Raw genomic sequence first — 56337 nt, forward strand, 5'->3', positions numbered from 1 at the left:
GGCCGGTGGTAACGGTGGTGACCGCGGCGCCGGTGGTGACGGTGGTGACCGGGGTAACGGTGGTGACCGCGGTGCCGGTGGCGACGGTGGTGACCGTGGCACCGGTGGTAACGGTGGTGACCGCGGCGCCGGTGGCGACGGCGGTGACCGCGGTGCCGGTGGTAACGGCGGTGACCGCGGTGACCGCGGTGCCGGTGGTAACGGCGGTGACCGCGGAACCGGTGGTGACCGGGGCGGTGAGTCGGTCGCCACTGCCCGGGTCCGCAACAACGCGACGCCCGGCAACTACAGCCTGACCGTCCGGTGCAACGACTCCAGGGAGACCGCCACGGCATCCTTCCGGGTGCTCCCCGCGCGCGGTGCGCAGGGCGGTCTCGGCGGATCGATCGGCCCGACCGACGTCGAGATGGCGATCGGTGCGGGTCTGGTCGCCACGGCGGCCGTCGGCGGCAGCCTGTTCATCGTCCGCCGCCGTCGCTCGGTCGGCGGTCCGGCCTGACCGGTTGAACCTCCCGGTCCGGCCGCAACCGCCCGTCGCCCCGAGTCCTCTGGAGGACTCGGGGCGACGGGCGGTCGGCGCCTGTTGCAGCAGTTGCCGTCATCAGTGCTGGCGGCTCGGCGACCGCCTGCGCACGACGAGCACCGTCGCTGTGGCGGCAGCCGCGACGAGAGCGCCGCCCGCCGCGATCTCCACGGCGTTCATGTCGTCGAAGCTGCCGCCCACGCCGCCGCGCACACCCTGGGGCGGTGCGGTGGTGGCGGTCCTGGTGGAGCTGGCGGTGGGGCTCGCGGTGGGGCTCGCGGTGGGGCTCGCGGTCCCGCCGGCGATGGTGAGGTCGACGGTGCCGATCCGGCCGATGCAGTTGAACTGGACCGAATACACCGCGCCCGGCCTGGCGTCCCGGTCGACGGTGGCCGTCGCTGCGCCGTTGCTGGGGATGGTGACGGTGTCGAAGACACCGGAGGTGACGGTGGTGGTGCTGGGGCAGCCACCCGCGGTCAGGGTGACACGACCGCCCGCCGCGACGGTCGAGGGCGTGACATTGAAGTCGTACGGGGTGTTGTTGACGGCCGCGGCTGTGGGGGCCGTCAGGGCGAGTGCGGCCGCTCCGAGCAGAGCGGCGGATGCGGCACGTATCGCGCGCATGGTGGTCCTCCGGTCCCGAGGAGCAGTCGCGGAACGATTTCCGCGTGGGTCGGGAAATGCACCTCGATGACCGAAACGCTAAGAGCGGTGTTCGTCCCCCGCGATCGCTGTAGGGCAAACGGGTCATTTCTGGTTGATCCCGGAATCGGCTCTTCGGGGCGCGCAGGGCTCAGGTGCGGTCGACGCGCTTGGGTGCGGCAGGAGATCGGGTGCCGCGTCCGCGATGCGCTCGCGCATGGGGCGCCGGCGCAGCGCCTCGAGCGCCTCGCCGATCAGGCGGCTCAACGGGTAAGGGAGCTCCGCCTCGAAAGCGGCGGCGGCCGCCGCGGTTGCGTGCCACTCGGCGTCCAGTGCGGGCATCAGGGACTCGGCCTCGGCGGTGAGCGTCGCGATGCGCCGGCGCCCGTCGCTGCCGGGGCCGATTGTGGCGAGGCCCTCTTTGACGAGCTGGGCGACCGTCTGGCTCGCCGCCGAGTGCGTCACGCCGGTCGCCCGGGCCAGGTCCTGGATCGAGCTCGGGCCGTGGGCGGACAGGGCGCGCAGGACGGGGGCGTACCGGGGGCGCAGGCCCCCCAGCCCCAAGTCCTCGTAGACCGCTGCGACGTCGGAGTCGAGAAGGTTCAGAAGGAGGCGCAGGCGGGTGCCGAGGAGCTCGGGGCCGGGGGAGGGGGCGGCGGCGGTGTCTTGGTCGGGCGAGGCCATGAGGCTAATGTAACAGCGCTGTTGTAATTGTCGGTGAGCCGGGAGGGCGTCGGGCCATGGCAGAGCTGTATCCGCCGATCGAGCCGTACGAGCAGGGGATGCTCGACGTGGGGGACGGGAACCTCGTGCACTGGGAGGTGTGCGGCAATCCGCGGGGAAGGCCCGCGCTCGTCGTGCACGGGGGACCGGGCTCCGGCTGCAACCCCCGCATGCGCCGGTACTTCGACCCCGAGGCCTACCGGGTCGTGCTCTTCGACCAGCGCGGCTGCGGGCGCAGCACCCCGCACGCGGCGGACCCGGCCGCCGACATGCGGTACAACACCACCGGTCATCTGCTCGCCGACATGGAGCAGTTGCGTGAGCACCTCGGTATCGAGCGATGGCTGCTGTACGGCGGGTCATGGGGATCAACGCTGCTCCTCGCCTACGCCGAGCGGCACCCGGAACGGGTGTCCGGGATCGTCGTCAACGGCGTCACGACCACCCGCCGCCGCGAGATCGACTGGCTCTACCGGGGCGTCGGCCGGTTCTTCCCGGAGCAGTGGCACCGCTTCCGGCTCGGCGTGCCGGAGGCCGACCGTGCCGGTGACCTCGTGGCCGCGTACGCCGGACTCATGGAGAGCGAGGACCGGGCGGTGCGGGAGAAGGCGGCCGTCGACTGGTGCCGCTGGGAGGACGCCGTGGTGTCGCTCGAGCCGAACGGCGGACCCGACCCGTACGGTAGCCGGCCCTCGGACGCGCGGATCGCGCTGGTGCGGATCGCCGCTCATTACTTCGCGCACGGCGCATGGCTCGAGGAGGGCGTGCTGCTGCGTGAGGCAGGCCGACTGAAAGGAATTCCCGGGGCGCTCTTCCACGGACGTCTGGATCTCAGCACGCCGCTCGAGACGCCTTGGGAACTCAGTCGCGTCTGGACCGACGCCGAACTGGTGGTCGTGGACGACTCCGGCCACAAGGGAAGTGCCACGATGCGGGACGGGGTGATCGGCGCTCTGGAGCGATTCCGGTACACCGAGTGACTGATGTGCCCCAGGGGGCAGTTGAGATCCGGCCAATTCCGCGACGGCTCCACATGGGGTGAATTCACCTGTTGGAAGCGGGATTTCAACCATTCGCGGTTGCGACTCACAAGATTTTTTCGAAGACGTTGAACAGACGCCGCCCTCCCGTCCGTACCTAGGACCATGAACGGCGCTCCGGGCGCCGGAACCGGATGGATGAACACGGGAGTGGACATGAACACCTGGCGGAACGCCTCGCTCGCGGTGACTGCGACGGCCGTACTCGCGCTGACGACGGCGTGCGGTCAGGAGACGGGCACCGAGACCCCCAACGGTCAAGCGGTCGGCGCGGCCAACCCCGCGCAGCCCGGGAACGGTTACGGCTCCGACGCCGGTTACGGCTCCGACGCCGGCGGCGAGGCGGCCGCCGCCAAGCCGGCGGGGCAGCTCGCGGTCTGGGAGAGCAAGGAGCTCGGCAAGGTCCTCGCCGACAGCGCGGGGCTCACTCTCTACCGGTTCGACAAGGACACCGCGGAACCGCCGAAGTCGAATTGCGAAGGCGACTGCGCGAAGACCTGGCCGGTCGTCGCGGCCGGCGGCGCCTCCGCGGCTCCCGGCGTCGACCCCTCCCTGATCGGCGAGGTCACCAGGGCGGACGGCACCAAGCAGCTCACCATCGGCGGCTGGCCGATGTACCGCTACGCCAAGGACACCAAGGCCGGTGACGTCAAGGGCCAGGGCGTGGGCGGCACTTGGTACGCGGCCGCCCCCGACGGCAAGAAGGCCGCACCGGGTGCGGGCGGGGAAGCGGGCGGCGACGAGGGTGCGGAGCCCGCCGACCTCGCGGGGCTTTCCGTCCGCAAGGACCCCAAGCTCGGTGAGATCGTGGTCGACAAGAACGGAATGACCGTCTACCGCTTCATGAAGGACTCGGCCTGGCCGATGAAGACCGCCTGCACCGGCGACTGCCTGAAGAAGTGGCCGGTCGTGGAGCCCGTCGACAAGAACGACACCGTCGGAATCCTGAAGAAGGGCTTCGTCACCTTCGACCGGCCCGACGGGATCGAGCAGCAGACCATCGACTGCTGGCCGATCTACACCTTCGCCGGCGACTCCAAGCCGGGTGACACCAACGGCCAGGGCGTCGGAGGCACCTGGTACGCCGTCTCGCCCGAGGGCAAGCCGGTCGGAGCGCCCAAGTAGTCCCCACGCTGCGCCTCCGACCAGCGTCGGCCCGTCTCACGCCCCTCCGCGTGACGGCGGGTCCGACGCATGTGCGGGGGCGTTTGCCGGACGCATGTGACCACGTCGCGTTCCGGTGGCGCATGACGAACAGGTGTGACCAAGAACGGACCGCTAATTTCCGTTTGGGCTCGCCCTCTTGGCGGGCGATCAGTAGCCTCGGCTCGAACACTGGCCATGGACATGGCCGAACTCCCCCGTGGCGACTTGTTGGAGACATCGATGGAGCGTCCCGCCTGGGCCCCGCAAGGCATCGACATATCGGTGCCGAGCGTGTCCCGCATTTATGACTTCTACCTGGGCGGCTCCCACAATTTCGAGGTCGACAGGGCGGCCGCGCGCAGGGCCATGGAGTTCATGCCGGGACTCCCCAAGATCATGCAGGCGAACCGTGCCTTCATGCGCCGCGCCGTCAATTACGCGGTGGGCGAGGGCATCACGCAGTTCCTCGACATCGGCTCCGGCATTCCGACCTTCGGGAATGTCCATGAGGTCGCCCGCAGGGCCAGTCCCGAGGCGAAGGTGCTCTACGTGGACCACGATCCGGTCGCGGTCGCGCACAGCCGGGCCGTCCTCGACGGCGACACACAGTCGGACGTCGTCGCCGCCGACCTGCGTAAGCCGCGGGAGATCCTGGACAGCCCCGAGGCACAACTTCTGGACCTGGAACGGCCCGTGGCGCTGCTCCTCGTCGCCGTACTGCACTTCCTCACGGACGAGGACGAGCCGTGGGAGGCCGTGGCCGAGCTGCGGGACGCGCTGGCGCCCGGCAGCCTGCTGGTGATCACCCACGCCTCCTTCGAGGGCATCCCCCTCCCGGCCGAACAGGCCGGTGGCACGGTCGGTGTGTACCGGGACATCCGTAACCCGCTGGTGATGCGGTCGCGCGAGGAGGTCGGCCGGTTCTTCGACGGCTACACGATGGTCGAACCGGGGCTGGTCTCGATGCCGAACTGGCGGCCCGACGGGCCCGTCGACCAGGAGGATCCGTACGCCTTCTCCGGCTTCGCCGGGGTGGGGCGCAAGGCGTGAGGCAAACGTCACGGGCGGCCGGGTCCGAGGGGGACGCGGACGTGCTGGAAGACCGGCTCAGGCGGTTCGCGACCATCTGGAGCCGTGCCATCTTCCCCGCTACGGCAACGTCGCTCACCCGACCCGAGTTCGAGCAGCATCTGCTGCCGCTCGCAAGGGAGTTGAACAGTGCGCTCCATGCCCGCCCCTTCACCGCACAGCCCGCGCAACAGGTGGGGGCCGCGCTGGTCGGCGTACACTGCACCGACCCGGACGCCCTCAGTCGCACCCTCGGCGTCGTCGACGCCTACCTGGTGCTCTACTGCGGCGACCCCGAGCAGACCGCGGAGGAGAACCGCGCCCGCTGCGCCCGCCTCCAGCACGCCCTCGCCGCCGGATTCGCCCAGGCGCTGCGGGAACGGACGCTGGCCGAGCAGGAGTCCATCGCGCGCTCGTCGCTGCTGGCGCGCAGTGAGGCGCTGCAGGCCATGCACGCCACCGAGGCACGCTTCCGCGCGGTCTTCGAGGGCGCCGCGATCGGCATAGGGATCGCCGACCTCGAGGGCAACGTGCTCGAGGTCAACGACACGCTGACCCAGATGTTCGGCGGTCTGGAGAACCACGTCCGCGGGCGCAAGGTCACCGACTGGGCGCACCCGGAGGACCGGCCGCACGTCTGGCAGCTGTACGAGGAGCTGGTGACCGGGGAACGCGAGCACTACCGGGTCGAGAAGCCGTTCTACCGCAACGACGGCACCGTCCTGTGGACCAATCTGACCGTCTCCCTGCTGCGCGACGCCGACGGGGAGCCGCAGTACCAGCTGGCGTTGTTCGAGGACACCACGGAGCGCCGGCTGCTCAATCTGCGACTGCGGTACGAGGCCACGCACGACGCGCTGACCGGTCTGCCCAACCGGACCCTGTTCTTCGAGCGTCTCGAGAAGGCCGTCGGCGCGGCGGCCGGCACCCGCTTCGGGCTGTGCTACCTCGACCTCGACGGCTTCAAGACCATCAACGACAGCCTCGGCCACGCCACCGGCGACCGGCTGCTGGTGGAGGTCGCCGACCGGCTGCAGAGCTGCGCCACCGCGCCGGGCGAGATGGTCGCGCGGCTCGGTGGCGACGAGTTCGTCGCGCTGACGACCGGGCCCGACACGCAGAACGCCGTGGACGAGCTGGCCACCCGCATCCTGGGCGCCCTCGCCACCCCGATCCGTGTCGACGGGCGGGAGTTCACCGTCCGCGGCAGCATCGGCATCGTGGAGGGCCCTGCCGGGGAGCGCACCAGCGCGGAGGTGCTGCGCAGCGCCGACATCACCATGTACCGCGCCAAGTCCGCGGGCGGCAACCGCTTCGAGATCGCGGACCCGGAGGCGGACGCCCGCGCGATCACCCGGCACGGGCTGACCAACGCACTGCCGGCCGCCCTGGAACGCGGTGAGTTCTTCATCGAGTACCAGCCCCTGGTGCACCTCGGGGACGGCAGCGTGCACGGCGCCGAGGCGCTGGTGCGCTGGTGTCATCCGCAGCACGGGGTGCTCGGCCCCGACCGGTTCATACCGCTCGCGGAACGCACGGGACTGATCGTGCCGCTCGGCCGCTGGGTGCTTCAGGAGGCCGCACGCCAGGCCAGGTTCTGGAGCAAGCGGCACACCGACGGCGGCCCGCTGCGGATCAACGTCAACCTCTCGCCCGCCCAGCTCCAGCATCCCGGGCTGGTGGCGGACACCGTCGACGTGCTCGAGCGCTCAGGCCTGGAACCGGGCGCGCTCTGTCTGGAGGTCACCGAGTCGGCGCTGATCGGCGCCGACGAGGACCGGCTCAAGCCGCTGCGGCAACTGGCGGAGATGGGCGTGGACATCGCGCTCGACGACTTCGGAACCGGCTACTCCAACCTGGCCAACCTGCGCCGGCTGCCGGTGAGCGTGCTGAAGCTCGATCGTTCCTTCACCCAGGGCATGCAGCGTCATCCCGCCGACCCCGTCGACCTGAAGATCGTCGAGGGCATCGTGTCCCTCGCACACAGCCTGGAGCTGGCCGTGACGGTGGAAGGGGTGGAGACCGGCGCCCAGGCCGAGCAGCTGAGGGAACTCGGCTGCGACACCGCGCAGGGCTGGTACTACGCGCGGCCGGGCGCACCCGACCGGATTCACACGCTGGTGATGGCCGACGCCGTCTGACCTCCCGCGGCGGCCATCGAGTCCAGCAGCACACGCTGCAGCTCGCGGGCCGCCCGGGGCGGCGCCACATCGCTGCGGTGGGCCAGCGCGACGGTTCGCCGCAGACCCGGACCGGCCAGCGGGGTCACCCGCAGGTCGCCGCCGGCCCGCTCGGCGACCGTACGGGGCACGACGGCGACGCCGAGCCCGGCCCGTACGAAGCCCAGCACCGCGTCCATCTCGCCGCCCTCCACCGTGAACGTCGGCTCGAAGCCCTCCGCGCGGCAGGCGGCGACGGTCAGCTCCCGCAGGTCGTAGCCGTGCCGGAACATCACCAGCGGCTCGCCGGCGAGGTCGGCGATCCGCACCGGACGGCGGGGCGCGCGGGCCTGCGGCGACGACACCACGACCAGGTCCTCCTTGAGCAGTTCGACGGTGGTCAGCGCGGGGGAGGGCGACGGCAGGGGCAGCACGACGAGGGCGAGGTCGAGGGAGCCGCGGGCCAGCTCCCGCACCAGGTCGTGCGAGCCGGACTCCTCGATCAGCAGCTCGATACCCGGGTGCAGATCGTGGAAGGTGCGCAGCACCTCGGGCAGCAGGCCTGTGCACAGGCTCGGCGTGGCACCCAGCCGCACCCGCCCCCGGCGCAGCTGGGCCAGCTCCTGGACCTCACGGCGGGCCGTGTCGGCGTCGGCGAGGATGCGCCGCGCGAGGGGGAGCAGGGTCTCGCCCGCGTCCGTGAGGGCGATGTGGCCCCGGGCCCGGCCGAACAGGTCCGCGCCCAGCTCCTTCTCCAGCGCTCTGATCTGCTGGGAGAGCGACGGCTGCGAGACATGGACACGCTCGGCGGCGCGGGTGAAATGGCGGGTCTCAGCGACGGCGACGAAGTAGAGGAGCTGCTGCAGCTGCATCCGGCCACGATAGCCCATGGCTATGGACATGAGCCGGATCATGTCTTGGACCTCTGGACCCCTCCGGCCCTAGCGTCGACGGCATGGCACTGGGAACGAGGACGGAAGAGAAGCCGTCGAGGACGGGCCGGCAACCGTCCGTCATTCGGCTGTTCTGGCGGTCCACCGTCGGCAAGAAGACGGTCATGGCCGTCAGCGGCCTGATCATGCTCGGTTACCTCGTCGCCCACATGATGGGCAACCTCAAGATCTTCTTCGGGGCGGACGAGTTCAACGCGTACGGGCACTGGCTGCGGACCATGGGCGAGCCCGTGCTGCACTACTCATGGGCCCTGTGGCTCGTGCGGGTGGTGCTGCTCCTCGCCGTCGTCGGTCATGGCGTCGCCGCCTACCAGCTCAGCCGCCGCGACATCGCGGCACGTCCGGACAAGTACGTGCACCGGAAGCGGCGATCGAGCTACGCGACGCGCACCATGCGCTGGGGCGGGATCATCCTGGCGCTGTTCATCGTCTGGCACCTGCTGGACCTGACCACCCTCACCGTCAACGAGAACGCCCAGCCCGGCCACCCGTACGAGAACGTCGTCGCCACGTTCTCCACCTGGTACGGCAACGTCGTCTACATCGTCGCGATGCTCGCCGTCGGACTGCACATCCGGCACGGCTTCTGGAGCGCCGCGCAGACCCTCGGAATGGGCAACGCCACCCGCGACCGCATCCTCAAGACCGCCGCCGACGGGCTGGCCCTGCTGCTCACGGCCGGCTTCCTTTCCGTACCCGTCGCCGTCATGACCGGAGTCGTGAGCTGACATGGACTACCTCGACCACACGACCGGCGCGCCCCTCGCCGACACCAAGGCGCCGGCGGGACCCGTCGAGCAGCGCTGGGACCGGCGCCGCTTCGAGGCGAAGCTGGTCAACCCCGCCAACCGCCGCAAGCACACCGTCATCGTCGTCGGCACGGGCCTCGCCGGCGGCGCCGCGGGCGCCACGCTCGCCGAACAGGGCTACCACGTCGAGCAGTTCTGTTATCAGGACTCCCCGCGCCGGGCCCACTCGATCGCCGCGCAGGGCGGCATCAACGCGGCCAAGAACTACCGCAACGACGGTGACTCGGTGCACCGCCTCTTCTACGACACCGTCAAGGGCGGCGACTTCAGGGCCCGCGAGTCCAACGTGCACCGCCTCGCCGAGATCTCCGTCGAGATCATCGACCAGTGCGTGGCCCAGGGCGTCCCCTTCGCCCGAGAGTACGGCGGCCTGCTCGACACCCGCTCCTTCGGCGGCGTCCAGGTCTCCCGCACCTTCTACGCCCGCGGACAGACCGGCCAGCAGCTCCTGCTCGGCGCCTACCAGGCACTCTCCCGCCAGATCGCGGCCGGCGCCGTCACCATGCACCCCCGTACCGAGATGCTCGACCTGATCGTCGTCGACGGACGGGCCCGCGGCATCGTCGCCCGCGACCTGATCACCGGCGGGATCTCCACGTACTTCGCCGACGCGGTGGTCCTCGCGACGGGTGGCTACGGCAACGTCTTCTACCTGTCGACGAACGCCATGAACTCCAACGCCACCGCCGTCTGGCGGGCCCACCGGCGCGGCGCCTACTTCGCCAACCCCTGCTTCACCCAGATCCACCCCACGTGCATCCCGCGCACCGGCGACCACCAGTCCAAACTGACCCTGATGAGCGAGTCGCTGCGCAACGACGGCCGCATCTGGGTGCCCAAGGCCCGCGGCGACGCACGACCGCCGAACGAGATCCCCGACGACGAACGCGACTACTACCTGGAGCGGATCTACCCGTCCTTCGGCAACCTCGTCCCCCGCGACATCGCCTCACGGGCGGCGAAGAACGTCTGCGACGAAGGACGCGGTGTCGGCCCCGGCGGGCAGGGTGTCTACCTGGACTTCGCCGACGCGATCAGGCGGATGGGCCGCGAGAAGGTCGAGGAGAAGTACGGCAACCTCTTCGAGATGTACGAGCGGATCACCGCCGAGAACCCGTACGAGGTTCCCATGCGGATCTACCCCGCCGTGCACTACACGATGGGCGGCCTGTGGGTCGACTACGACCTGCAGACCACGATCCCCGGCCTCTTCGCCATCGGTGAGGCCAACTTCTCCGACCACGGCGCCAACCGCCTCGGCGCCTCCGCCCTGATGCAGGGCCTCGCCGACGGCTACTTCGTCCTGCCGTCCACCATCAACGACTACCTCGCCCGTGGCACCTTCGACGCCGTCGGCGCCGGCCACCCCGCGGTGACCGAGGCCGTCGCCGAGGTGGAGGACCGGCTGAACCTGCTGCTGGCCGTCGGCGGCGACCGCACGCCCGACTCCTTCCACCGAGAGATCGGCGAACTCATGTGGGAGTTCTGCGGGATGGCCCGCACCGACGAAGGGCTCCGCAAGGCGCTCGACCGGATCCCGCAGATCCGCGAAGAGTTCTGGCGGCGCATCAAGGTGCCGGGTACCGGCGAGGAGTTCAACCAGTCGCTGGAGAAGGCCAACCGCATCGTCGACTACCTGGAGCTCGCCGAGCTGATGTGCCTCGACGCGCTGCACCGCACCGAATCGTGCGGCGGTCACTTCCGGGAGGAGTCCCGGACCCCGGACGGCGAAGCCGCCCGCAAGGACGACGAGTTCGCCTACGCGGCAGCCTGGGAGTTCACAGGGACCGGCGCCCCTCCCGTCCTGCACAAGGAAGACCTGGTCTTCGAGTACGTCCACCCCACTCAGCGGAGCTACGCATGAAGCTCAACCTGCGCATCTGGCGGCAGAAGAACGCCGACACCCCCGGCGCCATGGCGACCTACGAGGTGGACGGCATCTCGTCCGACATGTCGTTCCTGGAGATGCTCGACACCCTCAACGAGGAGCTGATCCTGCGCGGCGAGGAGCCCGTCGCCTTCGACCACGACTGCCGCGAGGGTATCTGCGGCGCCTGCTCCCTCGTCATCAACGGCGACGCCCACGGCCCGGAACGCACCACCACCTGCCAGCTCCACATGCGCTCCTTCCGCGACGGCGACACCATCGACGTCGAGCCGTGGCGGGCCTCGGCCTTCCCCGTCGTGAAGGACCTGGTCGTCGACCGCTCCGCCTTCGACCGGATCATCCAGGCCGGCGGCTACATCAGCGCTCCGACCGGCTCGGCCCCCGACGCGCACGCCACTCCTGTGCCCAAGCCGGACGCCGACTTCGCCTTCGAGCACGCCGAGTGCATCGGCTGCGGGGCGTGTGTGGCCGCCTGCCCCAACGGGTCCGCGATGCTGTTCACGTCGGCCAAGGTCAACCACCTCAATGTGCTGCCCCAGGGCGCTCCGGAGCGTGAGACCCGGGTGCTCGACATGGTCGCGGCCATGGACGACGAGGGCTTCGGCGGCTGCACCCTCACCGGGGAGTGCGCGACCGCCTGCCCGAAGGGGATCCCGCTGCCGTCCATCGCCGCGATGAACAAGGAGTGGCTGCGCGCCACGCGCAAGGTCAGGCGGTGACCGCCGGCCGCATGTCGGCGCCGTAGAGGGTCCCGTAGTCGGGAACGACGATCCTCGAGGTGGGGGAGAGCGTCCGGATCAGGTCCGTGAACCCGTCCAGGTCCATGACCGGATCACGCTGCGGCGGCAGGCTCAGCGGCCTTTCGAAGTTGTCCCAGTGGACCGGGACGACGGTCGCGGGGTCACCGAGCGCGCCCAGCAGCCTCTGGAGATAGCGGTACGTCGCCGTGCTCGACGGGGTGGCCGCCATCAGTACATCTGGTCGCAGCCCGCTCGCGGCCCGCTCCTCGAAGTCGCTCGCGCCCATGAGGAAGACGGACGGACCGCCCTTCACACTCACCTGGAAGGCGAGCGTGTCGCCCTCCGGCAGGTCGGAGATCGTCCGCGGGGCGCGGCGCGGCACGGCGTTCAGCGTGCCCGGCGCGAAGTAGGACCACTTGGCGTTTCGGCTGTGCCGGCTGGCCACGACCTCCACGGTGAAGCCGTCGAAGTCGAGCACCTCGCCGCCCTTGACCACGCTGATCTGCCCGGCGTCCACGCCGAGCGCCCGCAGCACGTGGTACGTCGTCTCGGTGCCGATGACGCGGGCGCCCGTCGAACGCGCGATGTGGGGCACGTCGTTGATGTGGTCCCAGTGGGTGTGGCTGACCAGCACCAGCTCCGGGCTGCCCGCGTGCCGTGTCACCAACTCCTCGTCGCACTGCAGCGGGGTGGTCGCGTCGAAGCTGCCCTTCGGGCCGAACAGGCCGGTCGGGAAGCGGGTGATGTACGGGTCGAACAGGACGGTCCTGCCGCCGATGCCGATGCGCCAGCCCGAGGTGCCGAGCCACCGCAGGGTCGCGGAGCCGGCGGGTGCCGTGGCGGCCTTCCGGTGCCCGTTCGACGCTGCCGCTGCCGCTGCCGCTGCCGCAGCCGCCGCCCCCGCCGGCAGCAGCGGCGCCGCCGCACCGAGCGCCGCTCCGCGGAGCAGCGTCCGCCGCACGAAGGTCCTCCGGCCGCCGTGCTGAGGGCCGTTCATCGGGTCACTCATGTTCATCGGGTCACTCATGTGCTCACTCGTGTGTTCGCTCATGAGCCAGAGGAGATCAGGCCCGGGCGGCTCCCGTCCAAGACCGCAGTGCCTCACGATCCATACCCGAATGAGCATGACTGCCGGTCGGCTCTCTTCAGTCCGCGAGCGCCTCAGCGGCGGCGCGGACGAATGCCTCCGGGTTGTCGAGCATGATGTTGTGTCCACAGTCCGGTATCGCGACGACGGACACTCCGGCTTCGGTGAGTGCGTCGGCGCCCGGGAGCGGGCCGTCGGTCTCGGGCAGCAGGTAGGTGCGGGGAATCTTCAGGTCCAGGAGGAGCTCGCGCATGGTGGGGACGGTGCCGCGGGTCAGGTGCAACGCGCTGCGATGCAGGGCCTCACGGCCGGCCAGGCGCATCGTGGACCACCAGTGGGAGCCGACCCGGTCACGGACCTCTTTCCATCCGTCCGTCACGAATTCCTGCTCGGAATAGGCGGCGATGCCGCTGCTGCCTCCAGAAGCGGGCGCACGCGGGATCGGGTCGAGGTTGGCGTCGATCAGCACCAGACGGGAGACCAGGTGCGGATGCCGGGCCGCCAGGACGATGGCCACCGAGCCTCCCATGCTGTGCGCGACCAGCTCCGCGCCGGTGACGCCCGCGGAGGTCAGGGCCACGGCGAGGGCGTCCGCGTGGGATTCCAGGCTGTAGTCGAAGCCTGTCGGCCGGTCGCTGATGCCGTGACCGAGCAGGTCGATCAGCAGTGAACGGCTGCCGGCCAGCAGAGGATGAACCGCGACCTCCGTGAAGTAGGCAGGCGAAGTGGCGCCCAGCCCATGCACGTAGACGCGCGACGGCTCCTGCCCCGGCAGCTCGACCCAGCGGATCCGGTCGCCTTCTGGTGTCACGGTGGCATTGCGCACAGTCTGCTCCTCGGCAGTCAAGATCGTGAAGAGACGAGAGTAGCGACGAGAGAGGTCCACCACCGCCGATCCTCCGGCACGGGCCCTGACCGCAGGTCAGGGCCGGTGTTCGGGCCCGAGGCCGCGCAGCAGGTCCACCGCCGTCCGGGCCGCCGCGCCGATCGCCACGTCCGTTTCCGTGTGGTTCGCCTGCAGGGCCGGGGTACGGGCGAACACGGCAACCGCGTACCTGCCGCCGTCCGGGTACTCGGCCACGCCGACCTCGTTGTGCAGCCCCGGCAGCGTGCCAGTCTTGGCCGCGACGCGCACGCCGTCGCCGAACCCGGCGGCGAGCCGGTGACGGAACACCTGGCGACCCATCAGATCCCTTACCTGCGCGCAGGCTTCGGGCGGCCCCGCCTCGTCCCGCCACACCATCCGGAGCAGGCGCGTCATCTCGCGCGGCGTGCTCGCGTTCGTGCGGGCGGGGTCGTACACGCCGAGGCCGCGCACGTCGGCGGCGGACAGTGTGGGGAAGACCGCGGCGAACTCCCGCTCGTCCCGCGCACCGACCTCGTCGAGCATCGACTCCAGCACCTGTCGGGGTCCGCCCACGATCCGGGTGTCGACGAGCCCGAGTTCCTTCGCCAGCATCGCCACGGTGTCCGGACCCACGCGCTCCATCAGCAGGTCCGCGGCCGTGTTGTCGCTCACCGCCATCGCGAAGTGGGCGAGGTCGCGCAGCGACAGCTCCACATCGTCGAGACAGCCACCGGTGCCCCAGCCGCCGAGGCGGCGCTCGGACGTCACCCGGACCCGCTCCCGGGGATCGAGCTGGCCGGCGGCCGACTGCCGGGCGAACTCCAGGACGAGCAGCACCTTGAACACCGAGGCGACGACGACCGGTTCATCGGCGCCGTACCCCGCCTCACCGGGGCCGTCGATGTCCACGGCGTGCAGGACGCCCTCGGCTCCCGCTCCGGCGAACACCGCTCGCAGTCTCTCCTCGATCAGCATTCGGCCACCGCTCCTGTCGCCTAGGGTCGTCCCGTGGATCTCCTGCGCCACTTGCGTATCTTCGTCGTTGTGGCCGACGAGTTGAACTTCGGGCGGGCGGCCGACCGCCTCGGCATGGCCCAGCCGCCGCTCAGCCGTGCCGTGCGCAAGCTGGAGGACGAGCTCGGCGCGGAACTTTTCGACCGGTCACGGCAGCAGGTACAGCTCACCCCTGCCGGGTCCGTACTCGTGGACCAGGCGCGGGACCTGCTGGCCCGCGAGGAGCGCACCAGGGCGCTCGTGTGCCGTGCCCGCGACGGCGACCTCGGCACGCTGCGCGCGGGCGTACCGCCTGACACTTCCGCGGCGGTGCTGGGGGCGCTGGTCGCCGAATGCCGGGAACGGGCCCTGCGCTTCGACCTCCAGGAGTTGACGACGGACGAGCAGCTCCGGCTGCTGGCCTCGGGAGGTCTCGACATCGGCCTCGTCCAGCAGCCGGCGGACGTCAGCGGCCTGGAGCTGGGACCGGAGGCCCGGCTCGAGCTGGGTGTGGTGCTGCCCCGCACCTCGCCCCTCGCCCGGCTCCCGGAGGTCGCGCTGGCCGACCTGGCGGGCCAGGACCTCGTCCTCTTCCCGAGGGCCTCTGCCCCCGGCTGGTACGACACGACGCTCGAGATCTGCCGCGCCGCCGGCTTCGTCCCCCGCAAGGTGCGGCAGGCCCGCAACCCCGAGTTCCTCATCGGCCTGGTGACGGCCGGCCACGGGGTCGCCTTCGACCAGGGGCCGGTGGCCCGCAAGGAGCCCAGGGTGGTCTGGCGGCCCCTGGCGGGCCGGCCGCTCGCGCAGCGGATCCGCGCGGCCTGGCCGGGGCAGTCACCGCACAGGGCCGCCGCGGAGTTCGCGGCCGTCGCCGCGGACGTCCTGGCCCGCGACCGTACCCCGGCCCTCGGCGGCGCGGCACCGGCCGCCGAGACCCTGGCCGGCGACGGGCCGCGGCCCTGGTCGGTGGTTTTCGGGTGAGGTGCCGGGCGGGGACGCCGGGGGCGGGCCGCAAGGGCGTGCCGTGCCCTGGTCGGTGGTCTTCGGGGCGAAGGCGCCGGGCGGAGGAGGCCGGCGAAGGGCCCCGCCGGGGAGGTATCCGGCCGGGGGCGGGCAGTGCGCGGTGGTGTATCCGGGCAGGAGTCGGGTGGCGTATCCGGGCCAGGGCACGACCCTGTCGGGCGCCCCGTCCCCCGGACCGGTCAGCCCGTGGTGGGCGACGCGGTCCGTCCCAGGACCTCTCTGCTTGTGGTGCGCGCGCGGGCCGACCCGGCACGGTCGGGCACGCGGCGCGGGATCGGCGTCGGGGCCGGTCAGGCGGCCGCGCCCGTCAGGTCGCGGGAGGGCAGCCCGGCCACCCGGGCGAGACGCCGGAGCGAGTCAAGCAGCGCCGCGCGGTCGTACGTGCTGGTGGTGACCAGTACCTCGTCGGCCCCGCTCTCCTCGACCGCCGACTTCAGGGCGTCGGCGACCTGCTCCTCGGTGCCCGCGATGTGGCCGCTCAGCCCCGACTCGTAGAGACCGCGCTCCTTGGCGGTCATCTCCAGCGCCTCGATGCGCTCGGGCGGCAGGAGCGGCGGAAACGTCCCATGAGTGCGGGAGTACGCCATCGACCAGGCCTCCGGCATCAGCAGCCGGCGTGCCTCCTCCTCGCTGTCGGCGACCGCGACCGTCCCCGCGACGACCACGTACGGCCGCTCCGCCCACGCGGAAGGACGGAAGTCCCGCCGGTAGCCCTCCACGGCCGTGAGCAGCCGGTCCCGGCCACGGAGATCGCCGATGACCAGCGGCAGACCGGCACGGGCTGCGATCCTTGCGCCTTCACCGGTGGCGAGCAGGAACGGAGGGATCCGGAGCCCCTCCGAGGGGCGGGCACGGACGTGTGGATGCGCCGCCCGGTCGCCGGTGAACCAGCCCAGCAGTTCCTCCAGCCTGGCCTCGAAGTCCTCCGCGTCCTGCTTGTCGCGGCCGAGCGCGCGGCGGATACCGTCCGTGAAGCCGACGGACCGGCCGAGCCCCATGTCGACCCGGCCGGGGAAGAGCGACTCCAGCACGCCGAACTGCTCGGCCACGACCAGGGGTTGATGGTTGGGCAGCATCACCCCGCCGGTGCCGACGCGGATCGAGGTGGTCGCGGCGGCGACCGCCGCCGCGAGTACCGTCGGCGCCGAACCCGCGACGCCGGGGACGCCGTGGTGCTCGGAGACCCAGAAGCGGTGGTAGCCGAGGGCCTCGGCCTGCCGGGCGAGGCTCACGGTGTCCCGCAGCGCGGCAGGGCCGTCGTACCCCTCACGGGTGCGGGAACGGTCGAGTACCGACAGATGGACGGTGGACGCGGTCAGGGAGCTCACATCACGGTTCAACGCGTTCACCGCGTGAGGATTCCCGATGTGCCGCCCTGACTCGCGCACGGCCCGGCCACGTCCGCCCGGTCCCGTTCTCCCCGATCCTGGCCCGTCCTCCGGGTCCCGCCGCCGGTCCCGATCCGGCCGGACCAGGGTCAAGGGCCTAGGGTGACCGGCGTGACGCAGAGCAGCAGGCCGCTGGCCGTATTCGACCTCGATGGAACGCTCTCCGACGCCGGGCACCGCCAGCATCTGCTGGAACGCAAGCCGCGCGCGTGGGACGCCTTCTTCGCCGCCGCCCCCGAGGACCCGCCGCTCGCCGAGGGCGTGGCGCTGTGCCTGAAGGCGGCGCAGGAGTGCGAGGTGCTGTATCTGACCGGCCGGCCGGAGCGCTGCAGGAAGGACACCGTGGACTGGCTCGCGGCACAGGGGCTGCCGCAGGGGCGGATCTTCATGCGGCGCAACGACGACCGGCGGCCCGCGCGCAGGACCAAGCTCGAGATCCTGCGGCAGCTCTCCCGCGACCGGGAGATCAGGATGCTGGTGGACGACGACGAGCTGGTGTGCCAGGACGCGGAGCGCGCCGGGTTCCGTGTCGTGCGGGCGGTCTGGGGTGCGGCGAGTACGACACCTGCCATGCACCAGGCTCAGGAGCGCGAGGGCCGCACCTGAGCCGGGCCGGTCGCCCCGTACCTGGCCCCGGCCGGTCAGCCCCGCACCTGAGCCGGGCCGATCGAGGCCGGACCTGGGACGTGCCACACGCCGCCCCGGAACGGACGGGGCGGCGTGTCGTCGGTCGCGAGTTCTCGGCCGCGTGTGCTCAGTCGCCGTCCTCGAGACGGAAGCCGACCTTCAGACCGACCTGGTAGTGCTCGATCTGACCCTCGACGATGTGCCCGCGGACCTGAGTCACCTCGAACCAGTCGAGGCCCCGCAGCGTTTGCGAAGCCCGGGAGATGCCGTTCTTGATGGCCTGGTCGACCCCGTCGGGCGAGGTGCCCACGATCTCGGTGACGCGGTAGGTGTGGTTCGACATGGGTGTCGTGCTCCTCTCGGTGCGTTCACTCCACCGTGCCCCACCAGTCGGCTTCCCGCGAGGCGTCGGGAGCGGGGCGGCCGTCCCCCGTGGGGCCGAGCGAGAGCCGGGAGAGGATGCGGTAGCGGTCGCCGCGGTAGAGGGAGCGCACGTACTCGACCGGACGGCCGTCGGGGTCGGAGGTGACGCGGTCGAAGAGCAGCGCCGGCGACAGGACGGGTACGCCCAGCAGCTCCGCCTCGGCCTCGCTCAGCACGGTGGGCTCGATGGACTGCTCCGCGCGGGCGGCGACGATCCGCCGCTCGGCCCGCAGGTAGCGGTAGAAGCCCGACTCCATCCGCCGCGGGGTGAGATCAGGGGCGAGGCCGGCCGGGATGTGCAGGTATTCGAGTCCGACGGGGCCGCCGTCGACCAGCCGCAGCCGGGCGACGTGGAAGATCTCCGCGGCGGGGGAGAGCCGCAGCCTGCGTCCGATACGGGCGCCCGCGGCGGTCCTGCGGAACTCCAGCACCCGGCTCGACCAGGTTCCCGGTGCTTGCGGGGCGGCGGCCGGGGCCGAGTCGCCGACCAGCTCCTGGGTGATCTTGGCGGGGGCGACGAACATGCCGCGACCGTGCTCCCGTACCAGCGCCCCGGTGGCGACGAGTTCGTCGACGGCGGCGCGGAGGGTGGGGCGCGACACGTCGAGGGCGGCGCAGAGGGTGCGTTCGGAGGGGATGGCGTCGCCGGGGCGCCGGTCGTCGACCAGGCCCAGCAGATACGCCCGTACGCGCTCGCGTTTGAGCGCCGCCCTGGGCGCGCCCTCGTCCCTCATCGCCGTCCCCTCCCGAGAGCCCGTGAGCGTGATGGGCCGAGGATACGGCCCTTTCAGGCGGCGGCCAGCTCGGACCGGAAGGCCACCACGGACTGGCGTGCCTGCCTCAGTCCGATCCGCTCGAACTCCCTCTCCAGCTCGGCGAGTTCCGTGAGGGTCGCGGCAGGCGCGCGGCCGCGGCGGGAGCGCGCCTTGGCGAGCCCGAGGCGGGCGAGCGCGGTGCCCCGTGCCTCGTTCATCTCACGGAACGCGCGCAGCGCACACGTGTAGGCCGTGCACGCCTGCTCGTAGCGGGCCGCCCGGTACAGCACGTTGCCGCGCATCTTGTGGTTGTAGGCCAGCGCGCCGGCGAGTTCCAGATCGCGGCAGACGGCCTCGGCCTCGCTCAGCAGCGCCAGCGCCCGGTCGGTGTCGCCGCGCAGGGACAGCACGTCGGCCATGCCCCGCAGTGACCAGGCGCGGCCCCGCGCGTCGTCGGCCTCCGACGCGATCCGTACGCATTCGGTGAACAGTTCCAGAGCCTTGTGATGGTCGCCCGTGTTCCGGTGCATCTGCGCGATGCCGGACATGGCCCAGACGATGTGGCGGGACTCGCCGTGGGCCCGCGCCTCGTGGAGGAGTTGTTCGTGCAGGTCGGCCACCGCCGCGTAGTCGCCCTGTATGCGTCCGGTCTCTGCGAGGCCGGCCAGGGCGTAGCCGTGGGCGAGCCGCTCTCCGCAGGCGTCGGCGAACGCGACGGCCGCGGAGAGCAGCCGCCGGGCGAGCGGCAGGGAGCCGCACTGGCGGGCGAGTGTCCCGCCGCTCCACAGAGCCCAGGCCATCCCCGCCGGGTCGCCCGCCCGCCGGGCGCAGCGGTAGCTGTCGCGCCATGCCGCGCCCGCCTGCGCGGCGCGCCCCAGTCGCCGGCCCGCCTCGGCGAGGGCGAGCGCGGCACGGGCCGCGTCGAGGTCGCTGCCCGCGTCGCGCCGGGCGCGTTCCGCGGTGGCGAGGACTTCGTCGTACGAGGAGTTCACCGTGAGGGACGAGCTCAGAGCGCCCTGGTACTCGGGAGCGAATGCTTTGCCGTACATGTCGAGGGGGCCTCCTGACCGTGGGGGGTTCGATCAAGAAGCTATGGGGCGGGGGCTGTTCGGCGGATCAGTCTCCTTATGTGTTCCGCACTCGCCCCGAAGTGCTACCCGCGGGCCGCCTGTCATCATCCAGATGTACGTCCGACCCACCTGACCTGCATCGTTGTGGTCGTGGCGGCTGAGGGTGGGTTCAGTACGCGTCGCCGGTCGTCGACGACGTGATGATGTCGCCGTGGGCGAAGTCGCCCGGGGGGATGCCGGGATGGTGGCCCGCCGGGCGGTCGTTGCGTGCGGCGGACGGGCCGAGCGCGAGACGGGAGACGATGCGGTAGCGGTCGCCTCGGTACACCGAGTGGACGTACTCGACGGGGCTGCCCGCGGTGTCCGTCGTGAGGCGCTCGACCAGCAGCGCGGGGGAGAGGACCGGCACGTCGAGCACCGCGGCCTCCGCCTCGTTGACGACGGTCGGCTCGATCGACTGGACCGCCTGGTCGACGTGTACCTGATGGTGTTCGCGCAGGTGGTCGTAGAGGTCTCCGGCCTCGAGCTCCTGCGGGGTCAGGGAGGGTACGAGCCGGGCGGGGATGTGCAGGTGCTCGATCGCCATGGGGGCGCCGTCGACGAGTCGCAGCCGGGCGATGTAGACCAGTTCGGCGGCGGGGGACATGCGCAGCTTGCGGCCGATCCGGGCGCCCGCGGTGATGGTGGTGAGCTCCAGGACACGGCTCGACCAAGCGCCTGCCGCGCGGGGGACGGCGAACGCCGCCTCGTCGGAGACGAGTTCCTGGGTGATCTTCGCCGGTGCGACGAACATCCCGCGGCCGTGCTCGCGCAGCAGCTGGCCGGTGGCGACGAGTTCGTCCACGGCGGCACGCAGGGTGGGGCGGGACACGCCGAGTTCGGCGCAGAGGGTCCGCTCGGAGGGGATGGCGTCGCCGGGTCGCCCGGCCTCGATCAGTCCGAGCAGGAACTCCCTGACCCGCTCCCGCTTCAGTACGGCGCCCGAAGAGCTGCTCTCCATGGACCCTGCCTCTCTGCTCCACGTCGTCGGCAACTGGTCAGATGGTAAACGACAATGCTTACCAGTGATCTGCGTAGCCCTAGGCTCGCTCGCTGAACGAACCAGTGTTTTCAAAGCCCTTGACGTCAACATTGGTCCATGCCACCTTCTAGCCACGCCGTTGGCCAGTTTACCAATTGGTCAACTCACCTCAGGGGTGGATCAGTTGAAGCTTCGCTCCATCGCCGCTGCCGCCGCCATCGCTCTCACGAGGCCGACCAGGTCGACGGCTGCACCCGCGCCGCCGCCTTCCGCCGCGTCACCTTCCCGCTGCTCGCGCCGGGCCTCCTGGCGACCTCGCTGTTCGGCTTCATCACCGCGTGGAACGAGTTCGCCTTCGCCAACATGCTGATCATCAAGACTCGAACGTCTTCGGCACCGACTGGGGCGCAACGATGGCCGCTTCCACGCTCTTCGCCCTGCCCGTACTCGTCCTCTTCCTGGTGCTCCAGCGCCGGGTCTCCGCCGGGATGACCGGCGGCGCGGTCAAGGGATAGGAGCGCCGACACATGCCCGCACCCCTCACAGGACCACCCCGCAGCGGACCCCGTACCGGACCGCGCACCGGTCCCGCACTGATTCCCCGGCCCACCCAACTGACCGTGACGACAGGCGAGTTCGTGCTCGACGGCCGTACGGCCATCCGAGCCACCCGCGGAGCCGAGCCGGCCGCCGCCCTCCTGCGGACCCACCTCGCCCCGGCCACCGGCCTGCCCCTGCCCCTCGCGTCCGACGGCCGTGTCGTCCTCGCGCTCGACCCCCAGCTCACCGGGCTCGGCGCGGAGGGCTACGGACTCACCGTCGGGACCGACGCGGTGCTGCTGCGCGCCGGCCGCCCCGCTGGGCTGCTCCACGGCATCCAGACCCTGCGCCAACTGCTGCCCCCCGCTGTTTTGTCGGGCACTCCCGCAAACGATGCGCACTGGTCCCTGCCCTGCGTGCAGATCACCGACGTACCCCGCTTCCCCTGGCGCGGCGCGATGCTCGACGTGGCCCGCCACTTCCAGCCCGTGGCGTTCCTCCGGCGCTTCGTCGACCTCATGGCGCTGCACAAGCTCAACGTGCTGCATCTGCACCTCACCGACGACCAGGGCTGGCGGATGCCCGTCGTCGCCTACTCGAGGCTCACCGAGGTGGGCGGCCTGCCCCACGGCGGCGCCTACACCAGGGCGGAGCTCTCCGCCCTGGTCGCCCATGCCGCCGACCGGGGTGTCACCGTCGTGCCCGAGATCGAGATGCCGGGCCACGTCCGCGCCGCGCTCGCCGCCTACCCGCACCTCGGCAACCGGCCGGGCCGCCGGCTGGACGTGTGGAGGCAGTGGGGCGTCTGCGAGACCGTCCTCGGTGTGCACGACGAGGTCCTCGACTTCTGTCGCACCGTCCTGGACGAGGTCATCGAAGTCTTCCCCTCCCGGCACGTCCACATCGGCGGCGAGGAGTGCCCCACCACCGAGTGGCACGCCTCGCCCGCGGCACGCCTGCGCGCCGAACAGGAGGGCATCGGCGGCCCCGAGGCGCTGCACGGATGGTTCATGGGACGGATCGGCGCCCACCTGCACGAGCGGGGGCGGCAGCCGCTCGGCTGGACGGAGACCGGCCTCGACCTGCCGCCCTCGTTCACCGCCATGATGTGGCGCGACGAGGCCCACGCCCTGGCCGCCGCCCGCCGCGGCCAGCAGGTGATCATGGCGCCCTACCGCTCCACCTACCTCGACTACCCGCAGTCGGCCGATGCCGGCGAACCGCCCGGCCAGCCCGGCGCGGTCGTCGATCTGCGGGCCGTGTACGGGACGGAGCCGGCCCCCGCCCACTGGGAGGCGGAGGCCGCGGACCGTGTGCTCGGCACCCAGGCCCAGCTGTGGACCGAGTACGTGACCACGGCCGAGCACGTCGAGTACCTCGCCTTCCCTCGGCTGTGCGCCCTCGCCGACACCGCCTGGAGCGGTGGCGGCGACTGGACGGGATTCAGCGCACGGCTGCACCACCACAGAGCCCGGCTCGGCGCCCTCGGCGTCCCGAGCCGACCCCCCACGACCACCCCTTCCGAGAGGAAAACCAGGTGACCAGCACCAGCATGAGCACAACAGCGCGTACCGGCCGGACCCGTACCCGCCCTGGCATCAGGGCACGTGCCGCACTGGCCGCCGCCGTGGTGGCCGGCCTCGGCTGCGCCACCCTGTCCGCCCTGCCGGCCGCGGCCGCCGACGCCTCGGTGAAGGTCCAGTACCGCCAGAGCTCGAGCGGCAGCGACCAGGCGGAGCCGTGGTTCAAGGTCGTCAACTCCGGCAGCACCACGCTCTCCCTGAGCGAGGTGCGCATCCGCTACTACTTCAAGGCCGACGCCGGCGCCTCCTACACCTTCGCCTGCTCATGGGCGGTACGGGGCTGCGCGAACATCACCGGCACGTTCGGCACGCTCGCGGCCCCCACCGCCGACGCGGACCGCTACCTGGAGGTCGGGTTCCGGGCGGGCGCGGGCAGCCTCGCGCCGGGCGCGGACACCGGTGACATGCAACTGCGCTTCCACCGCTCCGACTGGCGCCCCCTCAACCAGAGCGACGACTACTCCTTCGGCCCCGGCCGCACCTCGTACGGCGACTGGACCAAGGTCACGGCGAGCGTCGGCGGCCCGACGGTCTGGGGGACGGCCCCCGCCGGCAACGACCCCACCGACCCCACCGATCCGACGGACCCCACCGACCCGCCGGCGGACGGGCCCGCCCTCTTCGACGACTTCGACTACACCTCGCACACCGACCCGGCCATCGGCGCCCACGGCTGGAACATCCGCTCCAACGCGGGCGGCCCCGGTGTACCCGGAGCGACCTGGGCACCCGAGAACGTCAGCTTCGCCAAGGAGGGGACCAACTCGATCATGAACCTGGAGACCTCCACCGCGGGCAGTGGCGCGACCACCGAACACACCGAGATCCTCACCAAGGACATGAAGTTCAAGAACGGCACCTACGCGGCCCGGGTCCACTTCTCCGACGCTCCACGGTCCGGTCCGGACGGCGACCACCTCGTCCAGACGTTCTTCACCATCAACGACCTCAAGGCCCCGATGGCGGACGACTACGCCGAGTACGACTTCGAGTACCTGCCCAACGGCGGCTGGGGCGAGCCCGCCAACATCCTGTACACCACCTCGTGGGAGACCTACCGGCCCGACCCGTGGGAGGCCGTCAACCAGCACTCCGAGGTCCGGGCGAGCTACGCCGGATGGCACGACCTCGTCCTCACCATCGACGACAGCAGCATCGTCTACTACGTCGACGGCCGCGAGTTCGGCCGGCACGACGCCCGCTACCTTCCCGAGCGCACGATGAGCATCAACTTCAATCAGTGGCTGATCGACCTGGCGGGTCAGGGCAGCACCACGCCCCGCTCCTACGACCAGAAGGTCGACTACGTGCTGCACGTCAAGGATCAGGTCCTCACCCCCGCGCAGGCCGCCGCGAAGGTAGCCGCGTACCGGTCGGCGGGGATCGGCTTCGAGGACAGCGTTCCGGCCACCGGGTGAAAGCCTTGTGATGGGCGGGTGCGGTTTCCGTGCCCGCCCTTTCCACCACTCGGTGCGTTCCGGGACTTGACCGGACCTTTGGTACAGACCAAAATCCAGCCACGCCCGTGCGAGCGCCGCTCGCTTCCCCCCACGTCGGGTCAATTCTCCGTGCCACGCAGAAGGTGACCTCCGTGAAGAACCGCTCGTTCGTCCTGTCCGCCGCACTCGTGTGCGCCGCCACGCTCGTCGGCTGCGGTCTGGTCCCCGGCGGTTCGTCCAAGAGCACCGTGGACATCTGGCTCATGAAGGACAGCGTCTCGGACGAGTTCCTCGAGCGTTTCACCACCGAGTACGAGAAACAGCACCCGTCCGTCGACCTGAAGGTGACCTTCCAGGAGTGGACGGGCATCGGCAAGAAGGTCATGGCGGCGCTCGGCAGCGACGACGCCCCCGAGGTCATCGAGGTCGGCAACACCCAGGTCGCCCAGTACGCGGAGAGCGACGCGCTGCGCGACCTGACCCTCGAATCGGTCCGTGACCTCGGCAGTGAGGACTGGCTGCCCGGTCTCGCGGAACCGGGCAGCATCAACGGGTCCCAGTACGGCATCCCCTGGTACGCGGCCAACCGGGTCGTCATCTACAACAAGGACCTCTTCGCCCAGGCGGGCATAGCCGAGCCGCCCGAGGACCGTGCCGAATGGCTGGAGATCTCCGAGAAACTGGACGGCCCCGGCCGGCAGGGCATCTACCTCTCCGGCCAGGACTGGTACACCCTCGCGGGCTTCGTCTGGGAAGAGGGCGGGCAACTGGCCGTAGAGCAGGGCGGGAACTGGGAAGGCGCCCTGCACTCCAAGGCGGCCCTGCGCGGCATGGACTTCTACAAGCGGCTCCAGTCGCACGGCAACGGGCCGAAGGACGCCGACGAGGTGACGCCTCCGCAGGCGGACGTCTTCGCCAAGGGCGACGTCGCGCAGATCATCGCCGTGCCGAGCGCGGCGCCCCTCATAGAGAAGGCCAATCCCGCGCTCAAGGGGAAGCTGGGCTTCTTCCCCGTACCGGGCAGGACGTCAGAGGCCCCGGGTGCCGTCTTCATCGGCGGCTCCGACCTCATCGTGCCCGAGAACGCGCGGGAGAGATCCGCCGGCGTCGAGGTGGTGAAGGCGCTCGCGAGCGAGGAATGGCAGACCGAGCTCGCCCTCACGATGAACTACGTGCCCAACAAGACCACGCTCGCCGGTGTCATCGAGGGCAGCGAAGGCACGGCCGCCATGGCCGCCGGCGCCGCGAAGGGCAGGGCCACTCCCAACTCGCCGCAATGGGCCGCCGTCGAGGCCGACAACCCCATCAAGCCGTACATGACGGCCGTCCTTCAGGGCCAGGACCCGGCGCGCGCGGCACGAGCGGCGTCGGACAAGATCACGGCGGCGCTGCTGCCCTGATCGGACGGGCGGATCCGCGGTCGCGCATCCACGGCAGCGGATCAGCAGATCAGCAGGACGCGGATCGACGGCAGGCGGATCCACAGGGCGCATCGGCCCGGGCCGGGGAGCGGCATCCGCTCCGCCGGGCATTTCCCGGCATTCAGCGTCCTCACATCCGCTCTCCGCCGGGCGGTCATGTCGAATCCAGCCGGCCACGGAAGAAACAAGGAGCCGGGCCGCCGCACCAGCGGTCCGTCCCTCCGTCCGGCACAGGAGACCGCCATGCCCGCATCGCCGCTCGTCGTCCCTGCTCCGCTGCCCGCCCGGCAGACTGCCCCCTTGCCGCCCCGCCTCGAGGAACCCCGGTACGTCGTTTCGCTCGCCCGCGACCAGGAAGAGGTGCGGGCCGCGCAGCGACTGCGCCACCAGGTGTTCGCCGGGGAGATGGGCGCCAGGCTCGACGGATCCGAACCCGGTCTGGACTCCGACGCCTTCGACGCCTACTGCGACCACCTGCTCGTGCGCGAGTCGGACACCGGTGAGGTCGTCGGCACCTACCGGCTGCTGCCGCCCGAGCGCGCCCGTGTAGCCGGCCGCCTCTACTCCGAGGGCGAGTTCGATCTCACCCGCCTCGACCCGATCCGCGACGACCTCGTCGAGGTCGGCCGCTCCTGCGTCCACCCCCTGCACCGCAACGGCGCCGTGATCGCCCTCATCTGGGCCGGCCTGGCCCGCTACATGACCCGCACCGGCCACAACTGGCTCGCGGGCTGCTGCTCGATCCCCCTCGGCGACGGCGGCACCCTCGCCGCGGCGACCTGGGACACCGTGCGGGCCAAGAACCTGGCGCCCGAGGAGCACTGGGTGGCCCCGCACAAGCTGTGGAACGCGGAAGGCGTCGCCCGCCCCGCCGGCCGCACCGAACTGCCGCCGCTGCTGCGCGGCTACCTCAGGCTCGGCGCCTGGGTGTGCGGGGCGCCCGCCTACGACCCCGACTTCAACGTCGCCGACCTCTACGTCCTGCTGTCGCTGCGCCGCACCAACCCGCGCTACCTGCGGCACTTCCTCTCCCTCGCCCCCGTGCGATGAGCGCCTGGCTGCCCCGCGCGCCCTGCACACCCGAGGGCTGCGCGACCCACGACGGGCCCGCCGCCGGGCCGCTCAAGGCCCTCGCCCGGCTGCTGGCGGGCCTGGCGACCGTGGGCGGCGGCCTGCTGCTCGCCCCCGTCGCGGCCCTCTTCGGCGTAGTTCTCGGCGCCGCGTTCCGCCACCGGCTGACCCGTTGCTGGTCACGCGCCGTGCTGCGGGCGTTCGGCGTGCGCGTACGCGTCGTCGGGCTGCCGCACGACCTGCGGGCCTCACTGGTCGTCGCCAACCACGTCTCATGGCTGGACATCCCCCTGGTCGCCGCGGTGCTGCCGGGACGGATGCTCGCCAAGAGCGAGGTCCGCTCATGGCCGGTCCTCGGGCCGCTGGCCGCCCGCGGCGGCACGCTCTTCCTGGAACGGGACCGGTTGCGCGCGCTGCCCGCAGCCGTGGCGTCGATGGCGGACGCACTGCGCGGCGGGGCCCGTGTCGTCGTCTTCCCGGAGGGCTCCACCTGGTGCGGGCGTGGCCGGGGGCGGTTCCGGCCCGCCGCGTTCCAGGCCGCCCTCGATACGGGCGCCGCCGTCCAGCCCGTACGCATCACCTATTCGCCCACCGGGGCGGCGGCGTTCGTCGGCGACGATCCGCTGCTCGCCTCCCTGTGGCGGGTCGCGGCGGCCGAAGGGCTCACCGCGGAGATCCGGCTGCTGCCGCCGGTCCTCCCCGGGAGCCACCCCGACCGCCGCTCACTGGCGCTGGCCGCTCAGCTCGCCGTGGCGAGCGACAGCGCGAACCTGCCCTCCCCGTCCGTCCACCAGTGCGTCAGGTCCATCCCGGCCCCGGCGAGTTCGGTCCGTACACCGTCCTGACGGAACTTCGCGGACACCTCCGTCCGCAGTTCCTCCCCCTCCTCGAACGGCACCACCAGGTCCAGCTCGGGAATCTTCACGGAGAGGGCGGAGCGGGCCCGCAGTCTCATCTCGATCCACTCGTTGTCGCGGTCCCAGCGCGCCACATGGTCGAAGTCGCCGGGATCCACGTCCGCTCCGAGCTCCCGTGCCAGCACCGCCAGGACGTTCTTGTTGAACTCGGCGGTGACGCCCGCGGCGTCGTCGTAGGCGCGCACGAGCACCGCCTCGTCCTTCACCAGGTCCGTGCCCAGCAGCAGGAAGTCGCCGGGGTCCAGCATGGCCCGCACGGACCGCAGGAAGAGCGCCCGCTCGTCCGGCAGGAGGTTGCCGATCGTCCCGCCGAGGAACGCGACCAGCCGGGGCCCCGGCGTCACGGGCAGCTCCGGCCCGCGAGTGAAGTCGGCGATCAGGGCGTGCACGTTCAGGTCCGGATGGTCGGCGAGCAGGGCCTGTGCCGCGCCGTTCAGCGCGCTCTCGCTGACGTCCACGGGCACGTAACTGTGCAGCGAGGGCAGGGCGTCCAGCAGGAAACGGGTCTTCTCGGACGAGCCGGACCCGAGCTCCACGAGCGTCCGCGCCCCGGTCGCCAGGGCGATCTCCGGCGCCCGTTCGGCGAGGATCTCCCGCTCGGCGCGGGTCGGGTAGTACTCGGGAAGCCGGGTGATCTCCTCGAACAGTTCGCTGCCGCGGGCGTCGTAGAACCACTTCGGCGGCAGGGTCTTGGGCGTACGGGTCAGGCCGTGCAGCACATCGGCCCGCAGCGCGGCGTTGGTCGCGTCCTCGGGCAGGGTGCGGGTCAGCAGGAACGGGCTCACTTAGGTCGGCTCCTTGAGCTCGGTCAGCAGGACGTCGGCGCGGGTCGCGGTGAGCAGCGTCCGGTCCGGCACCTCCTGCCACAGCGGATCGTCGTCGTACGGTTCCGAGGCCACGACCGTGCGCAGGCCGGGCTCGGTGAGATACCAGAGGGTGTCGCCCCAGGCGGTCGCGGCGATCACCGTGCCGTCCGTCAGGAGCAGGTTCAGCCGGGATCCGGGCGCGGCCGCGGCCGCGTCACGGACGGTGTCGGCGAGCGCCTGGGCGGGCGAGTCGCCGGCGCGCAGCCGGTGCAGCACCAGCGCCCACAGCAGCGCCGAGTCGTTGCGCGCCTCCATCGACAGCAGTTCCTCCGCCGGCAGCGCCGCGGAGAGCGGGCCCATCGAGGCCGGCCAGCCGCGCACCGCGCCGTTGTGGCTGAACAGCCAGGGCCCGGAGGCGAACGGCGCCGCCGCGGCCTCGCCGTCCGCGCCGGGTGCGGTGGCGTCCCGCACGGCGGCGAGCACCGCGTGGCTGCGCACCACCCGCGCCAGGTCGGTGAAGGACAGGTCCGCCCAGATCGGCCCCGCGCGCCGGTACCTGGCGGGCACCGGGTCGCCGTCCGCGTACCAGCCGATCCCGAAGCCGTCCGCGTTGACCGTGCCGTAGCGCTGCCGGCGCGGCGCCCAGGACTGGCGGAACAGGCCGTGTTCGGGCTCGACGAGCAGTGTGCCCAATGGCTCGGGCCGTCCCAGAAAGGCGATATGACGGCACATCAGAGGCTGCCCCCGTCCGGGCCGGCGGGCTGCTGCGCGTCCCGTGCGGTGCGGAAGCCGGAGAAGATCTGGCGGCGCACCGGCAGGTCCCAGTTGCGGAACGTGCCCCGGCAGGCCACCGGGTCGACGGCGAACGAACCGCCGCGCAGCACCTTGTGCTCGCTCCCGAAGAACACCTCCGAGTATTCGCGGTAGGGGAACGCGACGAACCCCGGGTAGGGCAGGAAGTCGCTCGATGTCCACTCCCACACGTCGCCGATGAGCTGCCGTACGCCCAGCGGCGATTCTCCCTGCGGATAGCTGCCCGCGGGCGCGGGCCGCAGATGGCGCTGGCCGAGGTTGGCGTGCGCCTCCGTCGGGTCCGCGTCGCCCCACGGGTAGCGGCGGGCCCGGCCGGTGTGCGGATCGTGCCGGGCAGCCTTCTCCCACTCGGCCTCGGTCGGCAGCCGCCGGCCGGCCCAGCGCGCGTAGGCGTCCGCCTCGTACCAACTCACGTGCAGTACGGGCTCGTCCGGCGGGACCTCCTCGATGACGCCGAATCGGCGGCGCAGCCACATCCCGCCCTCGCGGCGCCAGAACAGCGGCGCGCCGATGTCGTGCTGCCGGATCTGGTCCCAGCCCTCAGCCGCCCACCAGCGGCGTTCGTGGTAGCCGCCGCCCTCGATGAACGCCTGGTACTCGCCGCAGGTCACAGGGGTCGTGTCGATGTGGAACGCGGGCAGGATGCGCCGGTGCGCGGGCCGTTCGTTGTCGAGCGCCCACGGCTCTGTGGACGTCCCCATCGTGAACGCCCCGCCGGGCACCAGCACTTCACGCGGCAGCGGACGGGTGTCATGGACGGGCGGCTCCGGCGCGGACAGGGCGGGCGGCCCTTTGCGCAGCTGATGGGTGATCAACATCGTCTCGTCATGCTGCTGCTCGTGCTGGGCGATCATCCCGAAGGCGAAGCCGGCGTCCACGAGCGGACCGCCCTCGAACGCGGTGCGCTCCAGAATGTCCAGCACCCGGCCGCGCACATCGGCGGCGTAGACCCGTGCCTCCGCGGGCGCCAGCAGCGGCAGGGAGGGACGGGCCGCGCGGGGATGCTCGAACGCGTCGTAGAGGGAGTCGATCTCGGGCCGGAGCGCCTCGCCCTTGCCGACCTGGCGGAGCAGCCACTGCTCCTCCTGGTTGCCGATATGGGCCAGGTCCCACACCAGCGGCGACATCAACGGCGAGTGCTGAGCGGTCAGATCACGGTCGTCGACGCACGACGTGAGAGCGGCGGTGCGTTCACGGGCACGGGTCAGCGCATCGAGTGCCAGACTCCGCAGCTGGTCGGTCATGTACCGGGCTCCTTCACCACGGAGGCGATCAGGTCGTCGGCGGGGCACCGGCCCCGCAGTACATGGTGTTCGTTGAAACGGGCCACCTCGTCGAGCACCGTCGTCGACGCGCCGAGGCGTCCCAGCGCCTCCAGTGCCGCGGCGAAGCACGTCACGGCGGCGCTCCGCAGCTCCTCCTCCGCCAGCCCGTGCCGTGCCGCGGCCACCCACAGCGCGTTGCGCGGCGCGACGCCGGCGCCCGTGGACTCGGCCAGGGGCTTGAGGGAGCGGTACACGGTCTCCGCCGCCTCGGGGTCGTCGAAGAGCGCGGTGGTCACCGCGAGCGGCACCATCCAGCCGTTCTCGCCGGGCTGCGCGTCGATCATGCGCAACTCCAGGTGTCCGCGCGGCCGTACGGGCGGGAACAGCGTGGTGAGGTGGTAGCGGAGGTCCTCCTGCGTCGCCGCACGCGGCCCGCCGGAGCGCAGCCAGCTCCGGAAGGTCAGCCCCTCGGGGAGCGGCCACGCCCCCTCCGGCATCCGTACGCACATCACGGGTGCGTCCAGTGCGTGCGCGGCCCATGCCGCTCGCGGCTCCGCCTCCAGGGGAGGTGCCATCGGGCGCACCGGGTCGAGCACGTTCCACACCGCCTGCCGCGTGGAGCGCCAGCCCGTAGGACGCCCGGCCAGCATGGGCGAGTTGGCGAAGGCCGCCAGCAGGACCGGGCCCAGCAGATGGGCGAGCCGCCAGCGGCGGCCGTGCCCGAGCGGGCCCGGCTCCTCCTCACCCGTGTCGAGCGACACTTGGACGGAGGCGGAGCTGCACATCATGGAGCGGCCGTACGGACCGGAGCGGTCCAGGTATCTCTCCATCGCGTCGTAGCGCGGTTCGTGGAGGATCCGGCGTGGCGGGTGCCAGGGATCGACTCCCATGCCGTTCAGAGCGAGGCCTGCCGGACGGAGGGCCGTTCGAACGGCGTCCAGATCGGCGGCTGTGGAGTCGATGCACTCCATCAGGGAGGCGGCGGGGCGCGAACTGAGTTCCAGCTGGCCGCCGGGCTCGAAGGTGAGTAGGGAGGTCAGGGGCAGGGCGCGTATGTCGTCGAAGGCGCTGGTGAGGCGGTCGCGCGCCACGGGTTTGTCCGGCTGCTCCCGGTCATGGACCAGCCACTCCACCTCCACGCCCACGGTGCGGGGCGGACCTGTCTTGAAGCAGATACATCGGAGCAGGTCCTCGGCCTCGTCCTCGGACATCGGACGGCTGAAGTCGCCCGTTCCCGCTCGGTGCATGATCGGCTCCTCCTGTCGAAGGGACTTCTGTCAACCTAAGGCCACCGCTGCGGGTCCGCACAAGAGTGCCCCTGAGGAGCGGAAATGTGTTTGCCGCCGTCACCTGGGGTTCCCGATGATGTCGGGCATGAGTGCACGACTACGGGGAATCGCCAAGCAGACCGAGGAGATCGTCGGGGCCGGGGGGTACCGCCTTCCTGACGGACGCGAGGTACGGATAGGGCAGCAGCTCGCCACCGCACTGGCGGGCACACGGATGTACGGACCGGAGCCGGTGGCCGTCTCACCGGACACGGACCGGATCACTCGCTTCGAGGTCACGGGCGAGAGCAGCACCGAGGCCGCCCGCCGGCTCACCGGCACCCAAGAGGGACCGGTCGCCGTCCTGAACTTCGCCTCCGCCCGCAATCCCGGCGGCGGTTACCTCAACGGGGCGCAGGCCCAGGAGGAAGCACTCTGCCGGGCGTCCGCCCTGTACGCCACGCTGCTGCGCGTGCCCGAGTTCTACGAGCACCACCGGGCGGAACGCAGCGTCTTCTACACCGACCGGGTGATCCTCTCGCCCGGTGTGCCGGTCTTCCGCGACGACCGGGGGCAGCTGCTGGAGCAGCCGTTCACGGTCGGCTTCCTCACCTCTCCCGCGCCCAACGCGGGAGTCGTCGCACTCCGCACACCGGGCGAGGTCCACCGCATCCCCGCCGCGCTCGCGTCACGAGCGGAACGGGTCCTGGAGACGGCGGTCGCGGGCGGCTACCGCCGTCTCGTGCTCGGCGCCTGGGGCTGCGGCGTCTTCCGCAACGACCCCGCAGCCGTCGCCGGAGCCTTCCACGCGCTGCTGACCGGGGGCGGCCGGTTCGCCGCCCACTTCGAGGAGATCGTCTTCGCCGTGCTCGACCGGGCCGGCACCTCGCCGACGCTCGCCGCGTTCCGCCGTACCTTCGCCGATCGCACCGGCGCCGCCGGGGCTCAGCTCCAGCCGTAGCGCTCCCGCAGCCGCCGCACCACACGGTCGAACCGCGGCCGGTCCAGCGCGCTCGCCTCACGGCGCATCCCCGTCTCGTGCACCCGCAGCACCCGGTCCAGATCCACCCACGACTCGCGTCCGGCGCCGTCCCACGGCCCCACGCCGATCGGCACCCACTCCCGGTCGTGGTCGTGGCGCTTGCTGGACAGCTGGACGGCCAGCAGCGTGCCGGCCGCCTCCCTGGCCACGACCAGGACCGGCCGGTCCTTGCCGCGGCCGTCGTTCTCCTCGAACGGCACCCACGTCCAGACGATCTCACCCGGGTCCGGATCGCCGTCGCGGTCCGGCGCGTACGAGGTGCGGACCGGTCCGACGCGGAGGGGATCGGCCTCCGTGGTGGCGGCCGGGCCGCTGCTGCCGGGCAGGTGGGCAAAGACCTCGGAGCGCGGGGAGCCGTGCGGTCTCCGCGGGCCGGGCGATGGGGCGGTGGAATGCGTCATCCGGTCACGGTAGTGCCCGCCGGGCGACGTGCGGGCGCGGCGGCGGGTGTCTAGCGTCGCCTGCATGAACACACAACCGCAGCGCTTCGGGATCATCGTGGTCCCCGAACACGTCGAAGGGCACGATCCCGCCACGCTCGCCGAGGACGTCATCCGCTCCGCCGTCGTGGACGCCACGGGGGAGATGGGCGCCTCGGGCTACCCGCGTTACGTCGGCGACGGCGTCGAGGTCGACATCGACCCGCAGACCCGCGCGGTCGAGGCCCTGCTGGTGGACGGCGCGGAGCTGTCGTTGGGACTGGTGGCGCGGGTCGTGGACGCGGAGGAGGCGTAGCGCCCCTCGAGGGTGTGCTGCCGGCAGCACGGACGACCGTGCCGGTGTGTGACACGCGGACGGCCGGGGTCCGGCCCGACGAAAATCGGGCGGGTCCCCGGCCGGACGTATGCGGGGACCTGCGTACGGGGAAGGTGCCCGGTCAGGCGCTTGCCTGGCCGGGCTCGGCGGCGGCGCCCTTCTGGGCCTCGTCGATCGACTTGCGGACCGCGTCCATGTCCAGCGCGCGCGCCTGGCCGATGACGTCCTCGAGGGACGACTCGGGCAGCGCACCGGGCTGGGCGAAGACCGCGACGTTCTCGCGCACGATCATCAGAGTCGGGATCGAACGGATCTCGAAGGCAGCCGCGAGCTCCTGCTGCGCCTCGGTGTCGACCTTCGCGAACACCAGGTCGGGGTGACGCTCCGACGCGCCCTCGAAGACCGGCGCGAACTGGCGGCAAGGACCACACCAGGAAGCCCAGAAGTCGATCAGGACGAAGTCGTTGTCGGTCACGACCTGATCGAAGTTTTCCTTGGTGAGCTCAACGGTGCTCATGACGTGCTACCTCTTCCTGAGGTCCGGGGGACTCGCCCCGCACAACGGTGCCCGGGGCCGTGCTATTCCTGCCCCTGCCCATGTGGCCAGGAGGCACACCCCGGATCAGACTGGCCCTATGACCCATGCTGTGGAGTACGACGTCGTAGTGCTGGGCGCGGGCCCCGTCGGGGAGAACGTGGCGGATCGGACCAGAGCGGCGGGCCTGAGTACCGCGGTGGTGGAGAGCGAACTCATCGGCGGCGACTGTTCCTACTGGGCGTGCATGCCCAGCAAGGCGCTGTTGCGCCCGGTGATCGCGCGGGCCGACGCCCGCAGGCTGCCCGGCGTGAGCGCCGCCGTACAGGGCCCGCTGGACAGCAAGGCCGTGCTGGCCCGCCGCGACGAACAGGCAGCCCACTGGAACGACGAAGGCCAGCTGGCCTGGCTGGATTCCATCGGCGCACGTGTCTATCGCGGCAAAGGGGCCCTGCACGGCCCCAGAAAGGTGGTGGCGTACGGGCCGGAGGGCGAGCACTACTCACTGACCGCCCGGCACGCCGTCGTCGTGAGCACCGGCAGCCGCGCCGTACTGCCCGACATCCCCGGCCTGGCCGGAGCCAGGGCGTGGACCAGCCGCGAGGCCACCAGCGCCCGCGAGGCGCCGGGCCGGCTCGCGGTCGTCGGCGGGGGAGTGGTCGGGGTGGAGATGGCCACCGCCTGGCAGGCGCTCGGCTCGCAGGTGACCATGCTCGTCCGCGGCGGCGGCCTGCTGCCACGGATGGAACCCTTCGTCGGTGAGCACGTGGCGGAAGGCCTCAGGGAGGCCGGCGTCACCATCCGGACGGACACCGACGTCACCGCGGTCGAACGGCCCGGCGGCACCGGCCCCGTCACCCTGGTCCTCGGTGACGGCGAGCGCATCGAGGCCGACGAGGTGCTCATCGCGACGGGCCGCGCCCCGCGCACCGACGACATCGGACTGGAGACCGTGGGCCTGGAGCCGGGCTCGTGGCTGACGGTGGACGACAGTTGCCGCGTGCAGGGCACGGACTGGCTGTACGCGGTCGGTGACGTCAACCGCCGCGCGCTGCTCACCCATCAGGGCAAGTACCAGGCCCGGGTCGCGGGGGCCGCCATCGCCGCCAGGGCGCAGCAGGTCCCGCTGCTGGAGACCGACCGCTGGGGCGCCCACTCCGCGACGGCCGACCACGCGGCAGTGCCACAGGTGGTGTTCACCGACCCGGAGGCAGCGGCCGTGGGACTCTCGCTCGCCGAGGCGGAAGGGGCAGGACACCGGGTGCGCGCCGTCGACTACGACCTCGCCTCCGTCGCAGGCGCCGGACTGTACGCGGAGAACTACCGCGGACGTGCCCGCATGGTCGTCGACCTCGACCGCGAGATCCTGCTGGGCGTCACCTTCGTCGGCGCGGGCGTCGGTGAACTGCTGCACTCCGCCACGATCGCGGTGGCCGGAGAAGTGCCCATCGACCGGCTGTGGCACGCGGTTCCGTCCTTCCCGACCATCAGCGAGATCTGGCTGCGGCTGCTGGAGACGTACCGGGCGGGCTGACAAGGGGCGCGTGTGCAGGGGCCGGCAGGGTGGCGTTCCCGCCCTGCCGGCCCCGATGCCGTCACGGCGACCACCACTGATGCGCCTTCTTCGCGGCGCCGGCAGCGGTGTCAGCCCGGCGGTGCCTGACGACCTCAATGACAACTCCTGCGCGAATTCTTGACGGCGGTCCGGTGCGGGCCGATTCTGAGAGCGCTCTCAGGCGTCTGTTCCGGGCCCGGGCCACTCCATCGAACAGTCCGGCCCTGGATCGTGACGACATCCCACCAGCATCCGACGACGATCCGACAGGGATCCGTCGAGGATCCGATCAGGAGGAGGTGGAGCGTGTCTGTCTCACGGAAGTTACTGGCGCTGGCGTTCACCGCGCTGCTGTGCGCCGCCGGCGTCACCGCTACCGGACCCACCGCGACGGCGGAAGCCGCGGTGCCCGCGACCATCCCGCTCAAGTTCACCAACAACTCGGGCCGCAGCGAGCCGGTCTACATCTACAACCTCGGCACGGAGCTCAGCACCGGCCGGCAGGGCTGGGCCGACGCGAGCGGCACGTTCCATCCCTGGCCTGCCGGCGGCAACCCGCCGACCCCGGCCCCCGACGCGTCGATCGCCGGCCCTACCTCCGGCCGTTCCGTCACGATCCGGATGCCCAAGTTCTCCGGGCGGATCTACTTCTCGTACGGGCAGAAGCTCGTCTTCAAGCTCACCACCGGCGGTCTGGTGCAGCCCGCGGTGCAGAATCCGAGCGACCCGAACCGCAACATCCTCTTCAACTGGTCCGAGTACACACTCAACGACTCCGGCCTGTGGATCAACAGCACACAGGTGGACATGTTCTCCGCCCCTTACGCGGTCGGCGTTCAGGCCGCCGACGGAACGGTCAAGAACACCGGTCACCTCAAGCCCGGTGGCTACAACGGCTTCTACAACGCCCTGCGCGGTCAGCCCGGCGGGTGGGCGAACCTCATCCAGACGCGCGCGGACGGTACCGTCCTGCGCGCCCTCGCCCCCGGCCACGGCATCGAGGCCGGCGCGCTGCCGGCGAACATCATGGACGACTACATCAACCGGGTCTGGAACAAGTACGCCACCTCGACGCTCACGGTCACGCCCTTCGCCCACCAGCCCGGCATCAAGTACTACGGCCGGGTCTCCGGCGGGGTCATGAACTTCACGAACGGCTCCGGGACCGTCGTCACCTCGTTCCAGAAGCCGGACTCCGACAGTGTCTTCGGGTGCTACAAGCGGCTCGACGCCCCCAACGACCAGGTGCGCGGCCCGATCTCGCGCACGCTGTGCGCGGGCTTCAACCGCTCGACACTGCTGGTCAACCCCAACCAGCCGGACACCGGTTCCGCGAACTTCTACAAGGACGTCGTGACCAACCACTACGCCCGCAAGATCCACGCCCAGATGGCCGACGGCAAGGCGTACGCCTTCGCCTTCGACGACGTCGGCGCCCATGAGTCACTGGTGCACGACGGCAATCCGCAGACGGCGTACGTCACGCTGGACCCGTTCAACTGACGGGCTCTTCAGCGCCCGCACCCCTGTCCGCCGTCCCCACAGCCCCACCGTCCCTCGAACTTCGCCGCCCCCGGAGCATCACCTTCCCGGGGGCGGCGGAGAGGCCTTGATCACCGTCGGGCATGCTGATCCGGTGACCGTGCTCTCCGGCTTTCTGCCCATCTGGGCGATCACCGCCGTCGGTTGGGCGGCCGGCCGGTTCGACGTACTCGGAAAGCAGGCCCAGTCGGTGCTGGGCCGGTTCGCCTTCGCGTTCGCCATGCCCGCGCTGCTGTTCGTGACACTGTCGCGGGCCGACGTGTCCGACCTCCTGAGCCCCGGCGTGGCGGTCTTCGCCGCCAGTGTCCTCATCATGCTCGCCCTCGGCCTGCTGATCGGCCGGTGGGTGTTCCACCGCCCACGGGCCGACCGGGCGATCGGCGCCATGGCGGGCGCCTACGTGAACTCCGCCAACCTCGGCATCCCCGTGGCCGTACATGTGCTGGGTGACGCCTCGTTCGTGGTCGCGGCAGCCCTGTTCCAGACGCTGTTCGTCACCCCTCTGATCCTGACACTCATAGATCTCGACGCGGGCCGCGACGCCGGCGGCCGGAGCCGCTTCCTGTGGCTGCCGCTGCGCAACCCGATCATCGCCGCGTCGGCGGCGGGGGTGACGGTGTCCGTCCTCGGCGTGCACTTGCCGGAGGCCGTGACCGCACCCGCCCAGATGCTCGGCGGCGCGGCGGTCCCGGCGGCGCTGTTCGCGCTGGGCATGTCCCTCGACACCCGCGCCACGGAGCCCGGCACCGTAGCCCTGGAGTTCGGCACGCCCGCCGGGCGTGCGGAGCGGCACGTCCTCGTCATCCTCAAAACGGTTGTCCAGCCGCTGCTCGCCTACGCGCTGGCCCGGTGGGGGTTCGGCATCGAGGGTGACGACCTGCTCGCGGTGGTGCTCTGCGCGGGCCTGCCGACCGCCCAGAACGCGTTCATCTTCGCGTCGCAGTACCGCCTCGACACCCGACTGGCCAGGGACGCCGTCGTGTTGACCACCCTGTTCTCCATGGGATCCCTGTCGCTGATCACCTGGCTTCTCGCGTGAGCGGCCCGTTGGTGGGGCCACCTGCCCGGCGTAGCCCCTCCCCTCGGTACCTGCGTCCACGAGAGACGCAGCGACCGGGTCGGCGGCCGACGGCGCGAGAGCAACGAACTGGGCGGTAGACAACGATCTGTCGAAGGGTGCGTACCGAAGGGTGCGTATCGAAGGATGGACGGATTGGAAAGGAAGCTGCGGCTGTTGTAGAAAGGGCCTCATGAATCACGAGCCCTTGGTGCGACGCCTGGTCATCGACCTGTGCCGACGCACGGCCTCGTGTTGTAGCTGAATCCGCGTCCCTGACGCTCCCTGCCGACCGGTGGTGTCGCCCGTGTCGGTAAGGCATGTTCCGCGCACTCCGTAGCGGGACTTCATTTCCTTTTCGGTCCGGTTCCGGCTCAATGCTGCCCGCTACGTCGACCGACTTCACCTGTTCATGCTCCGGCACTCCTGGGAGGCCGCCCCATGTCCTCAACACGCCTGGAAAGGGCGGAGACCCGGACCGGTAAGAGTCCGGTCAAGCGTCTCTTTCACACCTCGACGCGGATACGCCGTGCCGCTCTGCCGTTCGGTTCGCTCCTGCTGTTCCTTTTCCTGTGGGAGTTGCTGGCGGCGAGCGGGACGTGGAGCGAGACGCTGGTTCCGCCGCCCGTCAAGGTCTGGGACGCCTTCATCGAAGTGTCCACGACGAACGACGGTGTGCGGGGTTACGGCGGCACCACGCTCATCGAGCACCTGGGCATCAGTCTGCGGCGCATCGCCCTGGGGGCCGGTATCGGCATTGCCCTAGGGGTGGTATTCGGCCTGGTCATGGGCACCGTGGGGTGGGTGCGGTCGCTGTTCGAGCCCTGGATCACATTTCTGCGGACGCTGCCGCCGCTGGCGTACTTCTCTCTGCTCATCATCTGGTTGGGCATCAATGAGGAACCGAAGATCACGCTGCTCGCCGTGGCTGCCTTTCCGCCGGTGGCGGTGTCCACCACCACGGCCGTCGCCGCCGTACCCCGAAGCCTGCTCGAAGCGGCGCGGGCGCTCGGCGCGTCACGTTGGGACGTCGTCAAGGACGTCGTCGTGCCGTCCGCCCTGCCCGAGACGCTCACCGGTGTGCGGCTGGCCACGGGAGTGGCCTACTCCTCCCTCGTCGCGGCCGAGTTGGTCAACGGGCTGCCCGGCATCGGAGGCATGGTCAAGGACGCCGCCAACTACAACAACACTCCGGTGGTGCTCGTCGGCATCATCGCGATCGGAGTCTCCGGTCTCGTCATCGACGGACTGCTGCTACGGCTCGAACGTGCAGTAGTGCCCTGGCGCGGTCGTTCCTAGGCACGACGACCGCATTCAGTCTCCGCTTTCCGCCCTCTTCACCTCCCTCGTACAGAAACGGCTCCACCATGTCTCCTTCGCTGCCCAGAGTTCCCGTCGGCTCCTCGGTGCAGGGACCGACGCGTCGACTCCTGCTCGCCGGCGCCCTGGCTGCCGCCGTCACCGCCTGCTCCTCGGACGGCAGCCCCTCGTCCGGCGGTCGGTCCAAGCGACTGCGCATCGGCTACTTCGCCTTTCCCAGCGGCGACTTGCTCGTGAAGCGTCTGAAGCTGCTGGAGAAGGCCCTGCCGGACTACCAGGTCACCTGGGTCAAGTTCGACTCCGGTGCCAGCATCAACCAGGCGTTCCTGGGCAAGTCCCTCGACATCTCCGCCCTGGGCTCCAGCCCCTTCGCCCGCGGGTTGTCCGGGAGCTCTCCGATCCCGTACAAGGTCGCGTTCATCCTCGACGTCGCGGGCGAGAACGAGGCGCTCGTGGCGCGCAAGGACTCCGGCGTCTCCGACGTGGCCGGCCTCAAGGGCAGGACCATCGGCACACCGTTCGCCTCCACCTCGCACTACAGTCTGCTGGCGGCACTGGACACGGCCGGCCTCAAGGCGTCCGACGTCCAGCTCATCGACCTCCAGCCACAAGCGATCCTTGCTGCCTGGCAGCGGGGCGACATAGACGCCGCCTACGTCTGGCTGCCCACCCTGGAAGAACTGCGCAAGACCGGCGTCCAGCTCACCAGCAGCAAAGCGATCGGCGCCGCGGGCAAGCCCACCCTGGACCTCGCCGTGGTGTCGGAGGACCTGATCGCCAAGGACCCCGGGGTGATCGACACATGGCGCCAGGTGGAGGCGGACGCCCTGCGCCGGATCAAGTCCGATCCCGACGGCTCGGTCAAGACCGTGGCGGCGGAACTCGGCATCAGCGCCGCGGAGGCCAAGGCGCAGCTCACACAGGGCGTGTTCCTCACGCCCGACGAGGTCGCCTCCGCCGACTGGCTGGGCACCGACGGCAATCCCGGCAAGCTGGTGACCTATCTGACCGACACGGGCCGGTTCCTGGCGGGGCAGAAGCAGATCGACACCGCTCCGTCCCAGGACGTCATCCGCAACGCGCTGTATCTGAAGGGGCTGCCCGATGTCCTCAAGTAAGACGACGAAGGTCACTGAGACCGGCGAGGGCACCACGGGTGCCGGCTCCGTCCGCCTCGACCACGTCACCCATCAGTATGGCCGGAGAAGTGAGACCTTCACGGCCGTGGGGCCGGTCGACCTGAGTGTTCCCGCCGGCGAGTTCCTCGTCATCGTCGGAGCCTCCGGGTGCGGCAAGAGCACACTCCTGCGGCTGATCGCCGGATTCGAGCACCCCACCCACGGCTCGGTACGGGTGTCCGGCATCCAGCCGCGGCCCGGCGAAGCCGCAGGCGTAGTGTTCCAGACGCCCAGGTTGTTCCCGTGGCGCACCGTGCAGGGCAACATCGACCTGGCCCTGCGATACGCGGGCGTCGAGCGCGCCCAACGGCCCCGACACCGGGCGGAATTGCTGGCGCGCGTAGGTCTCGAGGGCGTCGGGCAGCGGCGTATCTGGGAGGTTTCCGGCGGCCAGCAGCAGCGGGTCGCCATCGCCCGCGCCCTGGCCGCCGAGAACCCCCTCTTCCTGCTCGACGAACCGTTCGCCGCGCTGGACGCGCTGACCCGGGAACGGCTCCAGGAGGATGTCCGCGAGGTCACCGCCCAGACCGGGCGGACCACCGTCTTCGTGACCCACTCGGCCGACGAGGCGGTGTTTCTCGGCTCCCGCATCGTCGTGCTGACCAAGAGTCCCGGAACCATCGCTCTGGACCTACCGATTGATCTGCCACGTGGTGACATCGACGCCGGGCAGTTGCGGAACTCGACGGAGTTCGCAGAACTACGAGCACAAGTCGCCCACGCCGTGAAGACCACCGCCGCCTGACACCCCAGAAGGAGCATCTGAAGATGAGTATCACCAGCGAGCAGTCGGCCATGACCGAGGCACCGGAGCGGGTCGCGACGCGCCTCGCCCTCACCCCGCTCGGCCCACATTTCGGTGCCGAGATTCGCGATGTCGATCTCAGTCGGCTCGACGACGACGAGGTCCACGCGATTCGGGCAGCTCTCGTGACGTACAAGGTGCTTTTCGTGCGGGGCCAAGACCTCAACGACGCCGCGCAGATCGAGTTCGGCCGACGCCTGGGCGAGATCACAGTAGGGCACCCGATCCACGACTCCGGCGACGTGCCCCCAGAGGTCTATTCTCTGGACAGCCAGGACAACGGGTTCGCCGACGTATGGCACACGGACGTGACCTTCGTACGTCGCCCACCGGCGATCTCCGTCCTGCGGGCCGTGGTGCTACCGCCGAACGGCGGTGACACGACTTGGGCTGACAGCCAGCTTGCCTACGAATCACTGACCCCGGCCTTGCGTACCCTCATCGACTCACTGACCGCAGTTCACGACGGCAGCCGCGAATTCGGGTATTACCTCAGCCAGCGCAGGAAGGGCCGCGGCAACCTCTGGGAAGGCGAGACGTTCAATGACCTGACACCGATCGAGCACCCGGTAGTGAGGGTGCACCCCGAGAGCGGACGCAAGGGCCTGTTCGTAAATCCAGGGTTCACCTCGCACATCGTAGGGATGTCGGAGCACGAGAGCCGCGGCATTCTCGACATCCTCTACGCTCATCTGACCAAGCCCGAGCACCTCGTACGCAACCGGTGGCAGCCGGGTGACGTCGCCTTGTGGGACAACCGCAGCACGGCCCACTACGCCAACCGCGACTACGGCGATCAGCACCGCGTCATGCACCGCATCACGTTGCGTGGGGACGCCCCCATCGGCCCGGCGGCACTCTCCGGCTGACCGCAGAGCCCGGCACCCTGTGGGAACGCCCATCGGGCTCAACGCTGGCGCGATCGACATCGCCAGCAGCGGGCTCACACCGTGCTCATTCCCGCAGGGGGCCCGGCTCCCCGGAGTGGAACACACCCTCCCTCCGGCGCCATGTCACGGACGGAAACGCGAACTGACCTGGGCAGCACGCTCAGCGGAAGTCCCTCCCGGCGCCGTGCGGCGCGAACCTGGTGCTTGACCGGGAAGGTTTGGCGGGTCTGGAAAGGCGAAACTCCGTACGGACGCCTCGGCCGGCGGGTGGCGTCGTGTTCTCGGTGAAAGGGGTCCGTGATCACGGCAGAGCGTGTCGCCAACGGACGTAGCGGGGGCCCCGTCTCGTCACTCCTTCGTTCCTATGCGGGGGCCCCGTCTCGTCACTCCTTCGTTCCTATGGAGTCCACCGGCCGGGACATCAGGAGAACCCGGGTCGGGAACATCGCACCCAGTACCGCGAGAGCTCCAAGAACTCCGGTGATCGCCACGTATGTCATGACCGGCACGCTGGGCCAGGGACTGCCGCTCAACGCCATCGAAACGAGCACCAGCGGGGGAACCGAGGCGAGCGTCCCGATGACGAGGCCAGAGACGACTACCGCCAGGCTCTCCCACGACATCATGCGACGCACCTGACGAGAGCTGGTTCCCGAAAGACGCAGGAGAGCGAACTCGCGCCGTCGTGCCACGGTGTTCATGACCTGCGAGTTCACGACTGTTATGGCCGTGTACACGATCAGCATCCCCACTACGAGATAGCTGACCCAGGCGTCGGCTCGCAGCTGCTCGATCTGTGCATCGAGCGCAAGCTGATCACTGACGACCATGCCCGGGTAGGCCCCGGCGACCTCGACGAGCTGCTCGTCGAGGTCCTGAGTGCCGGCTTCGGCCCGGACCAGGACAGACTCGTCCATCTGTGAGGTCGTATGTGTGATCAGCATGTCGTGGTCGAACGTGAAGTCAGCGAAAGCAAGGCCGCGTTCGTAGACCGCGACAACGCGAGGTTCGACAGGAGTGCCGTCACCCAGGTGCAGGGAGATCGTCTCGCCGAGTTCCACACCTAGCCACGACGATGCCATCTCACTGATGGCCACCGTGCGTGGCGTCAGCTCGCTGAAGCTGCCCTCTGTCACCCGGAGGTCGACCGTCTTCGCGACCGCCTCCGGCTCAAGGCCCTGCGCGGTCAGACTGACAGGAGACTCGGCCCCCTCCTCGCCGGCCGTGATCGCCACCACCTTTGTTCTCGCAATGCCGCTGGCCGCCGCCACGTGCTCCAAGTTCGCTACGCGCTCAGCGACATCCGGAGAGAGTCCGCCAGGCGAGGTGAGTACATGGGTGGCTATGAGCCCGCCACGCAGCTGATCTGCGGATGCCTTCAGAGCGGTGGTCTGAGCGAAAACGACTGTCGAAGCGAACGACACGGCCAGGACCAGTGGCGTGACAGCCCCTGCCGTCCTCAACAGGTTGGCCTTGGCGTTGGAAGTGGCCAGGTGGCCTGTCACCTGGAAACGGCTGAGGATCGGCTCCAGCACCCGCATGGACACCTTGGCCAGCCCAGGACCGAGCACTCCGGCGGTGATCGCCAGTACGAGGACCGCTCCATTTGCAAGGCCCACGAGCGTCGTGAAGTCGCCGCCATTGGTAAGGCCGGCTATCAGCATGCCGACGGAACCGACCCCCATCACAGCGCCAGTGATCTTGCGCCAGCGGCTGAGCTGTGGGTTCTCCGCCGAAGCCTCGCCCAGAGCCTCCGTGGGCCTGATGCGAGTCGCCCGCCGCGAGGCGCTGTACGAGGCGATCAGCGCGGTCAGGACCACGATGAGCAGTGCCCCCGCCCCAGGCAGCGGTCCGATGAACGGCTCGAAGTCCGGCGGGACGACACCGTACTTGCTGAGCTGGCTGCTCATCCAACGCGTCAACCAGATGCCGATCGGCCATCCGAGCACGCCGCCAGTCAGAGAAACGATGAGTGCTTCAGCCCTGAGCATCTGGCGGATCTGTTTGGGGGTGGCTCCCACTGCACGCAACAGTGCTACCTCACGTCGCCGGTGCTGAATCGAGAGCACCATCGTGCTGAACACGATGAAGACGGCGATGAGGAGCACGTTCGTGCTGACTGACACGGCCAGGAGGATCAAGTTGAACTTGGCCGTCGCCGTGTCGAGGAACTCGACCTTGCCACGTCCGTCACCCGTGTGGACACTCAGCGACTTGTCCTGGAGGGCCTCAGAGATCTGGTCAGAGAGCTGTGAGGCACTCACGCCGGGAGAGGCGAGGACGCCCAGAACGTCAGGCTCCTTACCCGGGGCCACCTGGTGCAGGTGGTCGTCAGAGAGGTAGACCACTGAACGACTCGGAAGAGCGCCTCCCTCCAAAGCGACTGTTCCACTGATGCGGAACGGGCGTGGCGAGGAGCCAGCTGTCATCACGTCGACAGTGTCGTCAGGGCGGAGACCAGCCCGATCGGCGAGCTCGGCATCCAGTACAACGTCTCGATCACCGCGCGGAGCCTGTCCCTCCACCAGGCGGAATGAACCGAGGCGGACGGTCGACCAGCTATGGGCTGTCACAGGTGCCGCATGCCGCCCGGGAACAGGCTGCTTGGACGACGGCACAACTTGGACAGGCACGCTCACGTCTGCGATGACGGCTGAGACGCCCGGCACCTTGGCGACGCGGTCGACGGCCGTGGTCGGAACGGGGACGCGCTCGACCAGCGCTTCCTTCTCCACGCGGGTCTGTTCACCCGTGTCGATCACGAAGTCCACGCGTTGGCGGCCGGCCACCAGTGCATCAGAAGCGGCGAACCGCTCGGGCGGCGTTCCAGACCGCAGTCCCGACTCGAGCAGAGCACCACAAGCACTGAGCACAGCAGCACCCAGAAGGAGCGCGATGAACGTTCCAAGCACCCCCCCTTTGCGGCCACGGAGCGTCTGCAAAGACAACTTCAGCATCATGCGGCCCTTCGCAACTGGGCCATCACGTCCGACACCTGCGTGGCATCGGGGGCATCGAGGTTCGCTGTGAGCCGCCCACCGACAAGGAAGATTGCGCGGTCAGTGTGAGCAGCGGCGATAGGGTCGTGAGTCACCATCACGACCGTCTGGTGCATGTCCGTCACCGCTTGGCGCAGCAGACCGAGGACATCTCGAGCCGTTTCCGGGTCCAGAGCGCCTGTCGGCTCGTCCGCGAAGATGACTTCCGGCCTGGTGATGAGGGCACGGGCGATAGCCACTCGCTGCTGCTGACCGCCGGACAGTTGAGTCGGGAACTGACCGAGCTTGTCAGCGATGCCGACCTGGCCCACGACATGCTCCAGCCAGCCTTGGTTGGCCGGCTTCCCATCGAGTCGCAACGGGAGGGTGATGTTCTGCTCAACGGTGAGAGACGGCAGCAGGTTGAACGATTGGAACACAAACCCCATGCGGCTGCGTCGCAGCTTGGTCAGACGTGCTTCCTTCAGCTCGGCCAAGTTGGTTGCGCCGAGATACACAGCACCGGATGAGGGGCGATCCAGTCCAGCTGCACAGTGCAAAAATGTGCTCTTTCCAGATCCCGAAGGACCCATCACTGCCGTGAAGGTGCCCTGAGCGATCCCCATGCTGACCCGGTCCAGCGCGACGACGGACTGAGCGTCCTTCCCGTACTGCTTGCTCACATCCTGCAAGTGCACTGCATATCCGCTGACCGGCAGGCTGGTCGGCCACTGAGCCCAGGACTTCACTGTGTCTTCCTTCGTTTCGTCGATCTACTCCCTTCATTGCACGCCTGCGATGCAGCCGATACCTCGGCTGTAGAGGTGAAGCTGCAGCTCGTACGGCAGAAGGAGCCGTACGGAGACCTCCGCCGGTCGAGGGAGAACTTCCAGGCGCCCCTCCTACCGGGTGACGAGGGAACGAGAACGCGCCAGCAGGACGCACTCCGGCCAAGCCAGACAGCCGAACCGAGCCGCAGGACGTGCCCCACTACCGGGTGGTGCCCCGGCAACGGGGACGTCCGTCACCCGGCCGACACAGACGGTGATGGCCCAAGGCATCCAGCGTCCGATTGCTTCGGGCTCATGAGCCCGAAGCGCCACATCGGCAAGGGGGAGGACCTGGACGCAATCTCGTTCGCCCGAAGGAGGTCGAACCTCGTCATGAGTACCGACGGCAACGCGCCCAGAGCGGCCGAGACTGACGAAGAGCCCCGCCGACGGGCATCAACTCCCCCTGCCAAGTGAATTGGAGCGCGCCCGCATGGCCACTCTTCTGTACAGACTGGGCCGGTTCGCCTTCAGGCACCGGATCATGGTCTTCCTGTCATGGTTGGCCATCTTCATACTTGCCGCAGTCGGCGCATCGGCAGCCCCTCCTCCTGCACCGACAGCCTTCTCCATGCCAGGAACCGAAGCGCAGAGGGCGTTCGACCTGCTGGACGAGCGATTCCCAGGTGCCAATGCCGACGGCGCGACAGCCCGCGTAGTGTTCAAGGCGCCCGAGGGCGAGCGAATCACTCAACAGGAACATCGCGCGGCTGTTGCAAAAACTCTCAGCGAGATCAAGGAACAGTCCCCGCAGGTAGCTGCTGTGGTCGACCCGTTCACGAGTGGGACCGTGAGCCCGGACGGAGCGATTGCCTACTCCAGCATCTCGTACAAGGTGCGCTCCGCGGCCCTCACTGAAGAGACAAAGGAAGCCCTTCAACACACTGCTGAAGCGGCGGCAACCGAAACCGCCCTCGCCGTTGAACTCGGCGGCAGCGTGGTTCCGACCAAGGCAGAAGGCGGGACAGAGATCATCGGCGTCGCCATAGCGGCCATCGTTCTCCTGATCACCTTTGGGTCCCTGGTGGCCGCCGGCCTCCCGCTGCTCACCGCGCTACTCGGTGTGGGAATCGGCGTCTCCGCCACAGCCGCCCTGGCCAACACGTTCGACCTGGGTAACACCACATCCACGCTCGCGATGATGCTCGGCCTCGCAGTCGGTATCGACTATGCGCTCTTCATCGTGACCCGCTACCGCGCGGAACTCGCCGAAGGGCACAACCGGGAAGAAGCGGCGGGACGGGCACTCGGTACAGCCGGCTCCGCGGTCGTCTTTGCGGGCCTCACGGTAGTCATAGCCCTCGCAGGCCTCTCCGTCGTCGGCATCCCGATGCTCACCAAGATGGGGCTGGCGGCGGCCGCAACAGTCGCCCTCGCCGTCGTGGTCGCATTGACCCTGCTGCCAGCCCTCCTCAGCCTTGCAGGAAAGTGGATCGTTGGACGCAGAGCACGCAAGCGTGCCACCTCCAGCCGACCTGTTCACCGTGGCAAGGGACGCTGGGGAGCCTTCGTCCTGCGGCGCCCAGCCCTGATTCTTATCGTCGGGGTACTGGGACTTGGGGCCCTCGCGGTCCCCGCGACCTCCCTCCAACTCGGTCTGCCGGACGAAGGCTCGATGGCAGCCGAGACGACCCAACGCAAGGCTTACGACCTTCTCTCCGAGGGATTTGGCCCGGGCTTCAACGGCCCGTTGCTGCTTGTGGTTGATGCCCAGAAGAGCGCCGACGCCCAGAACGCTGCCGACCGGGTGATCGCGACTGTGAAGCGAATCGAGGGTGTAGCTGGAGTAGGCCCTGCAGCCTTCAACAGAGCAGGTGATACCGCCACGATCACCGTGACCCCCGCTTCCTCACCGAGCAGCGTCGAGACCGAGCAACTTGTCAAGGAGGTCCGGAAGCGAAGCATCGACGTCAACAAGCAGACGAACGCTCAGACGCTCGTAACAGGTCAGACAGGTATGGCGATTGACTTCTCGAAGAAGATGGCCGACGCACTGCTCCCGTACCTGGCTCTCATCGTCGGCCTGGCATTCCTCCTGCTGATGGTCGTCTTCCGGTCCGTACTTGTTCCCCTCAAGGCCGCACTGGGCTTTCTGCTCTCGGTGGGAGCTGCGCTCGGGGCAGTCGTTGCTGTCTTCCAGTGGGGCTGGCTGGCGAGCGCGCTGGGTGTCGAGCAGACCGGCCCGATCATGAGCACTATGCCGATCTTCATGGTGGGGATCGTGTTCGGCCTGGCTATGGACTATGAAGTATTCCTCGTTACAAGGATGCGCGAGGCATACGTTCGTGGAGAGAGTCCAAGGCAGGCGATTACCACCGGATTCAGGCATGGCTCTCGAGTGGTGACGGCTGCGGCAGTCATCATGATGGCAGTCTTCGGTGGGTTCATCGGTTCAGGTGAAGAGATGGTCAAGATGATGGGCTTCGGCCTGGCTGCAGCAGTCTTCTTCGACGCCTTCATTGTCAGGATGGCCATCGTTCCAGCAGCCCTTGCACTCATGGGCAACAGGGCATGGTGGCTCCCGAGGTGGCTTGACCGGATCCTTCCGAACGTCGATGTCGAGGGTGAAGGACTCCGCACGAACCCAGGCCCCCCGGAGGCAGCCCGAACTGTGCTCACCGCTGGGGTCTCTCGGTGAACTGAACCCAAGGCCAGGGGCCGGCCAATCTGTGCGGGCCGGCCCCTGCGCGTCACCCCGCGGCCACAGATTTGATGGAGAGAGGTCATGACTAGCCGACCGCCTGCAACAGGCCGTCATCGGGCTGTCGAACCTTGCTGACGATCTTGTGGCCGGATCTGGGGCACCTGCGTCCCGCCCAGTGGTTTGCCGCGAGCGAAACGGCTGACATGGTTGGTTGTGCGGCAGAGAAGTCACGAGCTTAGCCAGGGACCTAAGCGAGCAGTCGTTCCTGTACTGACTGTGGTGGCTTCTCTGCCTCATGTAAGCAAGCAGAAAATGGACGCTTGTGTCCTGCCCGACTCGCTTGCTCTCAGTCCCGGGAAAGGCGAGAATCCTGATATGAACCGCCCAGGGGCGCCGGCCCGCCATATCCTCATGGTGATCTTTGACGGCGTTCAGGTTCTCGACGTGACGGGGCCACTAGAGGTCTACGCCGCAGCGAACGAGTTCGGGGCCAATTACCGCATCACGACGGCTTCACTAGATGGGAAACCCGTCACGACTACGGCGGGTCTGCAGCTTGTACCTGATGCGGCGCTGAGCGCGCTCACCGACCCGGTGGACACATTGCTCGTGCCTGGCAGGCCGGACTGGTGGGTGGCCGTTTCCGACACGGCCCTCATCGACACGATCAAGACTCTTGCCTCTGGCTCGAAGACGGTCGCCTCTGTGTGCGCAGGGGCCTTTCCGCTGGCCGCAACAGGGCTGCTTGACGGACGGCGAGCGGCTACCCATTGGCGCCTCGTTCCGGATCTGGCGGCTCGCTTCCCGAAGGTCACCGTGGACCGTGATGCCATCTTCATTCGGGATGGAGACTTCGTCACCTCTGCGGGCATCACGGCCGGGATCGACCTGACGCTCTCACTCGTCGAAAGTGATCACGGTCCCGACGTTGCCAGAGCCGCAGCCAAGCACTTGGTGGTCTTCATGGCTCGCCCCGGCGGGCAGTCCCAGTTCAGCGTGCGGCAGACCGCGAAGTACGGCAAAGACTCCGTGCTGCGCCAAGTGCTGGACGCCGTTGTGGCGGACCCCCGCGCTGATCACACGCTTCCTTCCATGGCTGCCCGTGCCGGCGTCAGCGAGCGCCATCTCACCAGGCTCTTCCGTTCAGAGACAGATATGAGCGCTGCCCAGTTCGTCGAACGTGTCCGGCTTGAGGCGGCCCAGGCCCTCCTCGAGGGTGGCAGCGATCCACTCGACTCCGTAGCGCGCAGGAGCGGGTTCGGCTCTGTCGAATCCATGCGACGCATCTTCCGGCGATCCCTCGGCACCACGCCGGGCGCCTACCGTGATCGGTTCCGGACCACGGGCGCAAAGTCCCAAAATGAGGCATTTACGTCCGACGTCGACTGAACGTTCCTGGGTGTAGGTCTGCATTATTGCTGCAGAAGGTCCGGCCGAGTGCTCGAGGAACAGTAGTCGTTCACTCCAGTGCCTCGGCGACGTCCTCGCCACGGAAGCTGCATCCGGGTCAGCTGATCCGCTCCTTGTCTGCTTTCTGCGTCCCGGTATCGGGAGGCTGAGCGGAAGTGGAGTGCTGGCCAGAGCACCCATCCCGCAGGAGTACCGATGAGCCTCATGAAAAAACTCGATGCCCTTGGGCGGCGACGAGTTCCTGCGGTGGCTGTCGACTTCCTTCTGGCCGGCCTCATTCTTGCCGGAGCTTCAGCGATCCCCGCGGAAGTGCCCAAGGGTCCGGGAATCCGGGAACCCGATGTATGGCGAAATCTATTCGTTCTTCTGTTTTCTGTTCCAGTTGCGGTTCATCGAAAGAAACCGGGACTGGTGCTGGCAGTCATGGGCGCGTCCCTGGCCGCCCTGCAGGGGCTTCACTACATCCCCGGGCCTGTCGGCCCGCGAGGCGCGGCAGTAGGCGTCCCGTACGTGGCTCTCGCCATCGCGGTCTTCCTCACCGCCCTACGCTCCACACGCCGCGGCGCCGCCTTCGTGATTGCGATCATGATCCCCGGCGTGATCGTGGCTGAAGCGCTGATGTCCCACGGGTATCGCATCGCAGCCGCACTCACCATCGTCGTCCTACTCGTCGCTGCATGGTCTCTGGGAAGGCTCTACAAGGCCCGGAAGGGGATGGAGCACGAGGCGGTTGAACGAGCCGCGGCTGTGGAGCGCGAACGAGCCGCGAACGCGCGTGCTGCCGTCGCCCAGGAGCGGGCTCGCATCGCCCGTGAGCTTCACGACATCGTGGCCCACAACGTCAGCCTGATGGTCGTGCAGACCATCGCAGCCGACCGCATTCAGGAGCGCGATGGAGCCAAGGCCCACGAGCTGCATCGCAGCATCGAGCAGGTTGGACGCACCGCAGTGTCGGAACTCAGGGGGCTGCTCCAGGTGCTGCGCACCGAGGACGTCGACGAGGGAAGCCCGGCGCAGCCACCGCAGCCGACCCTCGATGAAATACCGAGCCTGGTCGAGGCCGTGCGCGCGACCGGCCTCGACGTGCGGCTCACCACCACCGGTCCCCCTGTGCCTTTGCCGGCGGTTTCCCAGCTTGCGGTCTACCGGATCATTCAGGAAGCCCTGACCAACACGCTTAAGCATGCCGGGCGAACCCGCGTAGCCCTTGGGCTCTCCTGGGAATCGGACCAGCTCACCGTCACTGTCTGCGACAGCGGCCGCCAGGCCGGCGAACACTTCGTACCTGCGGTGATCCCGAGCGGAGCCGGGCACGGCCTGATCGGCATGCAAGAGCGCATTGCTGCTGTGGCGGGAACGCTTTACGTAGGGGAGCGCCCCGGGGGCGGATTCTGTGTGCACGCAACCATTCCGGTCCCTGTTACGGACTCATCCGAAGGAAATACAAGGCATGACCATGATTCGCGTACTGCTGGTCGATGACCAACCCATGATCCGAACCGGATTCCGTCTGATTCTCGAAGCGGAGCCCGACATTACCGTAATCGGCGAAGCGAGTGATGGCGAATCTGGGGCGGAAGATGCCAGAGCTCTGCAGCCGGACGTTGTGCTAATGGATATTCGCATGCCCCACGTTGATGGAGTAGAAGCTACCCGAAGAATTGTCGACTCTGGGCTCTCCAGTCGCGTCATTATCCTCACCACCTTCGATCTCGACGAGTACGTCGCAGATGCCCTGAGGGCCGGCGCCAGCGGGTTTCTTGTGAAAGACGGACCAGCTGACTCACTGGTAGGGGCCATCCGTACCGTTTCGGCCGGCGAAGCCGTGCTGTCTCCCCGGGTCACCCACAGGTTGCTTGCGCGATTCGCCCGCATCGCCGACCACGGCCAGTCGTCTGTTCCTCGGAGCCTGGAGATCCTGACCGGGAGGGAACTGGATGTACTCAAATCCCTCGCTCGTGGACTTTCGAATGCTGAAATAGGGAGAGAGCTTGTTATCAGCGAGACCACAGTAAAGACGCATGTTGCGCACATCTTCGACAAGTTCGATCTCCGGGACCGAGTGCAGGCGGTGATTCTCGCTTACGACACGGGCCTGGTTACTCCTGACAGTGCTCATGTCCCATGAAGCCTTATGGATATGGTTGGGTACAAGGCTCCCGACATTCCCTTGGGACGTGTAGAGCTCCCTCCATCGCCGTGGTCGAAGCTGCCTTGCTCGCGACCACCACCGAAACCAGTTCGGTGAGTGTCTCTTCAGCGAACCAGGAAGGTTGCGCTCGGGGCTCAACGGTGGCGCCAGTGCGCCAGGCCCGTCGTCCGGCGGCTGGTCAACTCCTGCCGACGGGGTCATGTCCGCGGGTCATGTCCGCGTTGCCCTGGCCCCCTCGCCACACCCGACGGCTTGCCTCCCTGGCGGACGACGGGCACCAACTGTCCGCGTCCATCGAGGAATAGGGTTCGGCGCAGCTTGGATGGCGGGACGGTGATGGTCGCTGCTTCACCGGCCTCGATGACATCGCTCTGCTGTATGGGTGATGGCAAGAGCTGGCAGGACTACCGCTGCTCGAAGGCTCCATGCCATGGAATCCTCACGGTAAACACGGCACCGCCGTCGGGGTGGTTCGCGGCCCGCACCGTGCCGCCGTGCAGTCGTACGTTCTCCTGGGTAATCGCGAGCCCGAGTCCGCTGCCGGCCGAGCGGATTCCGGCTGGATCGGCCTTGAAGAAGCGGTCGAAGACGTGCGACAGGGCCTTGGGGTGGATGCCCGGGCCGTGGTCGGCGACCTCCGTGACCAGCCAGGAACCCGAGGTGTACAGCCGTACCGTCACCGGCTGGTTCCCGTGCCGCAGCGCGTTGCCGACCAGATTGGCCACGATCACGTCGAAGCGACGCGGATCGAGGCGGGCACGGATGCCGTCGGGGAGGTCGGTGACGACCCGGTCTCGGTCGGTCCACTGGCGGCTCTGGAGTGTCTTGCGAATTGTCTCGGCAGCGTCGACCTCGTCGGTGTTCAACTCGGCAGCGCCGGCGTCGATGCGGGAGATCTCCAGGAGGTCCTCGACGAGGACGGCGAGCTTGCCGGTCTCGGCACTGATCAGACGCACGGCGGCGGCCGTGTCCGGGTCGAGGCGGGCCGCGTCCTGGTCGAGGACCTCGGTGACGGCGAGCATCCCGGCGAGCGGGGTGCGCAGCTCGTGTGAGACGTCGGAGGCGAACCGGCGTGCGCGGGCCTCGCCGCGCCGGAGCTCTTCCATGGATCGCTCCAGTGCGGCGGCGGCGTCGTTGAAGGTCCGGGCCAAATCACCGAGTTCGTCGCTTCCCCTGGCCTCGACGCGGGTGTCCAGGCGCCCGCGCCCCATGCTGTGGGCGGCGCGCCGAAGGTCCCGTACGGGGCGCAGCACACTGCGGGCGGCGAGCAGGGCGGGGACAAGGGCCACGACGAGAGCGGCCAAGGCGCCGTCGCGGGCGGCATCGGCCGTGGCCTCGATGCCGGCCTCCTCCTCGTTCAGGTCCATGACGGCGTAGAGCACGAGCCCAGTGCGGCGGGCATCGGCCTCGGCAGTCGGCTCGAGGACGCGGGGGACGCCGATGGTGAGATAGGGAGTTCCGTCCTTGACGACCCGCTGGAAGCTACCGCGCGGGCTGTCCTGGGAGCGGTCGCGGAGATCGGCGGTGATGACGGGGGAGGAGGACCGGTCGGTGGAGGAGACGCGGACGGTGCCGTACTCGGCGTAGACGCGCCAGGGCCGGGGTTTGCCCAGTTCGGCGATCCGGAGCAGGGAGCGGCGCAGCACGCCTGGGGCGACCCGGAGCGGTGTGGCGAGGTTGTCCACCTGCTGGCGGAAGGCGGAGACGGCGATGTCTTGGGCCTGTTCGAGGATGGCGTTGCGGGCGGCCCGGTAGGTGAAGGCAGCGGTGGTGCCGCAGCCGAGGGCGGCGGCGAGGAGGAAGGCCAGCACGAGCCGGGTACGCAGCCCGAAGGGCCTGACCCCACCGCGGCGTTGGGTCGGCCTCGGCCGCCTCGTCCTGTCCCGCATCACAGCGATCCCAGGCGGTAGTCGAAGCCGCACAGCTTCGCGCCGTGGTCGCTGTGCTCCAGCGAGGTCAGCGGTGCCGTGGCAGCCGGCACCGCTGACAGGTGGCCGTCTTCTGTGGAGGCACCCATCGTGGCTCTGGATCACTCAGGCCAGTCAGAGCCCAGGATGATGTCGACGAAGTTCTCGCGTTCGTATCCCGGCGAGTATCGATCCAGCACATCTGCCTTGACGTTGCCGAACGTAGTCCGAGGCCGCTCGGCGATCCCAGCAGTGAACTCCTTGAGGATCTGCCGCTTGAAGTCGACCCGCGGGTGCAGAGCGACGACCTCACTGCGTTCCGATGCCTTGATCTCGGCGAACCCCTGGCCGAGCACGTCGACCTCCACACCTGCAGTGACCAGCGCGATCTCAGGAGCCATGTGCCAGGGAATCTCGGGTGTCGTATGGAGGGCGATGCCCTGCCACACGAGGTGCGCGTCCTCCGGGCCGATCCCCTGGGCCTGCAGGAACCGACGTGCCTCGTCTGCCCCGTCGATCTCGAACCGCTGATCGTTGCGACGGTAGCGCTCGGTCAGTCCTAGGTCGTGGAAGAGTGCACCTACGTAGAGGAGCTCGGGATCTGCGTACAGGCCACGTGCCAGGCCACGTAGGGAGCCCCAGAAGAAGACCCGCCGCGAGTGGTGGAACACAGTGGGCGAGGCTGCCTCCCGGACGAGCTCGGTTGCTTCCCGCGCCAGTTTGCTGTCGGGTACGGCGATCCCGGCGACCTTGGTCGGGTCAGGTGACATGGGTCCTCCTATGCGAGAAGGGTGAAGTGTGACTCGTGGGACCGGACGTACCCACCGGGCTCCGGTCCTCGTTTTCAGGCTGCGGTCGAGAGGTCGGTCGGCCGGACGAGGGTCCGGGTCTGCACCACCACTGATTCGCTGAGCATGCGCTGGACTGGGCAACGGTCCGCAATCGCGGCGAGCCGGTTGATTTGCTCCGTATCGAGATTTCCGGCGACCTGGACCTCCTTGATGATTTGTCCACGCGGACCGCTGCGGTAGTCCATTTGTGTGCTGACACCGATTTCGGTCAGCTCCCATCCCTTGCGTTCCGCGTACATCTGCACGGTCATCGATGTGCACGTCGCCAGGGCAGCCAGAAGAAACTCGGTGGGGGTCGGCCCCGTATCGGATCCGAACGGTTCCGGTTCATCGGAGATCAGTTTATGCGGGCCGATGCCAACGACGCGGGTGAACTTTCGGCCTCCATGGACCCTGACTGTTCGTTGCGGCATTGCGAATCCCTTCAAAGTAAGCTGCACGAGCGCTACTGCTTGAATGTAAAGCGCCTGTTACCGAGGCCGTCTGTGGCGCAACGGCTTCCTGGCTTTCGCCAGGCAACCGTGTCAACGTCTGCCTGCCCTGCCTGCGTGGCACTCTTTCGGGACGACCGGCCCTCGGATCAGGACACCTGAAGTGTTGCGTCAGTTGTGTCAGGAGGCTTGATCATCTACCCGGGGGATGGAACCTGGTAAGAGCCTTTGAAGGGCCTTATTCCTTCGGGTTCGTAAAGAAGGTCTCCCAGGCGTAGGTGTCCTCCGGGATATCCTCCATCTTCACGATCTTGCCGTCCCGGATCGTGTAGAAGAGCGTCACCTCGATGGGCTCGACCTTGCTGTTCCAGGGGCGGTTCATGCGGATGAACTCCTCTGCGAACAC

51 protein-coding genes and 2 pseudogenes (1 of these 53 cut by a window edge) are annotated in these 56337 nt (G+C 69.4%); 29 read left to right on the plus strand and 24 right to left on the minus strand.

What is annotated here, in order from left to right; genetic code table 11:
• Positions 1-499 (plus strand): annotated as a pseudogene (locus ACIPJI_RS32500) (hypothetical protein); the annotation flags it as partial.
• Between the two features lie 102 nt (positions 500-601).
• Here the strand turns inward: ACIPJI_RS32500 and ACIPJI_RS32505 are convergent.
• Both ACIPJI_RS32505 and ACIPJI_RS32510 read right to left on the minus strand, forming a co-directional pair.
• Complete coding sequence (locus ACIPJI_RS32505) at positions 602-1147, minus strand: hypothetical protein (RefSeq protein ID WP_356624907.1); 546 nt, start codon at positions 1145-1147, stop codon at positions 602-604.
• Between the two features lie 123 nt (positions 1148-1270).
• Complete coding sequence (locus ACIPJI_RS32510; RefSeq protein WP_356624909.1) at positions 1271-1849, minus strand: helix-turn-helix domain-containing protein; 579 nt, start codon at positions 1847-1849, stop codon at positions 1271-1273.
• A 56-nt stretch (positions 1850-1905) separates the two neighbouring features.
• Here ACIPJI_RS32510 and pip point away from each other — a divergent pair, with 56 nt between their 5' ends.
• From pip to ACIPJI_RS32530, 4 genes are all read left to right on the plus strand, one after another.
• The gene (gene pip, locus ACIPJI_RS32515) at positions 1906-2868 is read left to right on the plus strand and encodes a prolyl aminopeptidase (protein WP_402250408.1); all 963 of its coding nucleotides are present in this window, start codon (positions 1906-1908) and stop codon (positions 2866-2868) included.
• Positions 2869-3084: 216 nt separating this feature from the next.
• Positions 3085-4053 (plus strand): SCO0930 family lipoprotein, encoded by a 969-nt coding sequence (locus ACIPJI_RS32520; RefSeq protein WP_356624911.1) that lies wholly within the window; start codon positions 3085-3087, stop codon positions 4051-4053.
• 261 nt (positions 4054-4314) lie between these two features.
• Complete coding sequence (locus ACIPJI_RS32525; RefSeq protein WP_356624913.1) at positions 4315-5124, plus strand: SAM-dependent methyltransferase; 810 nt, start codon at positions 4315-4317, stop codon at positions 5122-5124.
• A complete protein-coding gene (locus ACIPJI_RS32530; protein WP_402250410.1) occupies positions 5121-7283 on the plus strand; it encodes a putative bifunctional diguanylate cyclase/phosphodiesterase in 2163 nt (720 codons plus the stop codon). The genes ACIPJI_RS32525 and ACIPJI_RS32530 overlap by 4 nt, the downstream gene beginning before the upstream one ends.
• Here the strand turns inward: ACIPJI_RS32530 and ACIPJI_RS32535 are convergent.
• Positions 7253-8173 carry a LysR family transcriptional regulator gene (locus ACIPJI_RS32535; protein ID WP_402250523.1) on the minus strand — a complete coding sequence of 307 codons (921 nt, stop codon included), beginning with the start codon at positions 8171-8173 and terminating at the stop codon, positions 7253-7255. The two genes, ACIPJI_RS32530 and ACIPJI_RS32535, sit on opposite strands and share 31 nt — an antisense overlap.
• A gap of 83 nt (positions 8174-8256) precedes the next feature.
• Between ACIPJI_RS32535 and ACIPJI_RS32540 the strand changes: the two genes are divergently transcribed.
• From ACIPJI_RS32540 to ACIPJI_RS32550, 3 genes are read left to right on the plus strand one after another with little or no spacing between them, the layout of a single operon-like run.
• Positions 8257-8982: a succinate dehydrogenase gene (locus ACIPJI_RS32540; protein WP_402250412.1), complete on the plus strand. Its 726-nt coding sequence runs from the start codon at positions 8257-8259 to the stop codon at positions 8980-8982.
• Between the two features lies 1 nt (position 8983).
• On the plus strand, positions 8984-10927 hold the full coding sequence (locus ACIPJI_RS32545; protein ID WP_356624916.1) for a fumarate reductase/succinate dehydrogenase flavoprotein subunit: 1944 nt from the start codon (positions 8984-8986) through the stop codon (positions 10925-10927).
• Positions 10924-11670 carry a succinate dehydrogenase/fumarate reductase iron-sulfur subunit gene (locus ACIPJI_RS32550; protein ID WP_356624917.1) on the plus strand — a complete coding sequence of 249 codons (747 nt, stop codon included), beginning with the start codon at positions 10924-10926 and terminating at the stop codon, positions 11668-11670. The genes ACIPJI_RS32545 and ACIPJI_RS32550 overlap by 4 nt, the downstream gene beginning before the upstream one ends.
• Here ACIPJI_RS32550 and ACIPJI_RS32555 read toward each other — a convergent pair.
• The 3 genes from ACIPJI_RS32555 to ACIPJI_RS32565 all read right to left on the minus strand — a co-directional run bounded on the left by ACIPJI_RS32555 (position 11660) and on the right by ACIPJI_RS32565 (position 14597).
• A complete protein-coding gene (locus ACIPJI_RS32555) occupies positions 11660-12700 on the minus strand; it encodes an MBL fold metallo-hydrolase (protein ID WP_402250525.1) in 1041 nt (346 codons plus the stop codon). The genes ACIPJI_RS32550 and ACIPJI_RS32555 overlap by 11 nt on opposite strands.
• 136 nt (positions 12701-12836) lie before the next feature.
• The gene (locus ACIPJI_RS32560) at positions 12837-13604 is read right to left on the minus strand and encodes an alpha/beta fold hydrolase (protein WP_402250414.1); all 768 of its coding nucleotides are present in this window, start codon (positions 13602-13604) and stop codon (positions 12837-12839) included.
• Positions 13605-13700: 96 nt separating this feature from the next.
• Positions 13701-14597, minus strand: coding sequence for a serine hydrolase (locus ACIPJI_RS32565; RefSeq protein ID WP_356624954.1), 897 nt, complete (start codon positions 14595-14597; stop codon positions 13701-13703).
• Between the two features lie 36 nt (positions 14598-14633).
• Between ACIPJI_RS32565 and ACIPJI_RS32570 the strand changes: the two genes are divergently transcribed.
• Positions 14634-15599, plus strand: coding sequence for a LysR family transcriptional regulator (locus tag ACIPJI_RS32570; protein WP_402250416.1), 966 nt, complete (start codon positions 14634-14636; stop codon positions 15597-15599).
• A 332-nt stretch (positions 15600-15931) separates the two neighbouring features.
• On the opposite strand, the gene ACIPJI_RS32575 is transcribed toward ACIPJI_RS32570, so the two are convergent.
• Positions 15932-16981 carry an MsnO8 family LLM class oxidoreductase gene (locus tag ACIPJI_RS32575; protein ID WP_402250527.1) on the minus strand — a complete coding sequence of 350 codons (1050 nt, stop codon included), beginning with the start codon at positions 16979-16981 and terminating at the stop codon, positions 15932-15934.
• Between the two features lie 159 nt (positions 16982-17140).
• Here ACIPJI_RS32575 and ACIPJI_RS32580 point away from each other — a divergent pair, with 159 nt between their 5' ends.
• Positions 17141-17635, plus strand: coding sequence for an HAD family acid phosphatase (locus ACIPJI_RS32580; RefSeq protein WP_307709788.1), 495 nt, complete (start codon positions 17141-17143; stop codon positions 17633-17635).
• Positions 17636-17783: 148 nt separating this feature from the next.
• On the opposite strand, the gene ACIPJI_RS32585 is transcribed toward ACIPJI_RS32580, so the two are convergent.
• From ACIPJI_RS32585 to ACIPJI_RS32600, 4 genes are all read right to left on the minus strand, one after another.
• A complete protein-coding gene (locus ACIPJI_RS32585; protein WP_307709789.1) occupies positions 17784-17999 on the minus strand; it encodes a dodecin in 216 nt (71 codons plus the stop codon).
• A 25-nt stretch (positions 18000-18024) separates the two neighbouring features.
• On the minus strand, positions 18025-18813 hold the full coding sequence (locus tag ACIPJI_RS32590; protein WP_307709790.1) for a GntR family transcriptional regulator: 789 nt from the start codon (positions 18811-18813) through the stop codon (positions 18025-18027).
• A 53-nt stretch (positions 18814-18866) separates the two neighbouring features.
• Positions 18867-19883, minus strand: coding sequence for a tetratricopeptide repeat protein (locus tag ACIPJI_RS32595; protein ID WP_402250419.1), 1017 nt, complete (start codon positions 19881-19883; stop codon positions 18867-18869).
• A 190-nt stretch (positions 19884-20073) separates the two neighbouring features.
• A complete protein-coding gene (locus ACIPJI_RS32600; RefSeq protein WP_307709792.1) occupies positions 20074-20904 on the minus strand; it encodes a GntR family transcriptional regulator in 831 nt (276 codons plus the stop codon).
• A gap of 249 nt (positions 20905-21153) precedes the next feature.
• Between ACIPJI_RS32600 and ACIPJI_RS32605 the strand changes: the two are divergent.
• From ACIPJI_RS32605 to ACIPJI_RS32630, 6 genes and pseudogenes are all read left to right on the plus strand, one after another.
• A pseudogene (locus ACIPJI_RS32605) lies at positions 21154-21440 on the plus strand (ABC transporter permease subunit); the annotation flags it as partial.
• Positions 21441-21452: 12 nt separating this feature from the next.
• Positions 21453-23006 carry a beta-N-acetylhexosaminidase gene (locus ACIPJI_RS32610; RefSeq protein ID WP_402250420.1) on the plus strand — a complete coding sequence of 518 codons (1554 nt, stop codon included), beginning with the start codon at positions 21453-21455 and terminating at the stop codon, positions 23004-23006.
• 11 nt (positions 23007-23017) lie between these two features.
• Positions 23018-24466, plus strand: coding sequence for a cellulose binding domain-containing protein (locus tag ACIPJI_RS32615; RefSeq protein ID WP_402250528.1), 1449 nt, complete (start codon positions 23018-23020; stop codon positions 24464-24466).
• Between the two features lie 173 nt (positions 24467-24639).
• Positions 24640-25887: an extracellular solute-binding protein gene (locus tag ACIPJI_RS32620; RefSeq protein ID WP_402250422.1), complete on the plus strand. Its 1248-nt coding sequence runs from the start codon at positions 24640-24642 to the stop codon at positions 25885-25887.
• 264 nt (positions 25888-26151) lie between these two features.
• The gene (locus ACIPJI_RS32625; RefSeq protein WP_402250424.1) at positions 26152-26958 is read left to right on the plus strand and encodes a GNAT family N-acetyltransferase; all 807 of its coding nucleotides are present in this window, start codon (positions 26152-26154) and stop codon (positions 26956-26958) included.
• Positions 26955-27824, plus strand: coding sequence for a lysophospholipid acyltransferase family protein (locus ACIPJI_RS32630; protein WP_402250427.1), 870 nt, complete (start codon positions 26955-26957; stop codon positions 27822-27824). The genes ACIPJI_RS32625 and ACIPJI_RS32630 overlap by 4 nt, the downstream gene beginning before the upstream one ends.
• Here ACIPJI_RS32630 and egtD read toward each other — a convergent pair.
• Genes egtD through egtA form a run of 4 tightly spaced genes read right to left on the minus strand, consistent with a single transcriptional unit; the run spans position 27719 to position 32027 of the window.
• Complete coding sequence (gene egtD, locus ACIPJI_RS32635; RefSeq protein WP_356624931.1) at positions 27719-28681, minus strand: L-histidine N(alpha)-methyltransferase; 963 nt, start codon at positions 28679-28681, stop codon at positions 27719-27721. The genes ACIPJI_RS32630 and egtD overlap by 106 nt on opposite strands.
• Positions 28682-29434 carry an ergothioneine biosynthesis protein EgtC gene (gene egtC, locus ACIPJI_RS32640; protein WP_356624932.1) on the minus strand — a complete coding sequence of 251 codons (753 nt, stop codon included), beginning with the start codon at positions 29432-29434 and terminating at the stop codon, positions 28682-28684.
• Positions 29434-30759, minus strand: coding sequence for an ergothioneine biosynthesis protein EgtB (gene egtB / locus ACIPJI_RS32645; RefSeq protein WP_402250429.1), 1326 nt, complete (start codon positions 30757-30759; stop codon positions 29434-29436). The genes egtC and egtB overlap by 1 nt, the downstream gene beginning before the upstream one ends.
• Positions 30756-32027 carry an ergothioneine biosynthesis glutamate--cysteine ligase EgtA gene (gene egtA / locus ACIPJI_RS32650; RefSeq protein WP_356624934.1) on the minus strand — a complete coding sequence of 424 codons (1272 nt, stop codon included), beginning with the start codon at positions 32025-32027 and terminating at the stop codon, positions 30756-30758. The genes egtB and egtA overlap by 4 nt, the downstream gene beginning before the upstream one ends.
• Positions 32028-32154: 127 nt before the next feature.
• Between egtA and ACIPJI_RS32655 the strand changes: the two genes are divergently transcribed.
• Complete coding sequence (locus ACIPJI_RS32655) at positions 32155-33009, plus strand: TIGR02452 family protein (RefSeq protein WP_402250431.1); 855 nt, start codon at positions 32155-32157, stop codon at positions 33007-33009.
• On the opposite strand, the gene ACIPJI_RS32660 is transcribed toward ACIPJI_RS32655, so the two are convergent.
• The gene (locus ACIPJI_RS32660; protein WP_402250433.1) at positions 32994-33491 is read right to left on the minus strand and encodes a type II toxin-antitoxin system PemK/MazF family toxin; all 498 of its coding nucleotides are present in this window, start codon (positions 33489-33491) and stop codon (positions 32994-32996) included. The genes ACIPJI_RS32655 and ACIPJI_RS32660 overlap by 16 nt on opposite strands.
• A gap of 64 nt (positions 33492-33555) precedes the next feature.
• Here ACIPJI_RS32660 and ACIPJI_RS32665 point away from each other — a divergent pair, with 64 nt between their 5' ends.
• Positions 33556-33825 (plus strand): hypothetical protein, encoded by a 270-nt coding sequence (locus ACIPJI_RS32665; protein WP_307709803.1) that lies wholly within the window; start codon positions 33556-33558, stop codon positions 33823-33825.
• A gap of 142 nt (positions 33826-33967) precedes the next feature.
• On the opposite strand, the gene trxA is transcribed toward ACIPJI_RS32665, so the two are convergent.
• Positions 33968-34363, minus strand: a complete 396-nt coding sequence (gene trxA, locus ACIPJI_RS32670) for a thioredoxin (RefSeq protein WP_307709804.1) — start codon at positions 34361-34363, stop codon at positions 33968-33970.
• Positions 34364-34481: 118 nt separating this feature from the next.
• Here trxA and ACIPJI_RS32675 point away from each other — a divergent pair, with 118 nt between their 5' ends.
• The 7 genes from ACIPJI_RS32675 (at position 34482) to ACIPJI_RS32705 (ending at position 42707) form a co-directional block, all read left to right on the plus strand.
• Positions 34482-35915 (plus strand): dihydrolipoyl dehydrogenase family protein, encoded by a 1434-nt coding sequence (locus ACIPJI_RS32675; protein ID WP_402250435.1) that lies wholly within the window; start codon positions 34482-34484, stop codon positions 35913-35915.
• 327 nt (positions 35916-36242) lie between these two features.
• On the plus strand, positions 36243-37439 hold the full coding sequence (locus tag ACIPJI_RS32680) for a glycoside hydrolase family 64 protein (protein ID WP_402250437.1): 1197 nt from the start codon (positions 36243-36245) through the stop codon (positions 37437-37439).
• 133 nt (positions 37440-37572) lie between these two features.
• Complete coding sequence (locus tag ACIPJI_RS32685; protein ID WP_356624939.1) at positions 37573-38517, plus strand: AEC family transporter; 945 nt, start codon at positions 37573-37575, stop codon at positions 38515-38517.
• Between the two features lie 459 nt (positions 38518-38976).
• Positions 38977-39834 carry an ABC transporter permease gene (locus ACIPJI_RS32690; RefSeq protein ID WP_402250439.1) on the plus strand — a complete coding sequence of 286 codons (858 nt, stop codon included), beginning with the start codon at positions 38977-38979 and terminating at the stop codon, positions 39832-39834.
• A 68-nt stretch (positions 39835-39902) separates the two neighbouring features.
• Positions 39903-40973: a glycine betaine ABC transporter substrate-binding protein gene (locus tag ACIPJI_RS32695; protein WP_402250441.1), complete on the plus strand. Its 1071-nt coding sequence runs from the start codon at positions 39903-39905 to the stop codon at positions 40971-40973.
• Positions 40960-41778: an ABC transporter ATP-binding protein gene (locus tag ACIPJI_RS32700; RefSeq protein WP_402250443.1), complete on the plus strand. Its 819-nt coding sequence runs from the start codon at positions 40960-40962 to the stop codon at positions 41776-41778. The genes ACIPJI_RS32695 and ACIPJI_RS32700 overlap by 14 nt, the downstream gene beginning before the upstream one ends.
• A 23-nt stretch (positions 41779-41801) precedes the next feature.
• Positions 41802-42707 (plus strand): TauD/TfdA dioxygenase family protein, encoded by a 906-nt coding sequence (locus ACIPJI_RS32705; RefSeq protein ID WP_402250445.1) that lies wholly within the window; start codon positions 41802-41804, stop codon positions 42705-42707.
• A 404-nt stretch (positions 42708-43111) separates the two neighbouring features.
• On the opposite strand, the gene ACIPJI_RS32710 is transcribed toward ACIPJI_RS32705, so the two are convergent.
• Positions 43112-45688, minus strand: coding sequence for an FtsX-like permease family protein (locus tag ACIPJI_RS32710; protein ID WP_402250447.1), 2577 nt, complete (start codon positions 45686-45688; stop codon positions 43112-43114).
• Positions 45685-46398, minus strand: coding sequence for an ABC transporter ATP-binding protein (locus ACIPJI_RS32715; protein WP_402250530.1), 714 nt, complete (start codon positions 46396-46398; stop codon positions 45685-45687). The genes ACIPJI_RS32710 and ACIPJI_RS32715 overlap by 4 nt, the downstream gene beginning before the upstream one ends.
• Positions 46399-46969: 571 nt before the next feature.
• Between ACIPJI_RS32715 and ACIPJI_RS32720 the strand changes: the two genes are divergently transcribed.
• The 4 genes from ACIPJI_RS32720 (at position 46970) to ACIPJI_RS32735 (ending at position 52718) form a co-directional block, all read left to right on the plus strand.
• Positions 46970-49174 (plus strand): MMPL family transporter, encoded by a 2205-nt coding sequence (locus ACIPJI_RS32720; protein WP_402250449.1) that lies wholly within the window; start codon positions 46970-46972, stop codon positions 49172-49174.
• 417 nt (positions 49175-49591) lie between these two features.
• Positions 49592-50569, plus strand: a complete 978-nt coding sequence (locus ACIPJI_RS32725) for a GlxA family transcriptional regulator (protein WP_402250451.1) — start codon at positions 49592-49594, stop codon at positions 50567-50569.
• A gap of 216 nt (positions 50570-50785) precedes the next feature.
• Positions 50786-52072 (plus strand): sensor histidine kinase, encoded by a 1287-nt coding sequence (locus ACIPJI_RS32730; protein WP_402250452.1) that lies wholly within the window; start codon positions 50786-50788, stop codon positions 52070-52072.
• The gene (locus ACIPJI_RS32735; RefSeq protein ID WP_402250454.1) at positions 52041-52718 is read left to right on the plus strand and encodes a response regulator; all 678 of its coding nucleotides are present in this window, start codon (positions 52041-52043) and stop codon (positions 52716-52718) included. Before ACIPJI_RS32730 ends, ACIPJI_RS32735 begins: the two co-directional genes overlap by 32 nt.
• Before the next feature lie 428 nt (positions 52719-53146).
• Here ACIPJI_RS32735 and ACIPJI_RS32740 read toward each other — a convergent pair whose 3' ends face one another.
• The 5 genes from ACIPJI_RS32740 to ACIPJI_RS32760 form a co-directional block, all read right to left on the minus strand.
• Entirely contained in the window at positions 53147-54631 is a 1485-nt protein-coding gene (locus tag ACIPJI_RS32740; protein WP_402250456.1) for a sensor histidine kinase, read from the minus strand.
• On the minus strand, positions 54631-54759 hold the full coding sequence (locus ACIPJI_RS32745) for a hypothetical protein (protein WP_402250458.1): 129 nt from the start codon (positions 54757-54759) through the stop codon (positions 54631-54633). The genes ACIPJI_RS32740 and ACIPJI_RS32745 overlap by 1 nt, the downstream gene beginning before the upstream one ends.
• 12 nt (positions 54760-54771) lie before the next feature.
• Entirely contained in the window at positions 54772-55419 is a 648-nt protein-coding gene (locus ACIPJI_RS32750; RefSeq protein WP_402250459.1) for an HD domain-containing protein, read from the minus strand.
• A gap of 74 nt (positions 55420-55493) precedes the next feature.
• Positions 55494-55913, minus strand: coding sequence for an OsmC family protein (locus ACIPJI_RS32755; protein ID WP_402250461.1), 420 nt, complete (start codon positions 55911-55913; stop codon positions 55494-55496).
• A 256-nt stretch (positions 55914-56169) separates the two neighbouring features.
• On the minus strand, positions 56170-56337 hold the 3' portion of the coding sequence (locus ACIPJI_RS32760) for a nuclear transport factor 2 family protein (protein WP_402250463.1). 870 nt of this gene lie beyond the right edge of the window; 168 of the gene's 1038 nt are visible here — the last part of the coding sequence; its start codon lies beyond the right edge, outside the window; the stop codon is at positions 56170-56172.

Origin of the sequence: Streptomyces sp. NPDC086835 (genome assembly GCF_044745705.1) — a bacterium.
GTDB lineage: Bacteria > Actinomycetota > Actinomycetes > Streptomycetales > Streptomycetaceae > Streptomyces.

What these genes read in the sequence shown, in the direction of transcription:
- ACIPJI_RS32745 (WP_402250458.1), bottom strand. Translation starts at nt 54,759, where the DNA reads ATGGGTGCCTCCACAGAAGACGGCCACCTGTCAGCGGTGCCGGCTGCC.
- trxA (WP_307709804.1), bottom strand. Translation starts at nt 34,363, where the DNA reads ATGAGCACCGTTGAGCTCACCAAGGAAAACTTCGATCAGGTCGTGACC.
- ACIPJI_RS32710 (WP_402250447.1), bottom strand. Translation starts at nt 45,688, where the DNA reads ATGATGCTGAAGTTGTCTTTGCAGACGCTCCGTGGCCGCAAAGGGGGG.
- ACIPJI_RS32625 (WP_402250424.1), top strand. Translation starts at nt 26,152, where the DNA reads ATGCCCGCATCGCCGCTCGTCGTCCCTGCTCCGCTGCCCGCCCGGCAG.
- ACIPJI_RS32705 (WP_402250445.1), top strand. Translation starts at nt 41,802, where the DNA reads ATGAGTATCACCAGCGAGCAGTCGGCCATGACCGAGGCACCGGAGCGG.
- ACIPJI_RS32510 (WP_356624909.1), bottom strand. Translation starts at nt 1,849, where the DNA reads ATGGCCTCGCCCGACCAAGACACCGCCGCCGCCCCCTCCCCCGGCCCC.
- ACIPJI_RS32615 (WP_402250528.1), top strand. Translation starts at nt 23,018, where the DNA reads ATGAGCACAACAGCGCGTACCGGCCGGACCCGTACCCGCCCTGGCATC.
- ACIPJI_RS32660 (WP_402250433.1), bottom strand. Translation starts at nt 33,491, where the DNA reads ATGACGCATTCCACCGCCCCATCGCCCGGCCCGCGGAGACCGCACGGC.
- ACIPJI_RS32750 (WP_402250459.1), bottom strand. Translation starts at nt 55,419, where the DNA reads ATGTCACCTGACCCGACCAAGGTCGCCGGGATCGCCGTACCCGACAGC.
- ACIPJI_RS32655 (WP_402250431.1), top strand. Translation starts at nt 32,155, where the DNA reads ATGAGTGCACGACTACGGGGAATCGCCAAGCAGACCGAGGAGATCGTC.
- ACIPJI_RS32505 (WP_356624907.1), bottom strand. Translation starts at nt 1,147, where the DNA reads ATGCGCGCGATACGTGCCGCATCCGCCGCTCTGCTCGGAGCGGCCGCA.
- ACIPJI_RS32695 (WP_402250441.1), top strand. Translation starts at nt 39,903, where the DNA reads ATGTCTCCTTCGCTGCCCAGAGTTCCCGTCGGCTCCTCGGTGCAGGGA.
- pip (WP_402250408.1), top strand. Translation starts at nt 1,906, where the DNA reads ATGGCAGAGCTGTATCCGCCGATCGAGCCGTACGAGCAGGGGATGCTC.
- ACIPJI_RS32730 (WP_402250452.1), top strand. Translation starts at nt 50,786, where the DNA reads ATGAGCCTCATGAAAAAACTCGATGCCCTTGGGCGGCGACGAGTTCCT.
- ACIPJI_RS32550 (WP_356624917.1), top strand. Translation starts at nt 10,924, where the DNA reads ATGAAGCTCAACCTGCGCATCTGGCGGCAGAAGAACGCCGACACCCCC.
- ACIPJI_RS32540 (WP_402250412.1), top strand. Translation starts at nt 8,257, where the DNA reads ATGGCACTGGGAACGAGGACGGAAGAGAAGCCGTCGAGGACGGGCCGG.
- ACIPJI_RS32545 (WP_356624916.1), top strand. Translation starts at nt 8,984, where the DNA reads ATGGACTACCTCGACCACACGACCGGCGCGCCCCTCGCCGACACCAAG.
- ACIPJI_RS32535 (WP_402250523.1), bottom strand. Translation starts at nt 8,173, where the DNA reads ATGCAGCTGCAGCAGCTCCTCTACTTCGTCGCCGTCGCTGAGACCCGC.
- egtB (WP_402250429.1), bottom strand. Translation starts at nt 30,759, where the DNA reads ATGACCGACCAGCTGCGGAGTCTGGCACTCGATGCGCTGACCCGTGCC.
- ACIPJI_RS32525 (WP_356624913.1), top strand. Translation starts at nt 4,315, where the DNA reads ATGGAGCGTCCCGCCTGGGCCCCGCAAGGCATCGACATATCGGTGCCG.
- ACIPJI_RS32665 (WP_307709803.1), top strand. Translation starts at nt 33,556, where the DNA reads ATGAACACACAACCGCAGCGCTTCGGGATCATCGTGGTCCCCGAACAC.
- ACIPJI_RS32755 (WP_402250461.1), bottom strand. Translation starts at nt 55,913, where the DNA reads ATGCCGCAACGAACAGTCAGGGTCCATGGAGGCCGAAAGTTCACCCGC.
- ACIPJI_RS32600 (WP_307709792.1), bottom strand. Translation starts at nt 20,904, where the DNA reads ATGGAGAGCAGCTCTTCGGGCGCCGTACTGAAGCGGGAGCGGGTCAGG.
- egtC (WP_356624932.1), bottom strand. Translation starts at nt 29,434, where the DNA reads ATGTGCCGTCATATCGCCTTTCTGGGACGGCCCGAGCCATTGGGCACA.
- ACIPJI_RS32735 (WP_402250454.1), top strand. Translation starts at nt 52,041, where the DNA reads ATGACCATGATTCGCGTACTGCTGGTCGATGACCAACCCATGATCCGA.
- ACIPJI_RS32520 (WP_356624911.1), top strand. Translation starts at nt 3,085, where the DNA reads ATGAACACCTGGCGGAACGCCTCGCTCGCGGTGACTGCGACGGCCGTA.
- ACIPJI_RS32720 (WP_402250449.1), top strand. Translation starts at nt 46,970, where the DNA reads ATGGCCACTCTTCTGTACAGACTGGGCCGGTTCGCCTTCAGGCACCGG.
- ACIPJI_RS32690 (WP_402250439.1), top strand. Translation starts at nt 38,977, where the DNA reads ATGTCCTCAACACGCCTGGAAAGGGCGGAGACCCGGACCGGTAAGAGT.
- ACIPJI_RS32595 (WP_402250419.1), bottom strand. Translation starts at nt 19,883, where the DNA reads ATGTACGGCAAAGCATTCGCTCCCGAGTACCAGGGCGCTCTGAGCTCG.
- ACIPJI_RS32555 (WP_402250525.1), bottom strand. Translation starts at nt 12,700, where the DNA reads ATGAGTGACCCGATGAACGGCCCTCAGCACGGCGGCCGGAGGACCTTC.
- ACIPJI_RS32590 (WP_307709790.1), bottom strand. Translation starts at nt 18,813, where the DNA reads ATGAGGGACGAGGGCGCGCCCAGGGCGGCGCTCAAACGCGAGCGCGTA.
- ACIPJI_RS32725 (WP_402250451.1), top strand. Translation starts at nt 49,592, where the DNA reads ATGGTGATCTTTGACGGCGTTCAGGTTCTCGACGTGACGGGGCCACTA.
- ACIPJI_RS32740 (WP_402250456.1), bottom strand. Translation starts at nt 54,631, where the DNA reads ATGCGGGACAGGACGAGGCGGCCGAGGCCGACCCAACGCCGCGGTGGG.
- ACIPJI_RS32585 (WP_307709789.1), bottom strand. Translation starts at nt 17,999, where the DNA reads ATGTCGAACCACACCTACCGCGTCACCGAGATCGTGGGCACCTCGCCC.
- ACIPJI_RS32675 (WP_402250435.1), top strand. Translation starts at nt 34,482, where the DNA reads ATGACCCATGCTGTGGAGTACGACGTCGTAGTGCTGGGCGCGGGCCCC.
- ACIPJI_RS32610 (WP_402250420.1), top strand. Translation starts at nt 21,453, where the DNA reads ATGCCCGCACCCCTCACAGGACCACCCCGCAGCGGACCCCGTACCGGA.
- ACIPJI_RS32700 (WP_402250443.1), top strand. Translation starts at nt 40,960, where the DNA reads ATGTCCTCAAGTAAGACGACGAAGGTCACTGAGACCGGCGAGGGCACC.
- ACIPJI_RS32630 (WP_402250427.1), top strand. Translation starts at nt 26,955, where the DNA reads ATGAGCGCCTGGCTGCCCCGCGCGCCCTGCACACCCGAGGGCTGCGCG.
- egtA (WP_356624934.1), bottom strand. Translation starts at nt 32,027, where the DNA reads ATGCACCGAGCGGGAACGGGCGACTTCAGCCGTCCGATGTCCGAGGAC.